This window comes from Stenotrophomonas sp. YJH_SMC_36, from assembly GCF_059369935.1.
In genome coordinates, this window is record NZ_JCAFTD010000003.1 from 279,315 (window position 1) to 336,985 (window position 57,671).

The window sequence follows — 57,671 nt, forward strand, 5'->3', positions numbered from 1 at the left end:
CAGGTCGCCTGACTGTCTTTTCCGCGGTGCGTTGATACCGCGCCTGCGCATCCCTCACGTGCGGCCGCACAGGCCAATGCGCACGATTCGCGTTCCTTCACGACCGCACGCAAGGCGGTAAAGTGCCTGCGTTTTCAGCGTGCAGGAGTATCCCCATGAAGGGCGACACCAAGGTCATCGAATTCCTCAACAAGGTCCTCTACAACGAGCTGACCGCGATCAACCAGTATTTCCTGCACGCCAAGATGCTGAAGAACTGGGGCATCAAGGAACTCGCCGAGCATGAGTACAAGGAATCGATCGACGAGATGAAGCATGCCGACATGCTCGCCGACCGCATCCTGTTCCTTGAAGGACTGCCGAACTTCCAGGCGCTGGGCAAGCTGCGCATCGGCGAGAACCCGACCGAGATACTGCAGTGTGACCTCTCGCTCGAGCGTGATGGCGTGGTCACCCTGCGCGAGGCGGTGGCCTATGCCGATTCGGTCGGCGACTATGTGAGCCGCCAGCTGTTCGTGAAGATCCTCGATTCGGAGGAAGAGCATATCGACTGGCTGGAAACGCAGCTGGACCTGATCGAGCGCATCGGCGAACCGAAGTACCTGCTGAGCAAGCTCGAAGAGTGAGTCAGCCCGCCTGGCCGGCGCGATGCTGTGCCAGGTACCCGCCCAGCGCCACCCGTGCCCGGGCGAATTCGGCCACCAGCAGCGCAACCGCAACGGCGGGGCGCTGCAGACTGCCGGCGCGGGCCTCGTGCTCGATCCGCTGTGCGACCGCCGACAGCGACATCGCGCCGACATTCGCGCTGGAGGACTTCAGGCTGTGCGCGACTGCCTGCAGGCGCTGGCCATCGTGGTCCTGCGCCGCCTGCTGCAGCGCCTGCACCATCGCCGGTGCGTCTTCCAGGTACACCGATACGATCTGCGTGGCGGCATCACCGATGACCGCCTGCAGCTCGTCCAGCACGTTCCGGTCCAGAACCGGGTGGGCGACAGGTTCTGGACCGGCCTTCGCTGCCGCCGCCGGAGCTGCCGGCGTGGGGAGGGCTTTGGGGCCCCAGCGCAGCAGCAGCGCGTGCAGCGTGTCGCGCGCGATCGGTTTGGACAGGTAATCGTCCATGCCTGCTCGCAGGCAGCGTTCGCGATCACCGGCCATGGCATTGGCGGTCATGGCGATGATCGGCAGGCGCCGGCCTCCGGCTGCGATCTCTTCCTCGCGCCACTGGCGCGTCGCGGCGTAACCGTCCAGCACCGGCATCTGGCAGTCCATCAGCACCACGTCCACACCGCCTTCGCGCAGCGCGACCAGTGCCTGCTCGCCATCGACGGCGTTGCGGACCTCGCACTGGAATACCCGCAGCAGGTGTTCGGCCACCATGCGGTTGACCGTATTGTCCTCCACCAGCAGCACGCGTAGACCGAGCGCTGGCAGGGCAGCCGGTGCCTGGCCCTCTTCGGCGGCAGCCAGCCAGGCGGACGGGCGCGCGCTGGCGGTGGGCGTGGCAAGCAGGGCGTGCAGGGCGGCATCCTCGAAGGCGACCGGCAGCTGGCGATGGCGCTCCTGCGCGGGCAGCGGCTCGTCCTGCAGCCACAGCACCTGCAGCGTGTCGTCCTCACCGCGCGCAGCCAGCGCCTGCCGCAGGCGGGTTCCGCCGCTGCGGCGCGCAGGCGCATCGATCAGCAGCCAGGCCGGCGCAGCGTGCCCGGGGCGGGGCACGGCTCGCAGCCGCTCGGCCAGCGCGTCCATCCCGTCGATGACCTGCACCTGCAGCTCGTGATGGGCGGCAATGCGTTCGATGCGCGCCTGCAGGTGGCTGTCGGCACTGAACAGCAGCAGGGTGGCCGGTGCGCGTGCCATCGCCGGCAGGTCGCCGGGAACCTTCAACAACGGAATCTCGAACCAGAAGCGGGCGCCCTGGCCGGGGGTCGACTGGACGCCGATGTGGCCGTGCATCAGGTCGATGATGCGTTTGCAGATGGCCAGGCCCAGGCCGGTGCCACCATAGATGCGGGTGGTCGACGCATCGGCCTGGCTGAAGGACTGGAACAGGCGTGCCTGCTGGGCCTCGTCGATGCCGATGCCGGTGTCGATCACTTCGAAGCGCAACTGGTGCTGGGCCGGACCTTCGCCCAGCCGTTGCACGCGCAGCTGCACCTGGCCGCGTGCCGTGAACTTGATGGCATTGGCCAGAAGGTTGCTCAGCACCTGGCGCAGGCGCACCGGATCGCCGCGCACGGGAAGGCGGACCGTCGGATCCAGTTGCAGCACCAGTGCCAGTCCCTTGGCGTCGGCAGCGCGCTGCATCAGCTGCACCACGGCGTCGAGCAGCTCGCGCAGATTGAAGCTGGTGATCTCCAGCTCCAGTGCCTGTGCTTCCAACCGCGAGTAATCGAGGATGTCGTCGACGATACGCAGCAGTTGCTGTGAGCTGGCCGATGCGGTGGCCAGCATCTGCCGCTGATCCTCGCCCAGCGGGCCACGCGCGATCAGCTCCAGCATCGGCAGGATGCCGTTGAGCGGCGTACGGATCTCGTGGCTCATCGTGGCCAGGAACTCGCCCTTGGCCAGCACCGCCGCCTCGGCCGCCTGCTTGGCCTGCAGCAACTGCTGTTCGAGCTGGCCCTGGCGCTCGGTGGTGCGGCGCAGCTGGTCGCGCTCGCTGGCCAGCGCGGCACGATCCCGTTGCAGTGCGGCCAGCGCCTGGCTGCGCGTGCGCAGGCGCAGCCCCGCCAGCAGCAGCGCGATGGCCGCCACGGCCAGGGCCACCAGCAGCACCGCCCACAGCGGCATGTCAGAGCACCGCGTTGTGGAAGTCGAAGTTCAGGTCGCTGCCGGCGGACTGCACCATGTTGCCCTGGATGTAGTCGACCCCTCCCACCCACATCGCGGCCGCTGCCTGCGGATCTTCGATCTGCTGCCCGATGATCTGCAGACCGGCGCCGTGCGCCCGCTCGATCGCCCTGCGCAGTTCTTCGCGCGTGCCTGGATTGGCGTGGCTGCTGGAGAAGCGCGCAGCCATGCGTACGAACGAAAGCGGCAGCTGGCCCAGCAGCGCGTCGGCATCGTTGCCGGGCTCGAACTGGCTCAGGCAGAAGCGCACGCCGGCCTGCGCCATGCGCTGACAGAACTGCTGCAGCGGCACGGTGTGGATCAGCGCATCAGGCAGGCGCACGTCGATGACCAGCGCACTGCCTGGCAGGTCGCGCTGCTGCAGCGACTCCAGCAGCCAGTCGGCGAAGGCGTCGCGCTGCAGGGTACGCAGCGACTGCGAGACGAACAGATTGAGCGGCTGGGTGGCATGCCGGTACAGATCCAGCAGGCCCAGCGCATGATCGAGCACCTGCTGGTCGAGGTCGGCGATGCGGCCGGCGGCTTCGGCGGCCGGAATCACCTGGCCGGCGGTCAGCACGGTGCCGTCGGCCTGGCGCAGCCGCAGCAGGACCTGGTACTGCGCGCTGCCTCCACCGGCGACGGCGACGATGGGTTGGTAAGCCAGTTCCAGCTGGCCTTCCAGCAGGGCCAGATGCTCCTGTTCGCTGATGGCCTGCCGATGCACGTGGCCGGCCACGCCGGCACTGAGCAGGCGCGCCTGCAGGGTCGTGCGCTCGACGGCTTCCAGCGCACTGGCGGCATCCTCGAAGCCGGGCGACAGCGGTGCATAGCCGACCACGCCACGCAGGTGCACCGATTCGTCATCGCGGATCACGAAGGCCCTCGCGGAGAGCTGCTCGCGCAGGGCGGCGGCCACGTTCTCCAGCCTGTCCTCATCGGCATCACGCGCCAGCAGCAGGAAACTGTTGTCGTTCAGGCGCGCCAGCAGGTGCGGATGGCCGGCTTCGGCCAAGCGCTGTCCGGCCTGCACCATCAGCCGTTCGAACGCAGCGTAGCCATAGCGCTCGCGCAGGCCCAGCGCGCTGGCCACCTCGATGAAGAACAGGCCGCCACGATCATGGTGGGCCAGGGCGGCGTTGAGCTGCTGCAGCACATGATGGCGCGTCGGCAGGCCGGTTTCAGGATTGCTGGTGGCCGGCGTGCCGGAGGCGCCGGGCAAGGTTGCCGCCTGCGCGCGGGCACGGCGGATGCGGTTGGCGACCGCCGCGATCAGGTGCCGCGGCCGGATCGGCTTGCTCAGGTAGTCGTCGGCACCGCTGTCGAGCACTTCGAACTGGCGCTCCGGATCGGGATCGCCGCTGAGGAACACGATGGGCAGCAACTGCAGGCCGGGCTGCTGGCGAATCATCGCCGTCAGCCGCATGCCGTCCAGGCCGGGCAGGTGCAGGTCCATCAGGATCAGGTCAGGGCGATGGTCCTTGATCGACTGCTGGACGCCTTCGGCATCGCTGAGCACGATGGCCTGCATGCCGGCGCCGTGCAGCACGCTCTGCGCGAACAGGGCCTGCGCACGGTCGTCCTCGACGATCAGCACGCGGTAGGGTGAATCCGCCGGCGCCGGTGCCGGGTCGTGGTTGCCCGCCTCGGGCTGTGAGGTGACGCCCGGCAGCGGCGGTGGAGCACCGCCGGAGGCAGGCCCACTGTCAGCGACGCTGGACGGAACCGATGGGGAGGCACCCGCGTCCACCACCGCAGTGGCCCAGCGTTGCCAATGATCGGCCGGTGGCGTTTCAGCGCGACCCGGGCGGACGCCTGCGGGGGATTCAATTGCGGCCATGGGGGCTCCTGATGATCGCAGCCATTATGCGACACGCCCGGCGTTCATCCGGTGCGTGGCTGTTGCCGGTCAGTGCCGTTGCCGGCACGGGCAAGCCAACGCACGCCGCGCCACAGAGCGCGCCATGCCAGCCAGACCAGCAATGCGCCGGCCAGGCTGCATGCCAGCACCACGACCAGCGCGATCCACGGGTGTGCCAGGGCCAATGCCAGGCCGCCAACCACCACGGTGTCTTCGGCGATCGAGGCGACCCAGTTGCTGGCCGGCTCCGGCGAGGTGTTGAGCAGGGCACGGGTGCCCGCCTTCAGGCCATGGCTGGCCAGGGCAACGCCGGCGCCGGCAGCGAGCGCACCGGTACCCAGCTGCCCATCCGGCGACAGGGTGGCGGCGGCGAGGAAGGCTCCGGCGGGGACCCGGGCAAGGGTCTGCACCAGGTCCCAGACCGAATCCACGCCGGGAATCTTGTCGGCAAAGAACTCGGTCACGGCCAGCGCCGCTGAGGTACCCAGCACCCACCACGACTCGGTCGCCTGCAGGGCGGGCGGCAGGTCGACCCAGCCGAGCAGGCCGGCCAAGCCGACACCGAAGACGGTGAGGTAGACACGGATGCCGGCCAGCCAAGCCAGCAGGATGCCGATCACGAACAGGTGGGCTTCGGTCATGGCGATGCTCCGACGGCGGAACTGTGCGAGGGGCCACACTATCGACGATGGCGTGCCTGAACGCCACAGACCTCGGTCGCCTCCAGCGCAGGAATCCTGCCGATCCTGTCATACACTAGCCCGTCGTTTGCCACACGGGCCGTGCCGGTGTCGCGCCCGCGATGCCACGGGATCTACCCATGACCAACCGTCCTCCCATGCGCGTGCAGGTCCGCCTGCCCGGCGCGTCACATCCGCCCGCGGACCGCCGTCGCCTGTGGGTGATTGGAGGCATCTGGCTGCTCAGCCTGGTGCTGGCCACGATCGGAGGCTGCTGGATGGGGGCGCCGCGTGGCGAGCAGGGACAACGGTTGCAGGCGGCCGAGAAGCGTGCCGAGAGCCTGCAGGCGCAGCTGACCGAACTGCGCCAGAAGCAGGCCACGCTGGAAGCCTCCGACCGCATCAGCCGCGCCGCCAACAACGAAGTGCAGTCCTCGCTCGCCGAGCGCGACGAAGAGATCGCCGGGCTGCGCGCGGACGTCGCCTTCTATGAGCGCCTGGTCGGCTCGACCAGCCAGCGCAAGGGCCTGAACACCCACTCGATCGAGTTCAGCCCGGAATCGGCCGGCACCTGGCAGTACACCGCCGTGCTGACCCAGAACCTCAACCGCGGGGCCATCAGCCAGGGGCAGATGCGTTTCACCGTGGAAGGCGTGAAGAACGGCAAGCTGGCCACGATCAGCTGGGATGATCTGCACCAGCGCAGCAAGGTGCCGGGACAGGACTACTCGTTCCGGTACTTCCAGCAGCTCACCGGCAGCGTGATGCTGCCGGCTGACTTCACTCCGCAACGCGTGCGGGTGACATTGGGGAGTGGTGCGGGGGGCGCCACCCAGGTATTCGACTGGAAACAGGCCGGCGCGCCGGCCAGCAAAGGGGAGTAGGCAGATGTTCGGAAACAGCAAATCCAACCGTGACGGCCAGCTGGTGGTGGATGCCCTGATCGGCAACCAGGTGGTGATCCGCGGTGATGTGGAGTTCAGTGGTGGCCTGTACGTGGAAGGTCGCATCCATGGCAAGGTGATCGCCGCCGAAGGCGCCAGCACCGCGACCCTGACGCTCGCCGAGCATGGCGTGATCGAAGGGGAGATCCGTGCCCAGGTGGTGGTCATCAGCGGCCGCCTGGAGGGGGATGTCCACGCCACCGAAAAGGTCGAACTGACCCCGAGCGCGCGGGTCAACGGCAATGTCCACTACGAGGTGGTGGAGATGAACGCCGGGGCCCAGCTGAATGGACGCCTGATCCATGCCAGCGCACCGCTGGCGGCCCTGCCTGCACCCGAAAGCGGGGATCCCGCCAGTGGCAAGGGCGACACCGCGGCGCGACGCAAGCTGGCCGAAGCGATGGCTTGAAAGCCACCGCCGGTGCCCCCATGCTGATGCCATGAGCACGCTAGTCTCCCTGCCCGGCGCCCCCACGGCGGCCGCGCCCGATTACCAGTCGCTGGAGCGGCCGCTGAACTTCACCGAAGCAGCGGCCTCCAAGGTCAAGTCGTTGATCCAGGAAGAGGGCAACCCCGATCTGGCGCTCCGTGTGTATATCGAGGGTGGCGGCTGTTCGGGCTTCCAGTACGGTTTCGAGTTCGACGAGAACCGTGCCGAGGACGATCTGGCGGTACAGACCAGCGGGGTGACCCTGCTGGTCGACCCGCTCAGCCTGCAGTACCTGATGGGGGCTGAAGTGGATTACACCGAGAGCCTGACCGGTGCGCAGTTCGTGATCCGCAATCCGAACGCGAAGACCACCTGCGGTTGTGGCAGCAGCTTCAGCATGTGATGGCAGGGCGCGGGGCCTGCGCTCCGCGCCAGGTGTGTCGAGCGGTCTCCACACCTCACAGCAGAATGCGCACAGCGCCGACCTTGCCACCCGCATCGAATGGCGGCAGGCTTGCTGGATGTCCAATATTCTTTCGCCGCTGTCCGGTTTCGCCTTCATTGGCGAACCGCTGGAGCGCGCCGATGCCCTGCGCGAAGATGCCGATGTGCTGGCACGCCTGTGGCCGGATGCGCGGGTTCTCGTGCTTGACCAGGACGGCAGTGCCTTCACCGGTGCTGATGACCAGCCACTGGCGCTGACCGGCGCCGACATCGGGGGCGGCCCCGGTGCCGCGATCTTCCTGGGTCTGCGGGGTGAGCAGGCCTGGTTCTCGGTGGAAGCGTCCGCGGTTGCCGTCACTGCGCCTGGCCGGCTCGACCTGCGCCAGGCGGCACTGCTGTGGCCGGTGGCCGATGCGACCGCTTTCAGCTACGCGCGCGGCATGTCCTACTGGCATTCGCGCACGCGCTTCTGCGGCGTCTGCGGGGGGGCGGTGGCCTTTGCCCGCGGTGGCTTCGTTGGCCGCTGCGGGCAGTGCGCGACCGAACACTATCCCCGGGTGGACCCGGCGGTGATCGTCGCGGTGGAAAACCAGGGCCGGTTGCTGCTGGGGCGGCAGTCCAACTGGGCGCCGCGCCGCTATTCGGTACTGGCGGGTTTCGTCGAACCAGGCGAGACCTTCGAACAGACCGTGGTGCGGGAAGTGCACGAGGAGAGCCGGGTGCGCATCACTGCCTGCCAGTATCTCGGTTCACAGCCCTGGCCGTTCCCGGGCGCGCTGATGGTGGGGTTCCGCGCGCAGGCGCAGGACGATGTGCCGACCGTGGATGGCGAACTGGAGGATGCGCGCTGGTTCAGTGCCGACGAGGTGGGCGCGGCGCTGGCACGTGATGTCGAAGATGATGGCCAGGGCATCCGCCTGTCGCCGCCGATCTCGATTTCGCGGGGGCTGATCGAGCACTGGTATCGCCAACAGCGGGGTTGAAGAACGCACCGGCCTGTCAGAACGGCGGCGACCATTGCCGCCACCTGAACACGGCCCGGGTTACAGTGCGGCAGACCGCTGATGGCGGCGTCGCGACGGGTAAGGTAGCGACGCCGAGCGCCTTGTTTCGTAGGGAGACCTGCCATGTTCACCACTCTGGCTGCCGTGCTGGTTGCACTGGCCCTGGGCCATGTCGCCCCGGCCGCTGCCGCCTCGCTGCGCCGCTTTGACAGCTTCCGGCGCTGGCTGGGCTGGCTGGATGCGCACGGCGGCAAGGCCTGGCAGGGCCCCATGGGCGTGGTGCTGGCGCTTCTGCCGCCGCTGGTGTTGATGGCGCTGCTGGCCTGGCTGCTGCGGGGCGTGCTGTTCGGGCTGCCCTCGTTGCTGCTGGGCGTGGCGGTTCTGGCCTGGTGCTGGGGGCCGCGCGACCTGGACCGTGACATCGAAGCGATCATCGATGCCGATGACGCACCGACCCGGCAGGCGGCCGTGCGCCATCTGCAGGCGGCCGGTGGCAGCCTGCGCGAGGATGTACCCTCGCTGGTGGAGGCGACCGTACTCAATGCGCTGCGCCGCTGGTTTGCGGTGCTGTTCTGGTTCCTGCTGCTGGGCCCGGTGGGCGCGCTGGGCTATCGCCTGCTGGCGCTGATGTCCGAAAGCCCGATGCGTGCACGCGTACCGGTGGAACCGCTGGCAGTGGCCCAGCGCCTGCTGGGCTGGATCGAATGGCCGGTGGCACAGTTGATGGCGTTCTCGATGGCACTGGTCGGCAACTTCGACACGGCGTGGAAGGCATGGCGGCAAGCGCATGGCGAGCGCCTGGTCGGAGGCATCGGATTCCTGGGTGCGGTGGCGCGGGCCAGCGTCAATGCCGAGCTGCGCGAGGACGCGCATGACTACACCGAGGCGGGCCTGCTGCCGGTCTGGCAACGTCTGCCCGACCTGCGCGATGCCATGAGTCTGGTGTGGCGGATGCTGCTGCTGTGGCTGGCGGTGCTGGCCGTGCTGGTGATCGCCGGCTGGGTGACGTAGCCGCTGGCCAGGCGCGTGCGGCCTGACCGCAGCACGCTTCGCGACGCGCCTGGACGCGAAGTGGGAATCTAGACCGGCGCCAGTGCGGTGAACGGTGCCCACGGCAGGTTGCGCAGCAGTGCGTAACCGGGCAGCAGCCACAGCCAGAACATGGGATTGGCCAGAATCCGCATCAGCGGATCAAGCACACGCGGGCGGATGCCGGCGATGTTCAGCAGCATCAGCAGCAGCAGGGGCAGGCTGATGACCAGCAGCGGGTTCATCGCCATCGCGCCGGCCAGATCGAAATGGACCAGCGAGTAAAGGCAGCGCGTGCTGCCGCAGCCGGGGCAATACAGGCCGGTGAGTGCGTAAAGCGGGCAGCCCGGCAGGGGATTGCCGGCCACGTATGGGTTGACGTTGCGCAGCACCACGGCCGCGCCAGCGGCCAGGCCGGTGGAGGCCAGCAAGGGTGCCCAGCGGGCGAGCCGGGAAGGAAGAGCGGACACGATCAGGCGAAGACGGATCCGGCGCGGACGCCGCCGGATCCGTCCGCAGGCCTCAGTAGCTGCCGTTGCTCATCGCGCCGATGCCACCGAGCACGACGAAGAACAGCACGTACAGCACGACCATGATGACCCAGGCGATGGCCGACCAGATGGCCCACTTCTTGGCCTTGGCGGACGAGTCCTGGGCACCGGCGATATCGCCAGCGGCCAGCTTGCCGTTGACCTGTGCCGCATAGACGATCGACACGATGCCGACCGGCAGGCAGCAGAGCAGGGTGCTCAGGATCGCCCAGACCAGGTTGTTCGGGACCTGCGGAGTAGCGGTATTCATGATTCAAGCTCCTTGATGGGTGGTGGTGGATCAATGGTCGGAAAGAGCGCCCAGTGCGGCCAGGCCGCCGAAGAGCCCGAACCACAACAGCAACAGGACCGGCAGGGCCGCGGCCGAAGCCGCCGCCCACCAGCCCGCCTTGCGTGACGCGCTATAGGCTCCCGCCAGATCGCCGGCCGCGCGGCGGCCATCGACCTGGGCGGCATACACGATCGACACCACGCCCAACGGCAGGCAGCAGAACAGCGTCGTCAGGATCGCCCACACCAGATGGTTGGGGATGTAGACCGGACGGCCGAGTGGTGGCGGTTGATTCAACGTGAGACTCCATTCCTTGGTGGCCGACCGTAGTGAACGGGCCGGACCTCCCCCCTGTGGGTGCGTAATCTACCGCAACCTGCGTCGCATGTATGCGTTTTCAGCCCGGCAATGACGGGCACGGCACTGACGTTGTCGCATGTGGGGCGGATGGCCCGGCTATGCGCGAACGGAGGGATTCCGTCAGGCGTGATCGCCGCGAAGGGCGCGGACCTGGGCTTCCAGTGCCGGCGCGTCGGTGCTGCGACCATCGATGGCAGGCGCCGCCACCACCTCGACGGTGGCGCGGAAGCGGCGCGGAACCCGCATGCGGCCAAGCCGGCTGTCGCGCCGGCTCCACATGCTCGACCACATCCCGCGCAGGGCCATCGGCACCACCGGCACCGGCCGGCGTTCGAGGATCTTCTCGACGCCGGACTTGAACGGCGCCATCTGCCCATCGCGGGTGAGTGCTCCCTCCGGGAAGATGCAGACCAGCTCACCCTCGGCCAGCGCCGCATCGATCTCCTCGAACGCGCGCTGCATCAAGGCCTCGTCCTCGCGAGCCCCGGCAATCGGGATGGCCTTGGCGGTGCGGAAGATCCAGCGCATCACCGGGATGTTGAAGATCCTGTAGTACATGACGAAGCGTACGGGGCGCGGAATCGTCGCCGACAGGATCAGTGCATCCATGTAGCTGACATGATTGCAGACGATCAGTGCTGCGCCTTCATCCGGCACATTGGCTTCGATGCCATGCGGGCGCAGCCGGTACAGGGTGCGCACCATCACCCAGCTCAGGAAGCGCATCAGGAATTCGGGGACGATGGTGAAGATGTAGATCGCCACCACGGCATTGGCGATCGCCAGCGCCAGGAACAGCTGCGGGATGCTCCAGTGCAGCAGTTCGCGCGCGGCCAGTGACAGCAGTGCGGCGGACACGATGAAACCGGAGTTCTGGATGTTCAACGCGGCGAACACGCGTGACATCTGCGCCTTCGGCGTGCGGCTCTGGATCAGGGCGAACAGCGGAACGACGAAGATGCCGGTGAACAGGCCGATTCCGACAAGGTCGATGACGATGCGCACGCTGCCGGGCTGCTGCAGGAACTGGGAGATGCTCAGCCCCTGCACGGTGGCCTCGCCGCTGCGGGCGAAGTACAGATCGAGCAGGAACGCGGTCATGCCGAACGCGCCCAGCGGCACCAGGCCGATCTCCACTGTGCGCGCCGACAGCCTCTCGCACAGCAACGAGCCAACGCCGGTGCCGATGGAAAACAGCGCCAGTGCCAGCAGGTACAGCTTGGGTTCGCCGCCCAGGTTGGCCAGCGCATAATTCGGCAGCTGCGAGGTCAGCACGGTGCCGACGAACCAGAACCAGGACACGCCCAGGATCGCGTTGCGCACCGCCTTCTGCTGGCGCGCCATGCGCAGCACCACCAGCGACTCGGGCAGCGGGTTCCAGTTGATCTTCAGGCCCGGGTCGCCGGCATCGACCCTGGGAATCAATCGCGCCGCGATGTTGCCGCAGACCGCCAAAGCGATGACCAGCGATGCCGCGAACACGGGCCCGTGGCTGCCGGCCAGCAGGAACACGGCGCCGCCGATGATCATCCCTGACAGGATCGAGATCGATGTGCCCATCTCCACCAGCCCGTTGCCACCGGTCAGCTCCTCGGGTTTGAGTACCGAGGGCAGCACCGAGTACTTCACCGGACCGAACAGGGTCGACTGCATGCCCGTGCAGAACAGCGCCACCAGCAGGAACGGCAGGTTCTCGGTGAGGAAGCCGATCGCTGCCAACGACATGATCACGATCTCCATCGTGGTGGTGATCACGATCAGCCGCGACTTCTCCAGTTTGTCGGCGATCTGCCCGGCCAATGCCGAGAACAGGAAATAGGGAAGAATGAAGATCGCTGGCGCCAGCGTGGTGTACAGCGAACGCTGCTCTTCGGACACGCCCAGGTAGAACAGCAGGCCGATGATGGCCTGCCGGTATACGTTGTCGTTGAAAGCGCCCAGCGCCTGCACGATGAAGAACGGCAGGAAGCGGCGCTGGCGCAGCAGGGCGAACTGGTTGTGACCGGACATGGAATCTCCTTGACCGGCGCAGCCTAGCATTCCTGCCCGCCGGCCGGGCCCGGATCCAGTGCTGCCGGGCGGCGGTCAGGTCAGGCTGCGTACGGCCTCGTTGGCGGCGGCACGCAGCTTCGGCAGCAGGCGCAGCACCAGCGCCATCTGGGTGCGGATCAACTGCAGCTTCGGTGGCATCACGTCCTCGATCTGCTCCAGCTCCGCAGCGACTGCGCGGTCGGCATCATTGTCATCCTCCGCAACCGCCTGCCGTGCGGCCAGCGCGCCGGCCAGCTGCTGCAGCGCCTTGCGCACCCGGTCGCCGGCGGCCAGTGCCAGCGGGTCGCCGGCGTAGCTGTCGACCTGGTCGCGGTGGGCACCCAGTGCCGACAGATGACCGAGCAGGGTGTTGGACAACGCGAGGAAGTGGAAGCCGGCATCCAGGTTGCGGCGTACATGGCCGGGCTCGCGCAGCATGTTCGACAGTGCAGTGGACAGCGCCGCGTCGGCATTGTGCATGTCGCGGCGGGCGATGCGGTAGGCCAGGTCATCGTGCATGCCACTGCGGTACTGGCCCAGCACCGCATCCAGGTAACGCGCGGCGGTATCCAGTACCCGTGACAGGACCCGATGCAGCTGACGTCCCTGCCAGTCCGGCAGGATCAGGAAGGCGGCCGCGGCAGCGATCGCACAGCCCAGGATCGTATCCACCATGCGCGGCACGATCAGCACGAAGCCATCGCCGATCAGGTTGAAGCAGGTCAGCGCCATCACCGTGATCGCGGCCGAGGCCACCAGGTAGCGATCGGTGCGGGTGAAGAAGAACAGTAGCGCCGACAGCAAGGCGATCAGCAGCTGCACGTGCAGCTGTGGGAACAGCTGCAGCAGCGCCCAGGTCAATACCAGGCCGGCCAGGGTGCCGACGATGCGCTGTGCCAGGCGCTGGCGCGTGGCGCCGAAGTTCGGCCGGCACACGAAGACGATGGTCAACAGCACCCATGAACCGTTCTGGGCATTGAACAGGCGGATCGCCAGGAAGCCGGCGATCAGCGCCAGCGCCATGCGCAGGCCATGGCGGAACAGCACCGAGCCGGGCGTGAGCTGCTGGCGCAGCCGTACCCCCATCTCGCGCAGGGTGTGCGGGTTGCTGTCGCGCAGGCGCGTGTCGACATTGTCCAGGCTGGCCTCGGAGCGTTCGGCGTCGAGCAGCCGGCGCTCGATGCTGCGCAGGTTGTGCACCAGCAGATCCAGCGAACCGAGCAGGCGCTGCCATTGCGGGCGCTGCTGGTCGCGCAGGTAGGCCAGCGCGTCGGCGAGGTCGCGTCCGGCCTGCTGGTTGCTCTCGCCATACACGAACGGGCGGCGCAGGCGGATGGCTTCGCCCAGACGCGCGCAGGCCTGCCCCTGCAGATCGAGCAGGCGCTGGCAGCGGTACAGCACGTCGCTGTGGAAGAACGCATCCACCAGTGCGCCATAGGGATAGTGCGAGGAGCTGGCGCGCTCGTGGAAATCCTGCGCCATGTAGTACAGGCGCAGGTACAGGCCGGAGTTGACCCCGGGCCGGCCGGAACGGCCGAAGCGCGCAAGGATCGCCGTCTTTGCTTCGTTCAGGGCTCCCACCACACGCCGGTTCTGTTCGGCCAGATCCAGCTGGCGGCGCTGCAGGTCGGCCTCACGCACCGGCTCGAACAAGGCGGCTTTCAGCTGCAGGTAGCGGCCCAGTTCCTGGTAAAGACGGGCCACGCGTTCGCGCACCGGGCGGTTGGCGAACAGCGCGGTCCAGACGATGGACAGCAGGCCATACCAGACTGCACCGGCCAGCAGGTGGCTGACCGCATGCAACGCACGTGGCAGATCTCCGGCGCCGCCATGCTGTTCCAGCCCGATCATGGTGTAGATGGCCAGGGTCACCGTGGCCTGGGCGATGGAGGCGTAGCGTTCGCCCAGAGCGCCCAGCAGGGTCAGGCCGAAGGTGGACAGCGCCAGTGCGCCGATGAACAGCCACGGCCACGGGAACAGCGCGATCACCGAGGCGGCGGCGATGCAGAAGCACAGCAGCGACAGCAGCACCGCCTTGGTGCGGCCCCACCAGTTGTCGTCGGTTTCGGCGATCGCGCTGGCGATGATGCCAAGGAACGCCCCGGGCAGCGCGGGGAGCGCGTCCAGCTGCCAGCACACGGCCATCGCAGCCGACAGGGCGATGAACACGCGCAGGCCATAGCTGGCTTTCTCGTGTGCCCACAGGCGGCTGAGGCGGGAATGGGACGCGGACATGCAGGCTCGGGCGGCGGATTGCCTCCATTATGGCGGTGTGCGCGTGGGTGCGGTGTTCAATGTGCGGACCCACGGTCCGCACCCGCACAAGCCGGGTTACATCTCCCAGCGCACGCTCACCGCGAAGGTGCGCGGCAGGCCGACGCCCGCGTTCGACCAGTACCTGCGATTGGCCAGGTTCTCCACGCTGGCGCGCAGGGTGACCGGGTGCCCCGACGCCATCAGGCGGTAGCCCACACCGGCATTGACCAGGGTGTAGTCGGGCAGCTTCAGGGTATTGTCGGCGTCGTACCAGACATCGCCGTAGTAGCGCACGGCAGCATAGGTTTCCAGTCCATCGACCCACGGCAGCTGGTAGCTGGCATGCAGCACACCGCTCCAGCGCGCGGCGCCGACGGTGCGGTTGCCTTCCTGCGCGGCATTGTCGGGCGACAGCCTGTCGTAGGTCGGGTCCAGCCAGGTCACGCCGCCACCCACGGTCAGCGCATCGGTCAGGTGCAGGTCGGCGCTGGCTTCCACGCCTTCGTACAGGGTGATGCCATCCTGCACCAGGCGCAGGCCGGCGTCGGTGGGCTGGTCGATGTTGGCACCGCGTTCCAGGCGGAATGCGGCCACGTTCGCATTCCAGCGCGAGGCTTCTACCTTGGCGCCGACCTCGTACTGCTTGCTGATGGTCGGACCCAGCACATCACCGGCGTTGATGTAGGGGTTGCCCACGCGGCTGCCGGCTTCCAGCGATTCAATGTAGCTGGCGTACAGGGTCACGGCCTCGCTGGGCTTGAACATCACCGCATAGGTCGGGGTGACCGGGTAGGTGTGGTAACGGCCCTTGGTCTCGAAGTCGTTGTAGCGCCAGCCGGCCAGCACCGACCAGCCCCCGCCGAAGTCCACGGTATCGCTGGCGAATACGGCCTGCTGCACGGTTTCATCGCCGCGGGTCATCACCCGCGAACCCACCGCGTCGTGGCGGATGGCCGAACGCTGGTACAGGTTGGCGCGACCAATGGTGTTCCACTCGTAGGGGCGGTCCCAGCCCAGCCCGGTCTGGTGGCTGACGCCGGCCACCAGCTGGTGCTGCAGCGGGCCGGTGCGGAAGCCGCCCTGCACCAGCGCCTGCGCCAGTTTCCATTGGCTCTTGCCGCCCAGCTCATACACATTCACGTTGTAGTCGCCGTTCGGATCATCGATGTAGGCGAAGATCTTGTTGACGTCGTTCCAGGAGGTGGTGACGCCGTAGCTCAGGCTGGCCTTCCAGCCGCTGTTGATCTGCCAGGTGAACGCCGTGGACAGCAGGCTGGAACGGGTATCGTAGTAGGTGCCCGGCACGCTGTTGTCGACGTCGCCGGCAATCGGCCGCGGCAGCGAGGTCATGCCGATGAAGTAGTACTGCGGCGACTCTTCGCTCAGGTCGCGGGACTGGAACACGCCGTCGAAGGTCCAGGTGAGCGCATTGCTCAGGCGCGCCTCCAGCGACAGCGCGCCGACCTTGCGGTCGACATGGCCGCCGTTGAAGGTTTCGCCCTTCTCCTGATACGCGTTGAAGCGATAGCCGAACATATCTTCGTTTCCGAAGCGGCCACCGGCATCGACACCACCACTGATGATGGCCTGTTCGCGCCAGCCCAGCTGCGCCGAGAAGGCAGGGGTATCGGTCGGCTTCTTGGTGATGTAGTTGACGATGCCGCCGGGCGCGCCGAAGCCGTACAGGAAGCCGCCGGGGCCCTTCAGCAGGTCCACCTGTTCCATCACTTCCAGCGGCCATTCGGTGCCCCACGAGGATACCTGCAGACCGTTCACGCGGTAGCTGTCGTAGTTCAGATCGATGCCGCGGTTGCGGATGGGCGAGCTCCAGCCGCTGGCGTAGGCGCTTACCTGGGTGGTGACCGATGGATCGAACAGGAAGGCTTCGCCCAGCGATACGACCTGGCGCTGCTCGAGCTGTTCGCGGCCGACCGCAGTAATGGCGAACGGGGTATCGCGCAGGGCACGGTCACCCAGCGCGCCGGCTTCGGTGTGGGTGCGTTCGCCGACCACCTTGATGGCGTCCAGGTCGGTGGCGCTGCGGGCATCAGCCGGGGCTTGCGCATGGGCTGCGCAGGCGGTGGACAGGGCGGCGGCCAGCAGGGCCAGGCGCGGGGTGCGGAACGAAGGCATCGATCGGATTCCTCGGCGGACGGCCACAGGCCATCCACCCATGGTTGGGGGAAGAGGCAGTGGCTGGGATCACGCAGGCTGTCCGTGAACTGGGAGCGGGGCGCCGCAGGGGCGCAGGACCATGGCTGGTTGCGAATTGTTCTCTTTTCGTTACAGCGCGTCAAACCGTGAGCGTCGCCCGGGTGGTAGCGGCGCGCCGGGCGTGGCCCGGCGCTACCGAGGCTAGGCGCGCTGCGCGCGCTTGAGCAGTTTCGCCTCGCGCCTGCGCGCGCGCCGCGCCCGCCAACGCTCGGCCAGGCAGGAGAAGATCACGTACAGGGCCGGCGTGCTGAGCAGGGTCAGACTCTGCGAGAACAGCAGGCCACCGATCATCGCGATGCCCAGCGGCCGGCGCAGCTCCGACCCTTCGCCCAGGCCGATTGCCAGCGGAACCGCAGCCAGGATGGCCACCATCGTGGTCATCATGATCGGCCGGAAGCGGACGATGCTGGCCTCGCGTGCGGCCTCGCGCGGGGTCAGTCCGTGCTCGCGCTGCGCCACCAGCGCGAAGTCGATCATCATGATCGCGTTCTTCTTGACGATGCCGATCAGCAGCACCAGCGCGATCATCGAGATGACCGACAGCTCGGTGTTGGTACCGAACAGGGCCAGCAGCGCGCCTACGCCTGCCGCCGGCAGCGTGGACAGGATCGTCACCGGATGGATCAGGCTTTCGTACAGCATGCCCAGCACCAGGTACACGGTCAGGATCGCCGCCAATACCAGGATCAGCATGTCGCTGGGATCGGAATTGAAGCCAAAGCCTGCATCGTCGGCCAGGCGGATGTCGCCCGGCATGCGCATGCCGGCCACGGTCGCATCGATGATCGCCTTTGCCTCGCCCATGCTGACGCCGGGGGCGAGGTTGTAGCTCAGGTCCATCGTCGTGTACTGGTTCTCATGCGTGATCTGCGAAGGCGCCAGCCCCGGTACCTGGGTGGCCACCGCAGTGATCGGCACCATCTCGCCATTGCCTGCGCGCACATGGACCTCGTCCAGTGCGGTGGGGGTCGCCGTCTGCGAAGGCAGGGCATTGACCACGACGCTGTACTGGTTGATGTCCGAGTAGATCGTCGAGATCTGGCGCTGGCCGAATGCACCGTACAGCGCACCGTCGATGGCACCGACCGAGACGCCCAGTCGCGCGGCCTTGGCGCGGTCGATCACGATGTTCTGGCGCAGGCCGGCGTTGTCCACGTCGGTGCCGACATCGCGCAGCTTGGGATTCTTCTTCAGTTCCGCCTGCAGCTTCGGCAACCACTCCTGCAGCGCCGCCAGATCGTTGCCCTGCAGCGAGATGCGGTACTGCGCGCCCTGGCTGGAGCCGCCGCCGTCGTTGCTGGGCAGATCCTGGATGGCGCGCAGCCGCAGCTGCAGGTCGGGATAGCGGTCGGCCTTGGCGCTCAGTCGCGCCAGTGCGTGCGCGGTGGTCTCGCGGCGGCCTTCCTTGCGTGACTTCAGTTCGACATTGAACTGCGCGCTGGAACCCTGGCGGCCACTGCCCAGGCGCACGCCGACGGTCTTCACCGCCGGGTCGGCCATCAGCATGTCGGTGATGCGGCGCTGGCGGTTGACCATGTCCTCGAAGGACACGGTCGCGCTGGAGTTGGCGCGGCCCCAGATGAGCCCGGTGTCCTGTGGCGGGAAGGCGCCCTTCTTCACCGCGCCGAACAGGAAGACGGTCACGCCGATCAGGATCAGCGGCGTGAGGGAGAGCAGCAACGCGTGGCGCAGGGAGAAATCGAGGAACACCGTGTAGATGCGCAGCATGCGTTCGTGGCCGGCGTCCAGCCAGCGGCCCAGGCGCGAGGGTGCCGCGCGATGGTCGTGCGCACTGAGGAACCGGCTGCACAGCGCCGGCGTCAGCGTCAGCGAGACGATCATCGAGACCACGATCGCCGCCACCAGGGTGACGGTGAACTCACGGAAGAACGCGCCCATCATGCCGCTGGCGAACAGCAGCGGGATGAACACCGCAACCAGCGAGGCGGTAATCGAGACGATCGTGAAGCCGATCTCGCGTGCGCCGGTGAACGCTGCCTGCAGGCGCGGCATGCCTTCGTCGAGGTGGCGCATGATGTTCTCGATCACCACGATCGCATCGTCCACCACGAAGCCGATCGCGATCACCAGCGCCAGCAGGCTCAGGTTGTTCAGGGTGAAGCCCAGCGCATACATCACCAGTGCGGCGCCGGCCAGCGACAGCGGCACCGTCACGGCCGCGATCAGGGTCGGGGCGAGCCGGCGCAGGAACAGCGCCATGGTCAGCACCACCATCGCCAGGCTGATCAGCAGGGTGATCTGCACTTCGTGCAGCGACGAGCGGATCGTCGGCGTGCGGTCGAAGTATGGCGTCATCGTGGTGCCCGGCTGCAGGTAGTCACGCAGCGTCGGGATCTGCGCCTTCACCCGGTCGACGGTCTCCACGATGTTTGCGCCGGCGCGGGTAAACACATACATGACCACCGCGGGCTTGTGGTCGAACCATGCCGCCTGGTAGGCGTCCTGCTGGCCGTCGTAGACGTTGGCGACGTCCTTCAGGCGGATGACCCGGCCGTCGCCTTCGGTCTTCACCACCAGGTTGGCGAAGTCTGCAGCGCGGGCCACCGAATCGTTGGTGATGATCGCGGTGGTGGAGTTGCCATCGCTGAGGAAGCCGGTCGGCGAGGTCACATTGGCCGCGCGCACCGCGTTGCGCAGGTCGTCGGCGGTCAGGCCCAGCGCGTTCATCAGCCGCAGGTTGACGTCCACGCGCACTGCCGGCGTCGACGCGCCGGCGATGTCCACCGAGGCCACGCCGCTGATCTGGCGGATGCGCTGGGCCAGCAGCGAGTCGGCCACGTTGTACAGCTCATCGGCCGACTGCGTCTGCGAGGTCAGTGCGATGGCGATCACCGGGTCGTCGTTCGGATTCGCCTTCTGGTACATCGGCGAGCCCATGCCCGAGGGCAGATCGGCCTGCGCGGAATTGATCGCGGTCTGCACGTCCAGCGCCGCCGAATCGATGTCACGGTCGCTCTGGAAGATCATGAACACCAGCGAGCTGCCTTCCGAGCTCGACGAGCGCATGCGGTCGATGCCCGGCAGCTGGCCCAGATGACGCTCCAGCGGTGCGGTGACCGTGGAGGCCATCGTCGCCGCGTCGGCACCGGCCTGGCTGGCGTGCACGAAGATCACCGGAATCTGGATGTTCGGCAGTGCCGAAACACCCAGCCTCAGGTAGCAGATCAGGCCCACCATGAACAGGCCGATGGCCAGCAGGGCGGTACCGATCGGGCGGCGGATGAAGGGGCCGGACAGGTTCATCGCGCGGCCCCCCGCAGCAGCGGGGCAGGGGTCATGCCTGCGGCTCCTGCAGCGTGCCCTCGCGCAGTGCGCGTTGCTCGCGGCGGCGCGCCAGCCACTCGGAGAAGCGCTCCATGTACAGGTAGATCACCGGCGTGGTGTACAGCGTCACCAGCTGCGAGAGCAGCAGGCCGCCGACGATGGCGATGCCCAGCGGACGGCGCAGTTCCGAGCCGATGCCGGTACCCAGCGCGAGTGGCAGCGCGCCGAGCATGGCCGCAGCCGTGGTCATCATGATCGGGCGGAAGCGCAGCAGGCAGGCGCGGCGGATCGCTTCATGCGCGTTGGCACCGGCGCGGCGTGCTTCGATCGCGAAGTCCACCATCATGATGCCGTTCTTCTTGACGATGCCGATCAGCAGCACGATGCCGACGATGCCGTCCACCGACAGGCTCAGGCCACACAGCATCAGCGCCAGCAGCGCGCCGACGCCTGCCGGCGGCAGGGTCGAGATGATCGTGATCGGATGGATGTAGCTCTCGTACAGCACGCCCAGCACGATGTAGATGACCACCAGCGAGGCCAGCAGCAGCCACACCACATCGGTCTGGCTGCCGGTGAACTCGGCGGCCTTGCCGATGAACTCGGCATGCAGGTGCGCCGGCATGTCCAGACTGTCCTTGGTCTCCTGGATCGCGCGTACCGCTTCGGACAGCGAATAGCCCGGCGCGACGTTGAACGAGACGGTCACGGCCGGCAGCTGCTGCTGGTGGCTGACCACCAGCGGGGCGCTGGTCACCTGGCCTTCGGCCAGCGCCGACAACGGAATGATGTTGCCGGCACCGACCGTGATGCCGGTGTTCTGCGCGCCGATGCCGGTGGCCGTGGAGGAGTTGGAGGAGGTGACCTGGCCGAAGCTGGTGGCGTTGGTGCCGGTCAGCGCGCCAGCACCGTTGGAGGCTACCGCCAGCTGCTCCATCAGCGCGGTGCTGGTGCGGAACTCCGGTGCCACTTCCAGCACCACGCGGTACTGGTTGAGCTCGGTGAAGATGGTCGAGATCTGGCGCTGGCCGAACGCATCGTAGAGCGTGTCATCGATGGTCTGCATCGGCACGCCCAGCACGCTGGCCTTGTCACGATCGATCGTCAGCTGCAGGGCACGGCCCTGGTTGGACAGGTTGTTGTCCACGTCGGCCAGCTCCGGCCGCTGGCGCAGGGCCTCGGTCAGGCGCGTGGCCTGGGTGGCGACGGTGGCCGCGTCCACGTCCGACAGGGAGTACTGGTACTCGGTCGCGGCCACGCGGGTGTCGAGGGTGACGTCCTGCACCGGCTTCAGATACAACGCTACGCCGGGAATCCCGGCGACGGCCTCCTGCAGGCGCGGCAGGATCCGGTCCAGCCCATCACGCTGGCTGCGCTCCTTCAGCACGATCGACAACTGGCCCTGGTTGAGCGTGGGGTTCATGCTGCCAGCGCCGATGAAAGCCGACACGCCAGTCACATCCGGATCCTTGCGCAGCGCTTCGGCCACCTGCCTGGTGCGCTGCTCCATCTGCGGGAACGCGATGTTCTGGTCGGCCTGCACCACGCCGGTGATCAGGCCGGTGTCCTGCTCGGGCAGCAGGCCCTTGGGAATCAGCACGTACAGCAGAACGGTCAGCACAAGGGCGCCGCCGGCCACGGCCAGGGTCAGGCGCTGGTGGTCCAGCACCCAGTCCAGGCTGCGCTCATACAGGCCGACGGTGCGGCTCCACACGGTCTGCTTGCCGGCCGCGTGCGCCCGTTCATGCGCGTCCTCGCCTTCCGGCAGCGCGTCGGGCTTGAGCAGGTAGGCGCACATCATCGGGGTGAGCGTCAGCGAGATCAGCATCGACAGCACGACCGCGATGCTCAGCACCCAGGCGAACTCATGGAACAGGCGGCCGGTGACGCCGGGCATCAGCAGCAGCGGCAGGAACACTGCCACCAGCGATACCGTCAGCGACAGCACGGTGAAGCCGATCTGGCGCGCACCGATCTCGGCCGCTTCCTTGCCGCTCTTGCCCTGCTCGATGTAACGGACGATGTTCTCGATCATGACGATGGCATCGTCGACAACGAAGCCGGTGGCGACCACCAGTGCCATCAGCGAAAGGTTGTCCAGCGACATGCCGGTGAACGCCATCACCGCGAACGTGCCGGCCAGCGACAACGGTACCGCCACCGAAGGAATGATCGTGGCCCACAGGCGGCGCAGGAACACGAAGATCACCGCCACGACCAGGCCGATGGTCAGTACCAGGGTGAACTGCACTTCGTGCACGGAGGCGCGGATGGTCTCGGTACGGTCGTTGAAGATCTCCAGATGCACGTCGGCCGGCAGCACGCCCTGCAACTGCGGCAGGATCGCGCGGATGCGCTCGACGGTCTGCACGATGTTGGCGCCCGGCTGGCGGCGCACTTCGAGAAGGACAGCCGGCTTGCCGTCGGCCCATGCGGCCAGCTGGTCGTTCTCCACGCCGTCCACCACCGCGGCCACGTCCGACAGCCGCACCGGGCGGCCGTTCTTGTAGCTGATGATGGTGTCGCGGTATTCGGCGGCACTGGACAGCTGGTCATTGGTGCCGATGCTGTAGGACTGCGTCTTGCCGTTCAGCGAGCCCTTCGGCGCATTGACGTTGGCCTGGGTGAGCGCGCTGCGCAGTTCTTCCAGGGTCAGGCCCATGTTCGACAGCTGCGCCGGATTGACCTGGATGCGCACCGCCGGGCGGACATTGCCGGCGATCGACACCAGGCCCACGCCCTGCACCTGCGACAGGCGCTGGGCCAGGATCGAATCGGCGTAGTTGTTGACCTCCCGCAGCGGGCGCGTGTCCGAGGTGAGCTTCAGGGTGACGATGGCCGCATCGGCGGGGTTCACCCGGTTGTAGACCGGCTGGTAGGGCAGCGACGAGGGCAGGGTGGCCTGGCGGATCGCCGCCTGCACGTCCTGCGCGGCGATATCGATGTCGCGGTCCATCGAGAACTGCAGGATGATCGTCGACAGCCCGGCCGACGAATCGGACGTCATCAGGTCCAGGCCGGAGATCTGGCCGAACTGCCGCTCCAGCGGGGTGGTGACCAGCGAGGCCATCGTGGTGGCATTGGCACCCGGGTACTGGGTGGTGACCACCAGGCTGGGCGCATCGATTTCCGGCAGTGCCGACACCGGCAGCTTGCGATAACCGAGAATGCCCAGCAGCAACAGGCCCGCCATCAGCAGCGAGGTGGCGATCGGGCGGCGGATGAAGATCGTCGAAAAGCCCACGGACTGATCCTTGCTGGCGCTTCAATGGCAGCGCCGGCGTCGATGCCGGCGCGAAAGGAATCGGTGGCCTGCGCTCAGCGCGGGCCACCACCGCGGCGGCCTGCGCCGCCACTCTTCTGTTCGGCGGCCTTCAATTCGGCCTCGGTTGGTGCAGCCGGGGTCTCACCGGGCTTCAGGGCCGTGACCTTGCTGCCGGGCTTCAGGCGGAACTGGCCTTCACTGACCACCCGCTCGCCGCCCTTCAGGCCCTCGGCGATCTGCACGTGGCTGTCGCCCACTTCCACGCCGCTGCGCACGGTCTGCATCTTCACCGTGTTGTCGCCCTGCACGACGTAGACATACTCGCCGTCCGGGCCACGCAGCACGGCCTGGGTCGGAATCACCACGCCGCCGCCGATGGTGCGCAGCTGCATGCGCACATTGACGAACTGGCCGGGCCACAGGCCGTTGTCCGCATTGTCGAACACCGCGCGTGCCTTGAAGGTGCCGCTGTCGGCGCTGATCAGGTTGTCGACCACATCGAGCTTGCCGTCGCCGGACAGCACGTGCGAATCGGCACGGTCCAGCGCGGCCACCGGAACGCTGCCGGCCGCCTGTGCCTGGCGCACATCGCCGAGCTGGCGTTCGGGCAGGTTGAACAGCACGTGGATCGGGTGGATCTGGGTCAGGGTGACCAGGGCGGTGCCCGCGTTGACCACGTTGCCGGCATCGACTGCACGGATGCCGGCGATGCCGGAGATCGGCGCAGTGACCTTGGTGTACTGCAGCTGCACCTGCGCCGAGCGCATGCTCGCCTCGTTGGCGGCCACTGCGCTTTCGTACTGTGCCACTTGGTTGCGTTGTGTATCCAGATCGGTCTTGGCGACGTACTGGCGGTACTCGGGGGCATTGGAGCGCTGGTAGTTGGAGCGCGCGGTCGCCAGCAGCGCCTCGTTCTGGCGCTTGGCGGCAGCGGCCTGGTCATAGCTGGCCTGGGCGGTACGTGGGTCGATCACCGCCAGCACGTCGCCCTGCTTCACTTCCTGGCCTTCGCGGAAGTTCAGGCTCATCAGCTGGCCGCCGACCTGAGGGCTGACCGTGACGGTATTCATCGCGGTGACCGTACCGAGCGCACTGGCGTAGACGGGCACGTCCTGGCGCACGGCGTCGACCACGGTCACCGGTACCGGTGCGGCATCGGCGTCATCGCCACCTTGGCCGGCGGCGACGCCGGGCCTGCCGGCCTTGTCCTTGCCACCGCCCAGCACGCGCAGGCCCACCACGGCCAGCACCAGTACGGCCACGACCAGCAGCACGATCTTCCAAACACGTGACATTCAAGGACTCCAAGAGGGCTGGACGGGCGGGGCCCGGTGGGCAATGCGCAAAGCATACCTGTGCCACATCACGTTTCCTGCATGACGGATGGGACGGGCGCTAGGACCGGTGCCGGCCGTGGAGGTTCCCGTAAAGGCAGCGTTGCCCTACATTCAGGTGCAGAACCCTGCCGTGGAGTACCGAAATGCGCCGTTCGTTGCTGCTGTCCGCCCTGATCCTGGCCCTGCCGGCCCTTGCCCATGCCCAGGACGGGCAGCGCCCCGAGGTGACCGCGGCCGCACAGCGGCTGCAGGCCAAAGTGGTGGAGTGGCGCCGTGATTTCCACCAGCATCCGGAGCTGTCCAACCGCGAAGTACGGACCTCGGCCGAGGTCGCCAAGCACCTGCGCGCAATGGGCCTGAAGCCGAAGACCGGCATTGCCCATCATGGCGTGGTGGCGATCATCGAAGGCGGCAGGCCGGGTCCGAAGATCGCCCTGCGCGCCGACATGGACGCGCTGCCGGTGACCGAACAGACCGGCCTGCCGTTCGCCTCGAAGGCGACCGATCAGTACCGCGGGCAGACGGTGGGCGTGATGCATGCCTGCGGCCATGATGCCCATACCGCCACCCTGCTGGGTGTGGCCGAGGCGCTGGTGGCAATGAAGAAGGACCTGCCGGGCCAGGTCATGCTGATCTTCCAGCCGGCAGAGGAGGGCGCGCCGCCGCCGGAAGAAGGCGGTGCCGCGCTGATGCTGAAGGAGGGCCTGTTCGCCGACTTCAAGCCGGAAGCCGTGTTCGGCCTGCATGTGTTCTCCAGCGTGCAGGCCGGTCAGATCGCCGTGCGTGGCGGTCCGCTGATGGCCGCCTCGGACCGCTTCGGCATCAAGGTGATCGGTCGCCAGACGCATGGCTCCGCGCCGTGGAACGGTGTCGACCCGATCGTTGCCACGGCCGATCTGGTCGGTACCGCGCAGACCATCGTCAGCCGTCGCGCGAATCTGTCCAAGCAGCCGGCGGTGCTCACCTTCGGTGCGATCAACGGCGGCATCCGCTACAACATCATTCCGGACGAGGTGGAGATGGTCGGCACCATCCGCACGTTCGACGAGGGCATGCGCCAGCAGATCTTCGCCGACCTGCGCAACGTCGCCGAGCACACTGCGGCCGCGCACGGGGCAAAGGCGGTCACCGACATCTACGAATCAGAGGGCAACCCGGCCACGGTCAACGATCCGGCGCTGACGGCGCGCATGCTGCCGAGCCTGCAGGCGGTGGTGGGCAAGGACAACGTGTACGAACCGCCCCTGCAGATGGGCGCGGAGGACTTCTCGCTGTATGCCAAGGAGGTGCCGGGCATGTTCTTCTTCGTCGGCTCCACCAGCGTTGGCATCGATCCGGCGACGGCACCGGCCAATCATTCGCCGAAGTTCCTGCTGGATGAGAAGGCGCTGGACGTGGGACTGCGTGCACTGCTGCAGGTGAGCCTGGACTACCTGCATGGTGCCGGCACCCCGGCAGGGTGAGGCTTTGCGGCAGGGCTTGCAGCCCTGCACCCCTGAAGCAACGGCAACGTCAACGGCAAAAGCGGTGCTGGATTTCTGTTGGTTGGGCGGGGCGGTGTGGGCCTGCAGGACACGCCGTAAACCCGTCCATGGGGGCTCGATGGCGCCATCCATGGCGCCAACGGTCCTGCAGGCCCACACCGCCCCGCCCCCGACAGGTTCACGCGGCTGCTGGTAGGTGTCGACCTTGGTCGACACAGGCAGACATCGGGAATGTCTGAAGGATTGGCTTTTGATTTTGATTTTTCTGATCTTTCCCGTGGTGGTGGCTGCGTGCAGGGAACTGTCAGGGGCCGGGTGGGTAGGCGGGGCGGGGGTGTCCGCGGCATGGATGCCGCGGCCAAGCCCCCAAGGACGGGTTTACGGCGTCCCCCGACCCGCCTACCCACCCGGCCAAGCCGATAGACCGCCTTCCACGACCAACCGACAAAACCACCACGGAGGGGCTCCGCCGTTGGCCGGCCCGGCCGGAGGCCCGGCCCCGTCGCGATACAATGGCCCCATGAACACCCCCCAGGATTCCAGCCTCGGTCGCGAGGTCAGTTACCCGTCGCAGTACGATCCCGGCCTGCTGTTTCCCATCCCCCGCCGCGCCGCCCGCGCCGAGATCGGCCTCGACGACACCGCGCTGCCGTTCGTCGGCCATGATCGCTGGCATGCGTTCGAGCTGAGCTGGCTCGACCCGCGTGGCAAGCCGCAGGTGGCCGTCGCCACCGTGCAGGTGCCCTGCACCTCGCCGTGCCTGATCGAATCGAAGTCGTTCAAGCTGTACCTGAATTCCCTCAACAGCACCCGCATCGACAGTGCCGAGGCACTGCATGCGCGTCTTGTCGACGATCTGTCAGCCTGTGCCGGCGCACCCGTGCAGGTGGCGTTCGGCCTGCCCGAACTGCGCCCGGTACCGCTGGGCGAATCCATCGACGGCCTGGACCTGGAGATCGACTGCTACGGCCCCCCGCAGGCGGACTTCCTCTCGGCCGACGCTGCGCAGCCGGTGGAGGAGACCTTGGTTTCCGCGCTGCTGAAATCCAACTGCCCGGTTACCGGCCAGCCGGACTGGGCCACGGTCAGCCTGCGCTATCGGGGGCCGAAGATCGACCGGGCCGGCCTGCTACGCTATCTGGTGAGCTACCGCGAGCACGCGGAATTCCACGAGCAGTGCGTGGAGCGGATCTTCAGCGAGGTCTCCGCGCGCTGCCGGCCGCAATGGCTTGAAGTGGAAGCGCGCTACACGCGTCGCGGCGGCCTCGACATCAATCCATGGCGCGCCAGCCCCGGCATTGCTGCCCCGGCCGCGACCTACCGCGAGCTGCGCCAGTAACCGCCGCAGGCGGTTACGGTAGCGCCGGGCCACGCCCGGCGAGCGCAGCGGGCCCACCAACCCCTCGCAGGCGGTTGCGGGTAGCGCCGGGCCACGCCCGGCGAGCGCAGCGGTCCCAGCCACCGCCGCCGGGCATGGCCCGGCGCTACCGGTGGAGCAGCGGGCAGGGGGTGTCCATCTCCCGATTGTTCAGCCCCCCCGGGGGGCGGCTTCACATCTGCACCATCCCCATTTAACAACCGCCATGGCACCGTGCGAACCACGTAGTCATGCAGACGGGAGTTGTGGATGAGTACCGAGAAGAAAGCTGATTTCTCCGGCGTCAGCGCCAGCGTCGACAGTACCGCCCAGCAGGCACCGAAGGCGGACTTCTCCGGCGTCAGCGGCTCGGTGGACAGCACCGCCGAGGTGGTCAGCGGCGGCACCTACACCGTGCAGAAGGGGGACTCGCTGTCGAAGATCGCCAAGGCGCATCTTGGCGACGCCAATGCCTGGAAGAAGATCTTCGAAGCCAACCGGGACGTGCTCGATGACCCGGACAAGATTTTCCCTGGCCAGACCCTGAAACTGCCACCGAAGTAAGCCGGCCGCGCCCGCACGCCATCCGACAATCCTGGGAGGAACACCGAATGATCAAGACCACGCCGCTCCAGACCGCCCTGCTGACCGCCCTGTTGGGCAGCGTCGCCCTGGTGGGTTGCAAGAAGAAGGAAGAGTCGACCGACAGCAATGCAGCGCCCGCTGCCACCGCCCCGGCCGAAACGGCCCCGGCACCGATGACCGGCGCGCCGCCGCCGATGTCTGAGGCGGCAGTAGCCGTCTCCTCCGTCTCCGTCGGCAAGACGGCGGCAGCGGACAAGTCTGTCGCTCCGGCAGCACTGTTCGCGCCGAAGGACGATGTGATCGTGTCGGTCCGCACAGACGGTGCTGCCAACAACGTCAACGTCGGCGCCAAGCTGACCTTCCAGGACGGTCAGGTCGCCGGCGAGCAGAATGCCACGCTGAACACCAGCGGTGCCGAGACCACCAACATCACCTTCAAGAATGCCAATGGCTGGCCGGCCGGCAAGTACCGCGCCGAAGTCATGGTTGATGGTAAGGCGGCCGGAACGCCGCAGGAGTTCGAGGTCAAGTAAGTCCTGCCGACTCTCTCCCGGCAGGGCTCACGATGGACGCAGCCGCGAGGCTGCGTCTTTTTTTTTGCGTGACACCCCCAGCCGGGTGAATCACTGCGTTGCAGTACCGGCGCGTATGGCGCGGCTTTGCCCCGCGCGGCTGAAAACGCGACAATGCAGGGGTTTCCCCGCCGCGCGCCCACCCTGACGGCGACGGGGGAAAGCGTGGGGCCAGGCCCCGCGCGAGACACGGTTGCACGTGGTCCGGCGCTGCCGCCGGGCTTTCCCTGAGCACTGCTACAGAGTCCAAGTCCCCCATGTCCAAGATTCTCTACACGCTGACCGACGAAGCCCCGTTCCTGGCCACCCAGTCGCTGCTGCCGATCGTCGATGCCTACACCGCCACCGCTGGCATCGTGGTGGAAACCCGCGACATCTCGCTGTCCGGGCGCATTCTTTCGCAGTTCCCGGAACTGCTGGGTGAGGAGCAGAAGGTCAGTGACGACCTGGCCGAGCTGGGCCAGCTGGCGACCACGCCGGACGCCAACATCATCAAGCTGCCCAACATCTCCGCCTCGGTGCCGCAGCTGAAGGCGGCCATCAAGGAGCTGCAGGACCAGGGCTATCCGTTGCCGGATTACCCGGAAACGCCGGCCGACGACCAGCAGCGCGACTACAAGGCGCGCTACGACAAGGTCAAGGGCAGCGCGGTGAATCCCGTGCTGCGCGAAGGCAACTCCGACCGTCGCGCGCCGCTGTCGGTGAAGAACTATGCCCGCAAGCATCCGCATCGCATGGGCGCCTGGTCCGCCGATTCGAAGTCGCACGTCTCGCACATGGACGCGGGCGACTTCTATGGCAGCGAAAAGTCGGCAACCCTCGCCAACGCCGGCACCCTGAAGATCACCTTCCATGGCAATGACGGCAGCACCGTCGTGCTGAAGGAAAAGACCGCGGTCAAGGCCGGTGAGATCGTTGATGCCGCCGTGATGAGCCGCAAGGCGCTGGCTGCCTTCATCGACGCGCAGATCGCCGATGCCAAGAGCCAGGGCGTGCTGTTCTCGCTGCACCTGAAGGCGACCATGATGAAGGTCTCCGACCCGATCATGTTCGGCGTGGTCGTGGAAGAGTTCTACAAGGACGTGCTGGCCAAGCACGCCGACGCCATCCGGCAGGCCGGTTTCGATGCCAACAACGGCATCGGAGACCTGGTCGCGCGCCTGCCGTCGCTGCCGGAGGCCACCCGCGCCGCCATCGAAGCCGACCTGAAGGCCGAGTACGCGCAGCGCCCGGGCCTGGCGATGGTCAACTCGGACAAGGGCATCACCAACCTGCACGTGCCGAGCGACGTGATCGTCGACGCCTCGATGCCGGCGATGATCCGCGACTCCGGCAAGATGTGGAATGCCGAAGGCAAGCTGCAGGACACCAAGGCGGTCATCCCGGACCGCTGCTATGCCGGCGTCTACCAGGCCGTCATCGACGACTGCAAGGCGCACGGCGCCTTCGACCCGGCCACCATGGGCTCGGTGCCGAACGTCGGCCTGATGGCGCAGAAGGCCGAAGAGTACGGCTCGCACGACAAGACCTTCCAGATCGCCGCCGACGGCGTGGTCAAGGTCACCGATGACGCGGGCAGCGTGGTGTTCGAGCACGCGGTGGAGGCCGGTGACATCTGGCGCATGTGCCAGACCAAGGACGCCCCGATCCAGGACTGGGTCAAGCTGGCGGTCGAGCGCGCGCGCCTCAGCAGCACCCCCGCCGTGTTCTGGCTGGACGCTGCCCGCGCCCATGACGCGCAGGTCATTGCCAAGGTCGAGCAGTACCTGAAGAACCACGACACCGCCGGCCTGGACATCCGCATCCTGCCGCCGGTGGAAGCCACCGCGTTCTCGCTGGCCCGCATCCGCAAGGGCGAAGACACCATCTCGGTGACCGGCAACGTGCTGCGTGACTACCTGACCGACCTGTTCCCGATCATGGAGCTGGGCACCAGCGCCAAGATGCTGTCGATCGTGCCGTTGATGGCCGGTGGTGGCCTGTTCGAGACCGGTGCCGGCGGCTCGGCTCCCAAGCATGTACAGCAGTTCGTTGAAGAGGACTACCTGCGTTGGGATTCGCTGGGTGAGTTCCTGGCGCTGGCAGCGTCGCTGGAGCATCTGGGCAACCGCTACGACAATGCAGCAGCCCGTGTACTGGCCAAGGCGCTGGACGAAGCCAACGGCCAGTTCCTGGACAACGACAAGTCGCCTTCGCGCAAGCTCGGTGGCATCGACAACCGTGGCAGCCACTTCTACATCGCGCTGTACTGGGCGCAGGCCCTGGCCGCGCAGGACGAGGATGCCGCACTGAAGGCACGCTTCGCCCCGCTGGCCAAGGCCCTGACCGACAACGAGCAGAAGATCGTCGAAGAGCTGATCGCAGTGCAGGGCAAGGCCGTGGACATCGGCGGCTACTACCGCCCGGACGTGGAAAAGGCCAGCAAGGCGATGCGCCCGAGCGCGACCTTCAACGCCGCGCTGGAGCAGCTGCGCGGTTGATCCATCGCCTTTCGGTCGTGACCCCGGAACCCGCGCTTCGGCGCGGGTTTCTTTTTGGCTCCGGGGTCAGATCCCCTTTTGCCATGCAAAAGGGATCTGACCCCAAGCGATGAAAACGTGACTTCCGTCAGCTGTCGGAATGCCGTCAATACGGCATGAAACTTGCCCGCGATGGCCGTCGCAGAACCGATGCGTGCGTACGCGCGGGCACTGTCAATCTGAGCGGTCGATCACGACGGACGCCGAGGGCGATGACCTAGCCTTGGCGACGCGAGATCGCCGGGGAGGCGATCGCACGGGGAACACGGATGGCACGCGTGCTGGTAGTGGGAGCCGATATCCAGGGAGAGCAGGCCCTGCTCAGGCGCCTGCGCATCGCTTCGGCCCTGCCTGACGGCCAGATCCGCCGCAGCCAGGATCTGGACGACTGTGATCTGCTGGTCATCCGCGATACACCCGCATTGCGCAGCGCGGCCCTGCGCATGCGCCAGCAGCGGCCCCGCCTGCAGTGCTGGATCGAAGATCCCGGTGGCCAGCTGCGCGACGGCGATGGCCAGCAGCGTGTGCTCGATGACGGCGCGATCGGCCGCGCACTGCGTGGCATGCAGCGCCCACCGGAACCCGTAATTCCACACGTGCCCGCGCCGATCCGCCTGGCCGATGGTGCACACGCGATCACCCGCCTGCTGCGCGAGCGCTTGCCACTGCGGCAGGGATACGCGCTGCTGGGGGATGCCGCTGCGCCCCTGCTGCTGCTGGACCTGGAGCAGGACCAGGCCATCGCACTGCACGAGCCCGTCGTGGCATTGGTCGAACGCCTTGCGCGGGGGTTCGAACAGCTCTGGCTCGATGCGCTGACAGCAGCGCAGCTGCAGGCCCAGGCGGCAGATCGCACCCGGCAGCCATTGCGCCCGTTGCTGTGGCAGTGGGCGCAGCGCAGCCCGCATTGGCAGGCCCTGGACGAGCGCCTGCGCGTCGCCTCGGTGAAACTGCTGCGCTGGCCTGACTTCCGCGTACTGGGCCACGATCACGATGGCTTCCGCCTGTGCTCGCTGCTGCTCAAGCGCGCCTGTACGGTGGACGAGTGTGCCGTGCTGCTCGACCTTCCGCAGGCTGCAGTACGCGATTTCGTGCACGCCGCTTATCTGTGTGGCTATGCGCAGCTGCAACCGGCGCCTGCGGCGACGGTGACGGTCATGCGCGGCACGGGCAACGACAGCGGGCTATTGGCCCGGCTGTGGCGCCACCTGCGCGGGAGCGAACGCAATGCGTGAGCACAAGGTGGTCGTGCTGGGTGGCATGGGCAGCGGCAAGTCGACGCTGGTGCGCAGCATCGCCGCCGGCACGGTGGTGGACACCGACGTCGCCAACAGCGATCGGCTTGGCGCCGACAAGGCATCGACCACGGTGGCGCTCGACTACGCCGACATCGATCTGCCCAATGGCGAGCGTCTCCGCCTGTACGGTACGCCGGGTCAGCAACGTTTTGATTTCCTGTGGCCGATCCTGCTGCAGGGCGCGCGCGGCGCGGTGCTGCTGCTGGATGGCCGACGTGCCGGCGTGGCTGCCGAACTGGACGGCTACCTGCAGGTGCTGCGGCCGTTCGGACCGGCGCTGGCACTGGTGGTGGCGGTGACCCATCTGGACCAGGCACCGGCGGCCGCGATGGAACACTGGGCAGCACATGCGCAGATCGACGGCCAACCGCTGCCGCTGCTGCCGCTGGATGCGCGCGACCGCGAACAGGGGCTGTTGCTGATGGATGTGCTGATGAGCGAGATCGAAGCGTACGCGCTGGTGACCGCGCATGGCTGACGGACAGGCCGCACTGCTGCCCGATGCGCGCCAGCGCGAACGCCTGCAGCCGTTGCTGCAGGACCTGCAGCACCGGGTGGAAGGGGTGCGCACCGTGGTGCTGGCCAGTGTCGATGGCTTCGCGCTGGTCAGCGCCGGTGCCGAAGGGCGTGGTGAACGCCTGGCCGCGATGACCAGCGCAATGCTGGCGCTGGCGGCAGCGGTAGGGCGCGAGCTGGTCCTGGGAGACCTGCAGACGCTGATGCTGGAAGCCGCGGGCGGCAAGGTGCTGATGCTGGCCATTCACGGTGAAGGGCGTGTGCCGCTGCTGCTGATGGCAGCCTGCGACCAGCGCAGCGTGATCGGCCAGGTGCTGTGGCAGAGCAGGGAATGTGGCCAGGCGATCCTGGCCGAACTCGGCGGACCGTGAGCCCGGCCGCAGGGGAACGAGGGGCTCGAACCTACACCGACAAGGGGTGCAACGTGTCTGGATTGAATGAATCGTTGAATGCACTGATGGGTATCGATGGCGCGCAGGCCGTGGCGCTGGTCGACTATGAAAGCGGCATGCTGCTGGGCGAAGCCGGTGCGGGGATGGACATGGAAGTGGCGGCAGCCGGCAACACCGAAGTGATCCGCGCGAAGATGAAAACCGCAGCGTCGCTCAACCTCAACGACAGCATCGAGGACATCCTGATCTCGCTGGGCAGGGCGTACCACATCATGCGCCCGGTGGCCAGGAAGAAGGGCCTGTTCTTCTACATCGTGCTGGACCGTAGCAAATCCAATCTGGCATTGGCCCGGCGCAAGGTGCAGGAAGTGGAGGCCGAGCTGGCCATCTGAGCCGATGCCTGTTGGAGCCGGGCATGGCCCGGCTCTACCCATTCCACCCCACGCCGGCGTATGGTTGAGCCATCTTCCCCGGTGAGCCCTGCATGTCCACGCCTGACATCGCTGCCGAGCTGGCGCCGCGCATCGCAGGCGCCATCCGCGATGGATTCGAGCAGTACCATGCCCGCTTCGCGGCGATCACCGCCCGCGCGCGGCAGCGCTTCGAGCAGCGCGACTGGAACGGTGCCCGCCAGGACGCCGTCGAGCGCATCGCCCTGTACGACCTGTGCATCGCCGAGCAGATGGACGCACTGCGCAGGCTTGCCGGCGAGGCGATCGGCGAGCGCTCGCTGTGGTTGCAGGTGCACGGCGCCTACAGCGCCCTGCTGCAGGGGTTGATCGACGCCGAGCTGTACAAGACGTTCTACAACACGCTGTCGCGGCGGTTGTTCGCCACTCGCGGCGTGGACCCGGCGGTGGAGTTCATCGCCTTCGATGTCGAGCCGTCCGATGCGATCACCCATCCGGTCGCCCGCCACACCTATGCGGTCTCGCCGACGCGCCCGGTGGAGGCGCTGCAGCGGGTGCTGGCTGACTATCGCTTCGATGTTCCCTATGCGCACCAGCTGCGCTGTGCCGCCGCCATCGCCGTACGGTTGCAGGATGATCTTGCGCACTGGGGCGATACGCCGGTACGCAGCATCGAACTGCTGGATACCGTGTTCTACCGCGAGCGTCGCGCCTATCTGGTAGGGCGCGTCTTCGGCGAGCATCGCTTCTCGCCCTGCGTGATCGCGCTGGTCAACGACGAACAGGGCCTGCGTGCCGATGCAGTGCTGACCCGTCGCCGCGATGTCGCCCACCTGTTCGGCGTGTCGCGCAGCTATTTCCAGGCCGACCTGGCCACCGTCGGCGACGCCGTGGTGTTCCTGCGCAGCCTGCTGCCGGGCAAGCCGATCGACGAAATCTACACCGTGCTGGGCCGTGCCAAGCAGGGCAAGACCGAGCGCTACCGCACCTTCTTCCGCCATTTCAATGAACATCCACACGAGCGCCTGGTCCACGCCGAAGGCACCCCCGGCATGGTCATGGCCGTGTTCACCCTGCCCAGTTACCCGCTCGTGTTCAAACTCATCCGCGATCGTTTCGCCTGGCCGAAGGCGATGTCACGGCAGCAGGTGGAAGAGAAGTACGCGCTGGTGTTCAACCTGGACCGTGTCGGCCGCCTGCTGGACGCGCAACCCTATCGGCACCTGCGCTTCCCGCGCGACCGCTTTGCGCCGGCGCTGCTTGACGAACTGCTGGGCCAGTGCGCGCAGAGCATCCGCGTCGATGGCGACGAAGTGGAAGTGGCGCTGTGCTACGTGCAGCGCCGTTTCCGCCCGTTGAACCTGTACCTGCGCGAGCAGGGCGCAGAGCCGGTGCGCGCTGCGGTGCTCGACTACGCGCAGGCAATCACCGACATGGCGCGCAACAACATTTTCCCCGGTGACATGCTGCCGAAGAATTTCGGTGTTTCACGTCACGGCCGCGCGGTGTTCTACGATTACGACGAACTGTGCCTGGTCAGCGACTGTGTGTTCCGTGCCTGGCCGCAGCCGAGCTCGCCGGAAGAGGCGATGGCCGACGAGCCCTGGTTCCACGTTGGCCCGCGCGATGTGTTCCCCGAACGCTTCGGCCCCTTCATGGGATTGCCGGCCGGCGAACTGGCGGCCGTGCGTGAGCACTATCGGCACCTGTTCGATCCCGGCTGGTGGCAGGCCCTGCAGGCCCGCTTCGCCAGTGGCGACTATCCGGACACGCCGCCCTATGCCGCCAGCCACCGGCTGGCGTAGCCCCGCGCGCCTGCGCTTCAGTCTGCGTGGGGGTAGACGATTACCCGGTTGCGCCCCTGTTCCTTGGCCAGGTACAGGGCCTTGTCGGCCAGGCGCAGGGCCTGCTCGGCATCGGCATGGAAGCTGGGGAAATGGGCCACGCCCAGCGACACCGTGATCGTGCCAACCGGTGCGAAGGGGTGATCGGCGATGTGCTGGCGCAGGCGCTCGGCGGCCTGGCGCGCAGGCTCGGTACCGATACCCGGCAACAGCAGCAGGAACTCCTCGCCGCCAGCGCGGCACAACAGATCGCTCTCGCGCGAGTGGCGGCGCATCTGCTCGGCGATATGGACGATGACGGCATCACCGACGTCATGCCCATGGCCGTCGTTGATCGATTTGAAGCGATCGATGTCCAGCGCCAGGATCGCGAAGGGAATGCCCTGCGCCTGCAGCGCATCCAGCGCATGCTGCAGCCCGCGACGATTCAACAGACCGGTCATCGGATCGGTGCGGCTGGCGCGGTTGAGCGTGCCGATCCGGTCCTGCAGTGCGTTGAAACTGTGCAGCACCGCATGCTTGAGCTGGGCAACCTCGAAGTACCAGGCGCGGATGCCGTTGACATGGCTGATCGCGTTGCCGGTGTCCTCGCCGGCCTGCACGTTGCGCGCCAGCTGCCACAGCGGCAGCGAAATGCGCCGGGCGAACCACCAGGTGATCACCAGTGACAACACACCCAGCGGGATCGCGTTCCAGATCACCGCCGACATCAGCCGCGACAGTGGCTGCAGGGTGGCTTCGGTGGGCCGCTGGGCGACGATGCCCCAACCGGTGACAGCGACCGGGGCATAGCCGGCCAGCATCGATACACCGCGGTTGTTGCGTACCTGCTGTGCTCCCCGCTCGCCGTGGATCACCGCCGTCACCGCCGGATTGCCGACCACATAGTCGCCCACCCGCTTGCCTTCGACGTGGTACAGCAGGCGGCCATGGCGGTCGACCACATACAGATACGAGCCGTCGCGATAGTAATGCGTACCCAGCAGCGTATGCAGCGCGCTGCGCTGGCGCAGGTACAGGGTGCCGCTGATATAGCCGCGGTACCGGCCCTGGCCGTCGAAAATCGGATGCGACAGTGAGACCAGCAGCTTGCCGGTGGCCGACTGGTAGGGATCGCTGATCATCGGCTGACGGGAGGCCAGTGCCGCATTGTTGCCCGCGCTGTGCAGGATCTCGCCCTGGAGCTGCAGCGTCTGGGGCGAGGTGGCGATCACCAGGCCATCGGCATCCACGACCAGCGAGGAGTTGAAGCTGCTCGACTGCAGCTGCAGGCGGCTGGCTTCGCCCTGCGCCTGGCGCGGATCCATGTCCGCCTCGCCCAGCCGGGTCGCGCTGTAGGCCAACTGCTGCTGGGCGGACAGCAGGAAGTTCTGGGTCGTCTCGGCCAGCTTGCTGGCATAGACGCGGTTGGCCTCCAGCGTGTTGCCGACCAGCTGGTCGCGTTGCACGCGGTAGCTGGCCAGCAGTGTATTGGCCAGGGCGATGATGGCGCTGAGCAGGGCGAGGGCCAGGATCAGCTTGCCCAGGTTGAGGCGGGGCGAAATCAGGCGCATGCGGAGCAGGATGGGGCGGGGGGGACCGCAATGCGGGCAGGCGCAGGCGGAATGCAGGCAGCATTATCGCCAGAAACGGCGTCGGCGCGGGTGAAGCCCGGCGCGACCGGCGGCCTCAGCGCTGCAGGCGGCGCAGCAGGGTCTGGCGCACGTGCGCGGCCGCCGCTGCGTCGAGCGTTCCCAGCACACCCTGCGCCTGCATCGGGATGTGTGCGGTCGCTGCCTCGCTGTCGGCGAACACATAGTGGTCGAACATCGCGCGCCACTGCGCGCGCTGTGCCGCGGGCAATCCGCGCAGGGCCAGGATCGACAGCATCAGGGCATTCATCGGCGAGTCCATCCAGGCCGGCACCGGCCGCCACCAGGTGTTGACCAGCACATTGAATGTTTCCAGACCTTCCATGTGGTGCCACCACAGTGAAGGGATGAAGACCGCATCGCCCGGTTCAAGTTCGGCCACCAGCGCCTGCTGCAGCGCCTGCGGGAAGCGCGGAAAGCGATCAAGGTCAGGTGCGTGGAAATCGACCAGGCTGATCGCCTGCCCTGCGGGAGTGAAATCGAGCGGGCCGATGTACAGGTTGTCGATCTGGTCCGGTGGGAACAGCGTCACCCGGCGGCGCCCGGCCGCCACGCATGCCAGGTTGTCCGGTACGTCCTGATGGGCGGCAATGCGCGAGCGGTTGCCGATCCAGATGCTGCTGAGAGGTTCGTCCACGCCCAGCTGCAGCGGATTGGCCCGGGTGAAGCCGGGCAGGAAGCTGTCCAGCGTCGTCGATGCCACGTAGATCGATGGCGGCGCCGGATCGGTGGCGTACTTCAGCAGCGTGGCCAGCACCACTTTCAACGGTACCTGCTCGCGGCGGAAGTTGAAGCCGCTCATGTCCGCGTTGTAGAACAGCCGGCCGCCGGCGTCGGGTGCTGCCGTGGTCGCGGTCACCGGCATCTGCCCGTGGTCGAACGCGGCCAGGTGCGCAACCGCCTCCGCAGGCGAGCGGCGCGCGGCCGCGACCAGGGGCCAGTGCGCGACCAGCCCGCGGATCACCTTCGGCGTGGTCCAGGTGTGCAGCCGGGCCGGCAGCTCATCCGGGTCCAGGTCCCGCACTTCATCGATGGGTCGGGGGTGGGGCAGCATGCGTGGACATCCTGGGCGTGATGGAGGGCCGGGCCCGTGCCCGGCGGCCTTGGGTCCGCACATCATGCACCCGTGCGGCGTGGGCCGGGCATGAACCCGGCCCACGAGGCCTCCGGCGCCGGTCAGAACTTGTAGCGGACGCCGAACATGTAGCGCGGACCGGTCTGGGTGGCATAACGCAGCATGTTGGTGTGCCGCGAATAGGTGCGCATGGTCTCGTCGGTCAGGTTGATTGCTTCCAGGCTCAGCGTCAGCTGTTCGCTGACCGCGTAGCTGATGTTGAGATCGAGCTGACCGTACGCGGCAGTGTAGTTCGGGTTCGGGCCCTGGCCACCGATGCCGTTTAGGAACTTGTCGCGCCAGTTGTAGGCCGCGCGGATCTGCCAGGCGTTCTTGTCGTAGAACGCGACCACGTTGGCCGAATCGCTCAGGCCGATCATCGGGTACTGGTCGCCCAGGCTGAGGTTGTTGAACGTCAGCCCCGACTTCACCTTGGTGTAGTTCGCGGCCACGCCGAAGCCGGACTGGCCGAACAGGTGCTGCACCGCCACTTCCCAGCCGTCGAGGTGATCCGAGTGCTGGTTGGCCGGTACCGTGATGTCGAAACCGGCCACCGGGTCGTTGGGCTGGCCGACGATGGTGCCGGTCATCTGCCCGGCCGAATTGCGCCCGGTATAGGTCACGCCGGGATCCCCGGCATGGTTGGTGAAGATGTAGTCGCGGATGCAGGGCATGTCGGTGGTGCCGCAGCCCGATGCCAGTGCCTCGTTCCAGTACGCGCCACCGACCGGCGTATGCAGGGTGCCGGCGTTCTCGCGCACGATGGTATCGCTGATGAAGTTCTTGATGTTCTTGCGGAAGAAGCCCACGGAGGCATAGCTGGCCTCGCCGTAGTACCACTCCAGCGACAGATCGAAGTTGTCCGAGATCAGCGGCTCCAGACCCGGATTGCCGCGGGTGCCGGTGCCGCCCTGGGTGCGCACGATGTCGGCCAGCGACTGACCGCTCTGGATCTGCGTCCAGCTCGGCCGGCCCAGGGTGCGGCTGTAGCTGCCGCGCAGCGCCAGCGTCTCGGCCAGGTCCAGTTTCAGATCAACGTTCGGCAGCACGTAGTCGTACTTGCCCTTGCCACCGACGAAGCCGCGATCGGCGGCGTAGTCGATGTTGAACTCGTTGGCCGAACTCCAGCTGATGCCGGTCGGTACGCGCACCAGCGCATTCGACTCCACCTCGGTCTGCTCGTAGCGCGCGCCGACGGCCACGTGCAGTGGCATCGACCAATCCAACGTGGCGCGGTACTGCAGGTAGGCACTCTTCGACTTCTCGGTGGTGCGGATGTCCTCGGAGTATTCCGTCGGTGCGTAGTAGCAGCTCGGGCAGGCCGGATCGGAATCGGTGCCGACCTGGGCCGCGCGATCGATCAGGCGGTCGAAGTCGAACACCAGGAACTGGCCGGTCAGGCGCGGATCGTTGTGGCCGGAGAATGCCTTGAAGTACTTGCCCATGTTGTCGGCGTACCAGATGTCATCGGCGTAGTCGGCCGGAGAGCCCAGACCGCCCCAGCTGTTGCGCTGCATGATGGCCGAGGCAGAGCGGTTCTCCACCTGGGTGTGGCCCACGCCGAAGTCCAGCGCCGAGTAGTCGGCGAAGCGGAACGTGCCGCGGCCCTGATACTGCTGCACCTTGGACTTGTTGTAGCTGTTCTGGAACACCGAGCCGGTGACCAGTGCGTCGGAGGCCTGCACGCCGCCCGGCGGCAGTGCGATGTTGATGATCGGCAGGTCGCCGCTGTAGTCGACGGTGGTGGTGCCACGCACGAAGGCGGCCACGCCGAGCACGCCCGCCGAGCCATAGGGACTGTCCGGCCGCGATTCCGACTCGGCGTTGTGCACATCGAAGGACAGGTCCAGCGCGTCGTTCACTTCCCAGTCGACGTTGAAGCCCAGCGAGTGCATGTCGGTCTTGGTGGCCAGTTTGGCGCCGCCCATCGACACGTCCGAATTGGTCATGTCCTCGCTGTAGATGATCGGCGCGGACACCGGGCCGTTGGTCCAGATGCTGTCGCCCGGACCATAGTTGAACCAGACCGACAGCTCGCTGCGCTGCTGCTGCACCTTGTTCTCGACATAGGTGTAGTCCAGCGTGGTGGTGACATTGTCGGCCGGCTTCCACTGGAACGTCGCCTGCGCGTTGGTGCGCTGCCGCTGCACGCCATTGACGTTGTAGGCGGTGTTCTGCGGACGTGCGTAGACGTCGTCGGGGCCGGGGCGGTTGGTGATGCGGTCGGAATACCCCTGGCCCGGCAGCGGCAGTGCCCGCCAGTCCGCGCTCTCGTCGCCCTTGAACGTGGCCCAGCCCTCGGCCACGGTGGCCTGGTTGAAGCCGGAATCACGTTCCTGGTGGCTGGCGCTGAACGTCACGCCGAAGCGATCGTCGGCGTAGCGCTGGCTGAAGATGCCCGAGAGCTCGCCGGTGACGTTGGAGCCGCGCAGGGTCCGCGGCAGGTTGTCGTTGGACGAATCGTTGACCGCCTTCAGACCAAGGCTGATCACCGGCTCGGACTCCAGCGGCCGCAGCGTCTTGATGTTGATGGTGGCACCGATGCCACCGGCAGGATTGTCGGCGCGGCTGGTCTTGTATACCTCCACCGCAGAGATCGACTCGGAAGCGAGGTTGGCGAAGTCGAACGAGCGCGAGCCGGACAGGCCGCCGCCGCCGTTGCCCAGATTCGACGCCGGCATCTGCCGCCCGTTCAGCAGCACCAGGTTGTAGTCCGGACCAATGCCGCGCACGGTCACCTTGGACCCTTCGCCGCTGGAGGTGCGGTCGATGGAAACGCCGCTGATGCGCTGCAATGATTCGGCCAGGTTGGTGTCCGGGAACTTGCCGATGTCCTCGGCGACGATGCCGTCAACCACGCCCTGGCTGTCGCGCTTGAGGTTCATCGATGAGGTCAGGCTGCCGCGGATACCGGTGACCTGCACCGCATCGAGCGTGGTCGGATCGACTTGTTCGTTGGTGGCGGGTGCGTCCTGTGCCCATGCCGGGGCGGCCAGCGCAGCCAGCAGCGCGGAAGTGAGCATCGTCTTGCGAGGTACTGCCTTGTACGTCTTCATGGAAGCTCCCTCCCCAGGGAATTCGGTAATGGCGATCCTGCTTCGTTCAATCACGGACTACTGCATGTGGCCCGGATTGGAGCGACGCTTGACAGCGTTGTCAACAAACTGCCATGAAGTGCGCCGCGTCGGCGGTCGCAAGGTGCGCTGTGAAATCGTTGCCAGAACCTCGTCGCTTCGGAAACAACGCCTTGTGCGACGGCATCTGCAGCGGTTTTGCAGGGATGACAGCGCTGCCAACACGAGGGCAGGAAAGTGTTGTGCGGTGCAGAACAAAACTGCGCGGATCAGCTTTCAGCCCGCAGGTGTCAGGTCATTCGTCGGATTGACAGCGCTGGACAATCACAATGGCTGCAAATGTCACGCATGACCGCAGGATGGCTTCGATCACTGACTGGAAGGACAAGCAATGGACACAGTAACGACCGTTCGAGGACATCACGTGCAGGGCACCACCCGCGCACTGGCGGTGGTCACCGCCATCTTCTTCATGTGGGGCTTCCTGACCTGCCTCAACGACATCCTCATTCCGCACCTGAAAGCGGCGTTCGCGCTGAGCTGGGTGCAGGCGATGCTCATCCAGTTCACCTTCTTCGGCGCCTACTTCCTGATGTCGCTGCCTGCGGGCCGGCTGGTGGCTGCGGTGGGATACAAGCGCGGCATCGTCGCCGGGCTGGCCATTGCAGGCGTCGGCTCCCTGCTGTTCTGGCCGGCTGCGGCCGCCCATGTCTATGGGCTGTTCCTGGCGGCGTTGTTCGTGCTGGCCACCGGCATCACCGTGCTGCAGGTGGCGGCCAACCCCTACGTGGCATTGCTGGGCGAGGAGCGCACCAGCTCCAGCCGGTTGACCCTGGCGCAATCGATGAACTCGCTGGGCACCACGCTGGCACCGTTGTTCGGTGGCCTGCTGATCCTGTCGGCGCAGCCGCGCAGCGAGGAGCAGCTGGCGCTGTTGCCGCAGGCCGAAGCACTGGCCTACCGTGCAGCCGAAGCGCAATCGGTGCAGCTGCCGTACTTCGGCCTGGCCGTGGTCCTGTTCCTGCTGGCGGCAGCGATCTGGATGTTCCGTCTTCCCGCCATTCCCGGCGTGGAGGAACGCACCGGCGCGCGAAGCCGGCCGTGGGACGTCCTGCGCCACCGCCATGTGCGACTGGGTGTGCTGGCCATCTTCTGCTACGTGGGCGCGGAAGTTTCCATCGGCAGCGTGCTGGTCAACTTCCTGTCCTCGCCGGGCATCGGCCAGGGCATGACCGAGCAGGAGGCCACCGGTTATGTCTCGCTCTATTGGGGCGGTGCGCTGGTCGGGCGCCTGCTTGGCGCGGCGCTGCTGGCGCGGTTGGATGCGCGCTGGCTGCTCGGTCTTTTCGCGCTCGCGGTGGTGCTGCTGCTCGGCATCACCGTCTCCACCACTGGTGGCCTGGCCAAGTGGGCGGTGGTGAGCATCGGACTGTTCAACTCCATCATGTTTCCGACCATCTTCGCGCTGGCGATCACCCGCCTTGGAGCTCTCACCGGACAGGCTTCAAGCCTGTTGGTGATGGCGATCGTCGGCGGTGCGGTCATTCCGCTGGCCATGGGCTGGCTTGCCGACAATCATGGCCTGCAGCTGTCGTTCCTGCTGCCGGCGCTGTGTTATCTCTACATTGCCTTCTATGCATGGAAGGGTTCGCGGCTGCCTGCCGCGTGAGCCGCAGGTTCGCCGCTGGCTCAACGTCGCCGTGGTGCGGCGGTCGACTCGCGTTCGAGTACCGCGTGCTCTACCGTGATCATGCGGCCAGCGGCTTCGGCACGGATGTGCTCGATCAGCTGTTCGGTGGCCAGCCGCCCCATGTGCGAGGTCGGTTGGCGCACGGTGGTGAGTGCAGGGTAGATGTGCCCTGCGATCGGCGTGTCGTCGAACCCGCACACCGAGAGGTCGCGCGGCACGCGAAGGCCGCGTTCGCCCGCGACGCGATACACGGCCGCGGCCATGTCGTCGTTGGCGGCGAAGATCGCTGTGGGAGGCTCATCCATGTCGAGCAGCAGGTTAGCTGCGTCCACGCCGGACTCGAACGAGAACTGGCCGTTGACCACCAGCGCCGGATCGTAGGCGATACCCGCCTGCCGCAGGGCCTGGCGGTAACCGGCGTAGCGCCACTGGCAGGCACCATGCGCGCGCGGCCCCTTGATGTGGGCAATGCGGCGGTGGCCCTGCGCGACCAGGTGACCGATCAGCTCGACCACCGCAGTGGTTTCATCCATGCGCACGCCGATGCGTCCTTCCGGGTGTCGCGGGGCGATGCAGGCGAAGGGAATGTCATGCTCTTCCAGGTACGACAGCACTACTTCGTCGTCGGTCAGCGGCGGGATCAGCACCACGCCATCCGGACGCGAGTTCTCGAACAGCGCGGTCATGTCGGGCAGGGTACGCCGGCCAGTGCCCACCGGGCCGAGGATCAGGTTGTAGTGCTGTGCGTGGCAGGCCTCAAGCATGCCGTTCTGGATTTCCATCAGGTAGTTGCGCGAAGGATTGTTGTAGACCAGTGCCAGCGCGTACGAGCGCTGTCCGGCCAGGCTGCGCGCGGAGAGATTGGGCTTGTAGCCCAGGCGCGCCACGGCCGCCAGCACCCGTTCGCGGGTCTGCTCGCGCACGTTGGGCTCGCGGTTGAGCACGCGGGACACCGTCTTGATCGATACCCCGGCAACGGCGGCGACATCCTCGATTCGACTGCGCATGATGCGGTGGATCCTCCTGGAAGGCGGCGGCTACGCGCCGATGGTAGTGCGTACCTGCGATGTCGGTGTTGCCGGAGCAGGCGGATGGTGCCACGACGCGAGGGGGACTGGCACGTCCTGAATTCTTGTCGCGTCGCAACACCCACCGCCGCGGGCCGTGTGCTGCGTCGGCCGCAAAGCCCGCCGTTACGCGATTGCCGCCACAGGATGTGCGATCGCTCATTGACACGATGCAGGCAGGCTTATATGACAGCGCTGTCAGGACGGGCGTCCGATCGCCCATACCGACGTGCCGCTGCAGTCCCGCACGCCAGGAACGTCATCCACGGAGGTAGTACCCAGTGAAGCGCCCCACCCAGACCCTTCTTTCCGGCTGTCTGCTGGCCGCCCTGGCCGCATCGGCGGGTGCCGCGCCGTCCACGGGCGAACGCCTGCAGGACTGGCCGCGCGTCCACAGCGTGATCGCTGCTGATGCGGATATCGAAAGGCGCGTGCAGGAGATCCTTGCGCAGATGACGCTGGCGCAGAAGATCGGGCAGATGACCCAGGCCGAGATCAAGACCATCACGCCGGACGAGGTGCGCCGCTACTACATCGGCTCGGTCCTCAATGGCGGTGGCTCCTGGCCGGGCATGGACAAGCACGCCAGCGTGCAGGACTGGCTGCAGCTGGCCGATGCCTACCACGCTGCATCGCTGGCAACCGATGCGAAGACGCCGGTGCCGGTCATCTGGGGCACCGATGCGGTGCACGGCCACAACAACGTGCTGGGTGCGACCCTGTTCCCGCACAACATCGGCCTGGGCGCGGCCGGCGATGCCGAACTGATCGAACGCATCGGCGAGGCGACCGCGCGCTCGGTGCGCGCCACCGGCATCGGCTGGGTGTTCGCACCCACCCTGGCCGTGGCCCATGACCCTCGCTGGGGCCGCACCTATGAGAGCTATTCGTCCGACCCGGCGGTGATCCGCAGCTACGCCCACGCCTACGTGAAGGGAGCACAGGGCACCTTCAAGGACGACGGTAACGTGGTCACCACCGCCAAGCACTACCTGGGCGATGGTGCCACCGACAACGGCCGCGACCAGGGTGAGGCGCTGGTCGACAAGAACACCATGATCAACGTCCACGCGCAGGGCTACTATGGTGCGCTTGCCGAGGGTGCGCAGACGGTGATGGCCTCGTTCAACAGCTGGAACGACCGCGCCGCAGGCGTGGACTACGGCAAGATGCACGGCAGCAAGGCGCTGCTGACCGATGCGTTGAAGGACAAGATGGGTTTTGATGGCTTCGTCGTCTCCGACTGGAACGGCATCGCGCAGGTGCCGGGCTGCCGCAACGACAGCTGTGCGCAGGCCATCAATGCCGGCATCGACATGGTGATGGTGCCCGACGACTGGAAAGCGTTCATCGCCAACACCACCGCGCAGGTCAAGAGCGGTGAGATTCCGCTGGCGCGCATCGACGATGCGGTCGCCCGCATCCTGCGGGTGAAGCTGCGCGCGGGCCTGTTCGACCACAAGCCGTCCGACAGCCGCTACGCCGGCGATGCCAGTGCCATGCAGCACCGTGACCTGGCCCGGCGTGCCGTGCGCGAATCGCTGGTGCTGCTGAAGAATGAAGGCGAGGCACTCCCGCTGCGCCGCGATGCGCGGGTGCTGGTGGTCGGCAAGAGCGCCGACAGCATCGGCGACCAGTCCGGTGGCTGGTCGCTGACCTGGCAGGGCACCGAGAACAGGAATTCCGATTTTCCCAACGCCGATTCCGTGCTGGGCGCGCTGCGCGCCGAACTGGGGGCGGACAAGGTCAGCTTCAGCGCCGATGGCCAAGGCGTCGATCCGAAGGCTTTCGATGTGGTGCTGGCGGTGATCGGTGAGACGCCCTATGCAGAAACCAACGGCGATATTCTCGCTTCGGATACCGTCAGCCACAGCCGGGCCTACCCGCAGGACCTGGCCGCGCTGAAGGCCGCAGCTGCAACCGGCAAGCCGGTGGTGACCGTCTACCTGTCCGGTCGCCCGATGTATGTCAACGACCTGCTCAATCTGTCCAGCGCCTTCGTCGCCGCCTGGCTGCCGGGCACCGAAGGCAAGGGCGTGACTGATGTGCTGGTGGCGGGCAAGGGCGGCAAGCCGGCACACGACTTCCGTGGACGCCTCAGCTTCCCGTGGCCGGGCGTGCCGTGCCCGGCACCGATCGACCAGCCCGACGCGAAGAAGCCGGCGCTGTTCGCGCTTGGCTATGGCCTCAGCTACGCCAAGGGCGGCAAGGTCGCCAGGGTCGAGGAAGCTGACCCGGACAGCTGCGGCGAAGTCACCGTGCTGCCGATCTTCAACCGCGCCGACACGCCGCCATTCGCCCTGCACGTTGCCGCCGCGGGAGCGACCCAACCGCTTGGCAATGATCTGAACGCTACGCTGCGCTGGCCCACCGCCAAGCCGGTGGTGCAGGTGCGCACCGTGCAGGTGAACACCCAGCAGGACGCCAAGGAGGTGACCTGGCGGGCCCCGGCGCAGCTGATCGCACGCAGCACCTCGCGCCGCAATCTCGGCGCACTGGCGCGCAGCAACGGCGCGCTGCAGTTCGATGTGCAGCTGGTGAAGCGCCCGGCATCGCCGGTGAAGGTGACCATGCAGTGTGGCAGCGGCTGTGAGGGTGGGGTGGACATCGCCCCGCAGCTGGTCGCGCTGGCGCCCGGGCAGAAGCAGACGGTGACCGTACCATTGGCCTGCTTTGCAAAGCGCGGCGTGGACCTGGGCGCGGTGGAAGCCCCGTTCGTGGTCAGCGCCGACGCGCCGTTCGCCGCGGCATTCACCCGGGTCAGGTTGACGGCCAACACGGCTACCGCCGAAGGCGCGGTGGCCTGCCCGTAACCCTGCCTGCTGGATAGAAGGCAAGCTATGGCTGTTTAGACAAATCTCCGACGAGCGCGTATGTGGGTGCTTGTATCATCACGCTTCACATCAAATGTGTGCAGATAGCATGATTCTGGCGCGAATGAAGTACTGGTTGTACGAGCTCAGGATTCCGATCCTTGCATTGGTTCTGAGCGGCACGGTGATCATCGCAGTGACCGGTCGCTGGTCGTGGGTCTCGGGTCACGTCTTTCCAAACACAACATGGGGGCTTTACTCGAAAGATTTCTTCGAGAATGTGTTGGTCGAAGCACATGGAATGATTCTGGACCTGCTGGTCATCGGTTTGGTCGCCTATCTGTTCCAGCGGAGAAGCGAACGGTCCGATCTAAAGAAGCAAGTTCTTCGTGATCTTGAGGATCTCAGACACTACAGGGGGAGTGATGCCGGATATCGGATCTACGGAGAACTACGCCGCCTGTCCTCGCTGGGGGTGAAAAAGGTCACGATCGCAACCGCTCGTATCAATGATGTAAGCCTTGAGGGATTGGATCTTGTCGACTCCAGTGCACAGGGCGTAGTCATTTCAAAATCCAGTCTCAGAGATTGCGCCTTCACCGGATGTGACTTTGATGGGGCCGTTTTCCTTGACGTCAGAGCAAAGCGGACTACTTTCCGTGGCGCGAAGCTCGTGCGCGCGAAACTGGTGGGGGCCCGCTTCAAAGGCTGCGATTTCTCTGGGGCAGATTTGACTGGTGCAGATTTCTCAAACGCAGATCTGAGCAGCGCGATCTTTCGAGGTGCAAACTGCACAAGGACGAAGTTCGACGGGGCGAAGCTTCGCAGCGCGAACTTTGTCGGCGCAACCGGCCTGTCTGAGGAGCTTAGCTCGATTGCTGCGGATGCTAAGCACATCAAGATGAAGTAAAGACGGGGGGGAATCGAACACCCCTGGCGAATTGAGATTCGCTTAGCACCAGCCCGCTAGTCTTCAGGATACCACGGCAAACGCGGTGCCCACGTGGGCGGGGCCCAATGCCTATCGGGGAACTATCGTATGACAAAAAAAGCCCCGCAGTGCGGGGCTTTTTTCTTATCGCTTCATGGAACCGAAGAACTCGTCGTTGGACTTGGTGTTCTTCATCTTGTCCAGCAGGAATTCCATCGCGGCCATTTCATCCATCGGATGCAGCAGCTTGCGCAGGATCCAGATCTTCTGCAGCAGTTCCGGCTCGATCAGCAGGTCTTCGCGGCGGGTGCCGGAGCGGTTGATGTCGATGGCCGGGAACACGCGCTTCTCGGCGATGCGGCGGCTCAGGTGCACTTCGCTGTTGCCGGTGCCCTTGAACTCTTCGTAGATCACCTCGTCCATCTTCGAGCCGGTGTCGACCAGCGCGGTGGCGATGATGGTCAGGCTGCCGCCTTCTTCAACGTTGCGCGCGGCACCGAAGAAGCGCTTCGGGCGGTGCAGGGCGTTGGCGTCCACACCACCGGTCAGCACCTTGCCCGAGCTCGGCACGACGTTGTTGTAGGCGCGTGCCAGGCGGGTGATCGAGTCCAGCAGGATCACCACGTCCTTCTTGTGCTCGACCAGGCGCTTGGCCCGTTCGATCACCATTTCGGCGACCTGCACGTGGCGTGCGGCCGGCTCGTCGAAGGTCGAGCTGATGACCTCGCCGCGCACGGTACGCTGCATTTCGGTCACTTCTTCCGGGCGCTCGTCGATCAGCAGCACGATCAGGTGCACGTCCGGATGATTGGTGGTGATCGCGGTGGCAACCTGCTGCATCATCATCGTCTTGCCCGCCTTCGGCTGGGAGACGATCAGCGAGCGCTGACCCTTGCCCTGCGGGGCCATCAGGTCGAGGATGCGGCCGGTGATGTCTTCCGACGAACCGTTGCCGCGCTCCAGGGTGAAGCGGCGACGCGGGAACAGCGGGGTCAGGTTCTCGAACAGCACCTTGTTCTTCGACGCTTCCAGCGGCTCACCGTTGATGGTGTCCACGATCGACAGCGCGAAGTAGCGCTCGCCGTCCTTCGGGAAGCGGATGCGGCCGGACAGGTGGTCGCCGGTACGCAGGTTGAAACGGCGGATCTGGCTGGGCGAAATGTAGGTGTCGTCCGGGCCGGCCAGGTAGCTGGCTTCGGCCGCGCGCAGGAAGCCGAAGCCGTCCGGCAGGATCTCCAGCACGCCATCGGCGGCAACGCCGTCGCCGTGGCGGGTCAGCACCTTCAGCAGGGCGAAGATCACATCCTGCTTGCGGGCACGCGCCACGCCTTCGGAGATCTGCAGCTGTTCGGCGATTTCCAGCAGCTTCTGTGCCGGCATGCGCTTGAGATCGCTCAGCGAATAGACCGGGAAGCCTTCCGGCACCGTCGGCTGCACGCGCGGCACGAAAGCCTGCTGCTCGCCGCCCTCGTTGGGCATGCCGTCATCGCGGAAGCGGTTGTTGCGGTCGCGGTCGCGGCGGTTGCGGAAACGGTCACGGCGGTTGCCCTGACCCTGGCCCTGCTGGCCATTCTGGTTGTGCTGATGCTGGCCGCCACCCTGAGGGTTCTGCTGCCGCGGCTGGCCGGATTCGCGACCCTCACCGCCTTCACCGCCGCCACTGCTGGCAGGGGCCTCGGCGGCGGGCGCGCTCGGCGCGGGAGCGGCTGCGGCCGGCGCCGGTGCTTCGGGCGCGGCGGCCAGCGGCAGGGTCGGCTGCGCGGGGGGCGCGCTGGTTTCGGCGGCGGCCGGTGCGGCAGCCTTGGTCACGCGGGCCTTGCGCACGCGCTTTTCGGCGGGCGCTTCTGCGCTGCCGGTTTCGGGAGTGTTATCGGACAAGAGCGTTATTCCTCGCTTGAAGGTGCGAGCGCCCGGCTGGGGCGGCGAACGTTGGGGATGGGTCTGGAAGAAACTGCGTCCAGAAGGTGCGGCACGCGAACGCGGCCGGATGTGCCGACACTATCATCGGCCCGCGGCGCCGTGCAAGGGTCGCCGGGAACAGCATTCATGCAGGCGCGGTCCGCGCCTGCCGGCAGCCGCACCGGGCGGCTGCCGGAGTCGTTACAGGGTCAGGCCAGGGCCTTGTCCAGCAGGCCGGCCAGCTGGGCCTTGCCCACCGCGCCGATCTGCTCGCCGACCTTCTCGCCGTCCTTGAACACGACCAGGTACGGGATCGAACGCACGTGGTACTTGGCGGCCAGCGCACGATTGTTGTCGACGTTGACCTTGGCGATCTTGGCGCGGCCCTGGTAGGCATCGGCCAGCTCGTCCAGCGCGGGGGCGATCATCTTGCACGGGCCACACCACTCGGCCCAGAAATCGACCAGCACCGGTTCCTTGGAATTCAGCACGGCGCTATCAAAGTCGGCATCGCCGACATGTACAACCTTGTCGCTCATCTTGGTTTCTCGTCTTGGATTGCACCCGGCCAGGCCGGAGGTGGGTGAACTGGGCCTTGCCCGGTGGCGCGACCCTCGTCGTTGCCTCGCGGCGTCCTGCCGCGGTGCGTTCGGCGGGATGCCTGGACGCTCACGGCCGGCAGTGTACCCCTATCGCGGGGCATGGACAGTGGCCGGCTGGAACCCAGCGTATCGTGATCGCTTCGAAGCGCGGTATGTGTCGGATTTCACTGTCTTCCTGAAGTGGGGGCCGGCAGCCGCGGACTCCAGCGACCCCGGCAGGGCTGTTCAAGCGCGGTGTGGCTGGGTGAAGAGGCGTCCCGTACGGGCCGGTCTCGCGGTTGTGTGAGACGGCTCATTCCGGTTTGGCCGCCGGAGTGCGTTAAACTGGGGCATTGAGCGGCGCGCGGACCCGGTGGTCCCCGGTCCGCCGACCCGCCGCAGGGGCCGCAGTTTGCGACGGTGCCCCCAGACGATGCAGTGCCGCCCGCCCGCTGGCCGGTGGCCATACCAAGACGGACTCATGAGCGACAAACCGCTGACCGATTTGACCTTTTCCTCCTTTGAGCTGCATCCGGCCCTGCAGGCCGGCCTTGAAGGAGCCGGATTCACCCGCTGCACCCCGATCCAGGCGCTGACACTGCCGGTCGCGCTGGCCGGTGGTGATGTCGCCGGCCAGGCCCAGACCGGCACCGGCAAGACGCTGGCGTTCCTGGTTGCAGTGGTCAACCGCCTGCTGAGCCGCCCGGCGCTGGCCGACCGCAAGGCGGAAGACCCGCGCGCGCTGATCCTGGCGCCCACCCGCGAGCTGGCCATCCAGATCCACAAGGACGCCGTGAAGTTCGGTTCCGACCTGGGCCTGCGTTTCGCCCTCGTCTACGGTGGCGTGGATTACGACAAGCAGCGCGAGATCCTGCAGCAGGGCGTCGATGTGATCATCGCCACCCCCGGCCGCCTGATCGATTACGTCAAGCAGCACAAGGTGGTTTCGCTGCACGCCTGCGAGATCTGCGTGCTGGACGAAGCCGACCGCATGTTCGACCTGGGCTTCATCAAGGACATCCGCTTCCTGCTGCGCCGCATGCCCGAGCGCACCACCCGGCAGACCCTGCTGTTCAGCGCCACCCTCAGCCATCGCGTGCTGGAGCTGGCCTACGAGCACATGAACGAGCCGCAGAAGCTGGTGGTCGAAGCTGAAACAGTGACCGCCGCGCGCGTGCGCCAGAAGATCTACTTCCCGGCCGACGACGAGAAGATCCCGTTGCTGCTGGGCCTGCTCTCGCGCAGCGAGGGCGCCCGCACCATGGTCTTCGTCAACACCAAGGTCTTCGTCGAGCGCGTGGCGCGTTCGCTGGAAAAGGCCGGGTACCGGGTCGGCGTCCTGTCCGGCGACGTGCCGCAGAAGAAGCGCGAGAGCCTGCTCAACCGCTTCCAGAAGGGCCAGCTGGAAATCCTGGTCGCCACCGACGTGGCTGCCCGCGGCCTGCATATCGACGGCATCAAGTACGTCTACAACTACGACCTGCCGTTCGACGCCGAAGACTATGTGCACCGCATCGGCCGTACCGCACGCCTGGGCGAAGAGGGTGACGCGATCAGCTTCGCCTGCGAGCGTTATGCGATGAGCCTGCCGGACATCGAGGCCTACATCGAACAGAAGATTCCGTCCGAGCCGGTCACCAAGGAACTGATGACCGCACTGCCGCGTCCGGAACGCCCGGCCACGGTCGCTGGCGAGGACGGTGACGAGAACGAGAGCGTCGGCCAGATCTTCCGCGAGGCGCGCGAAGCCCGCGCCGCCGAGGAAGAGCGTCGTGGCGGTGGCCGCAGCGGTGGTCGCTCCGGCGCCGGCCGTGGCGAGCGCCGCGAGGGCGAGCGCAGCGGCGAACGCCGCTCGCGTGGTCCGCGCAGGCCGCGGGTGGAAGGCGAGCAGGGCGCGACCGCGCCGGTGGAAGGTGCCGGGTCCGGCACCCCGGCCCAGGCCCCGCGCCCGCCGCGTCCGCCGCGTGCCGAAGGTGCTCCGGAGCTCGCGGCGGACGGCGAGCGCAAGCCGCGCAAGCGCCGTCGTCGTCGCCATGGCCGTCCGGTCGAGGGTGGCGAGGCGATGGTCGCCAACGGCAGCGCCGGCAACGGTGCCTCGCCGGTGACGCCGGTTCACGTGGTGGCCAAGCCGGTGCGCAGCACCGACGCCGCCGACTCGTTCCTGACCCGCATCGGCCGCAAGATCCGCCGGATGCTGTCGGGCGGCTGATCGGCGCGCCCGGTCAGCGGTAGCGCCGGGCCATGCCCGGCGCGCACAGCGGCAGATCAACGATTCCACCCGGGCGCGTCCCGGCGCTATCGATACTTCGCGCCGGTCCTGCATAATCGGGGCATGAGTGTCCTGCGCTTCGACAATGTCAGCAAACAGTACGCCGGTGGCCACGAAGCACTGATCGACGTCAGCTTCGAGGTCGCGCCGGGCGAAATGCTGTTCGTCACCGGCCATTCCGGGGCGGGCAAGAGCACCCTGCTCAAGTTGATCCACCTCGACGAGCGGCCCAGCCGCGGCGCGGTGGTCTTCGACGAGCGCAACCTGCTGAAGGTGCGCGGCGGCGACGTGCCGCGCCATCGGCGCGCGGTCGGTGCGGTGTACCAGGACCATCGCCTGCTGATGGACCGGACCATCGCCGAGAACGTGGCACTGCCGCTGATCCTGCGCGGTACGCGCCGTGGCGACATCGGCAAGCGCGTGCGTTCCGTGCTGGAACGGATGGGCCTGGGCCATCGCGAGAAGGCGCTGCCGTCGCAGCTGTCGGCCGGCGAACAGCAGCGCGTGGGCATCGCCCGCGCCATCGTGGGTGAACCCAAGCTACTGGTTGCCGATGAGCCGACCGGCAACCTGGACCCGACCCTGGCGGCGGAGATCATGGCCCTGTTTGCCGAGCTGCCCGCGCGCGGCACCAGTGTGCTGGTGGTCAGCCACGACCTTCCCCTGCTGCGTCGCATGCGCAAGCGCGTGCTGATTCTCGACCACGGCCGGCTGGTGGACGACATCTCGCCGCAGGATCTGGCGGAGTAACGCATGGCGAAGAACGAAAACAGCGAAGCCGCCGCACCCTCGCGTCTCGGCGTGTGGTTCCAGCACCACGTGCACAGCGTGGTGTTCAGCCTGGGCCGCGCCTGCCGCAAGCCGTGGGCGACCCTGCTGACGGTGATGGTCATGGCGCTGGCGCTGGCACTGCCACTGGGCCTGTCGATCGCGCTGGACAACCTCAAGCATTTCGCCGGCAGCGTGCAGCAGTCGCGCGACATCAATGTCTTCCTCAAGGGCACGGTGGATGGCCCGGGTGCGTTGCGCCTGGCCGGCCAGCTGCGCGACCGCGATGACGTCGGCGAGGTGACCGTGCGCACGCCCGAGCAAGGGCTGCAGGAGCTGCGCGATGCCGGCCTTGGCGAGGCGATCGACGCGCTGAATGACAATCCGCTGCCTTCGCTGCTGGTCATCACCCCGGGGCAGGGCAAGGACGATGCGCGTCTGGCGCGTGCGCTGGAAAGCCTGCCCGAGGCCGATCTGGTGCAGCACGATGCGCTGTGGCGGCAGCGGCTGGATGCGTGGCTGGCGTTCGGCGCACGGCTGGTACAGGTGCTTTCGGTGCTGCTCGGCGTCGGCGCTGCGTTGGTGGTCGGCAACACCGTGCGCCTCGACATCCAGGCACGGCGCGAGGAAATCGGCGTGCTGCAGCTGCTCGGCGCCAGCGATGGCTTCATCCGCCGGCCCTTCCTGTATCTGGGCGCCTGGTATGGGCTGGGCGCCGGCGCGGTGGCGCTGGCCCTGATCGGTGTTGCCGGCGCCGCCCTGCGCGCGCCGCTGGCTGACCTGTCACGCAGCTACGGCAGCCCGTTCGTGCTGCACGGCCTGGACCTGCTGCATGGCAGCCTGGTCCTGCTGGGCACGCTGCTGCTGGGATGGCTGGGCGCGTGGCTGGTCACCGGCCACTTCCTCCGCCAGACCCGCCCGACCGACACCTGAGACCGGCATGCAACCGCAAGCGCTGAAGCACCTTGAAGGGCCCGCTACGCGGGTGATGGTGGTCGACGGTTCCAAACTGGTGCGCAAGCTGATCGCCGACGTGCTGCAGCGTGATCTGCCGGGCGTGGAGGTGATCGGCTGCGACAGCATCGAGGATGCCCAGCAGGCTCTGGCCCAGGGGCCGGTAGACCTGGTCACCACCTCGCTGACCCTGCGTGACGGCGACGGCCTGGCGCTGGCGCGGACGGTCCGCGAAGCTGCCGGCCAGGCGTACGTGCCGGTGATCGTGGTCTCCGGCGATGCGCAGCAGCATCTGGAGCAGCGGCGCTTCACCGAGTACGTCACCGACTATTTCGACAAGGCGCTGGGCCATGAGGCGCTGGCGACCTTCATCCGTGGCTATGTGCAGCCGCAGACCATTCCCGGGGCGACCATCCTCTACATCGAGGACAGCCGGGTGGTGGCGGAGGCGACCAAGCGCATGCTCGAACGCCAACAGCTCAACGTGCTGCACGTGGTCAGTGCCGAAGAGGCCTTCACCCTGCTCACGGCCGAATCGCTGGGCCGCAGCCGCCACCGCATCGACCTGGTGTTGACCGACGTCACCCTGAAGGGCGAATTGAGCGGACGCGACGTGGTGCAGCGCGTGCGCGTGGATTTCGGCTACGGCAAACGCCGACTGCCGGTGCTGGTGATGACCGGCGACGGCAATCCACACAACCAGACCGGGTTGCTGCAGGCCGGTGCCAATGATCTGGTGCTGAAGCCGATCGAGGAGCGCCTGCTGGTGACCAAGGTGCTGTTCCAGCTGCGCCTGGCCCGCTTGAACGATGGACCCCTGTTGCGATGACCGATGACGTAGTGGACACCCCGACGATCCAGCTGGAACCGAGCTGGAAGCAGCAGGTCGGCGATTACCTGTTGCAGCCGCAGATGCGCGAACTCTCCACCTTCCTGCGCCAGCGCAAGGCGGCCGGCGCGGCGGTGTTCCCGCCGGGGCCGCAGATCTTCGCGGCGTTCGACGCCACGCCGTTCGAACAGGTGAAAGTGGTGATCCTGGGCCAGGACCCGTACCACGGGCGCGGCCAGGCGCACGGACTGAGCTTCTCGGTGCCCGCCGGCGTTCCGGTGCCGCCATCGCTGCTGAACATCTACAAGGAGATCGAGGGCGACCTCGGCATCCCCCGTCCCGATCACGGCTGCCTGGTGCCGTGGGCGCAGCGCGGCGTGCTGCTGCTCAATGCCGTGCTGACGGTGGAGGAGGGCAGGGCCGGCGCCCACCAGGGCCGCGGCTGGGAAGGCTTCACCGACCACGTGGTGGATGTGCTCAACCGCGAACGCGAAGGCCTGGTGTTCATGCTCTGGGGGGCCTACGCGCAGCAGAAGGGCAAGGTCATCGATACCCGGCGCCATCGTGTGCTGAAAGCCCCGCATCCCTCGCCGCTGTCGGCCCATCGTGGCTTCCTCGGCTGCCGGCATTTCTCGATGGCCAACGACTACCTGCAGCGTCGCGGGCAGGCGCCGATCGACTGGTCGCTGCCGCCGCGCGCGGCGCTTTGACCTCCGCCGGCAGCCGGGCCTGAACACCGGGCAACGTTTCCTGGCCTGAATGGGCCTCCGGAACGGCCCGTTCAGCTCCGCTTGACCGGAATCGGTCGGTTCCCGGCAGGTAATTGGTTGAATTCCAAGGGATTGTGAATCCCGAAAAGCGCGCTCGCCACTGTCATCAAATCGCGCTACGGTAGGGCTCTGTTTGGGACCAGTGTTGCATCAATAGGATGCTGGAACTTTTTCCTCCTTTAGCAGTCCAAATCCCGGACTGCTAAGATGGGTGCCTATGAGCCAGAACACCTCTACTGCCCTTGTGGCAAACAATCTCCCGATTCCCAGTGCGCTCGGTTCGCTGGACGCCTACATCGGTGCCGTGCACCAGATCCCGGTGCTGTCGGTCGATGACGAACAGGACCTGGCCCGTCGCTTCCGCGACGGCAACGATCTGGACGCTGCCCGTGAGCTGGTGCATTCGCACCTGCGCTTCGTGGTGCACGTGGCCCGCGGCTACAACGGCTATGGCCTCGCCCTGGGCGACCTGATCCAGGAAGGCAACATCGGCCTGATGAAGGCGGTCAAGCGCTTCGACCCGGACATGGGCGTGCGCCTGGTTTCCTTCGCCGTGCACTGGATCCGTGCCGAGATGCACGAGTTCATCCTGAAGAACTGGCGCATCGTCAAGGTCGCCACCACCAAGGCGCAGCGCAAGCTGTTCTTCAACCTGCGCAAGTCGAAGACGCGCCTGGGCTGGATGAACGCCGCGGAAGTCAGCGCGGTGGCCAAGGATCTGAACGTGTCCGAGCGCGAGGTCATGGAAATGGAGTCGCGCCTGTCCGGTCGCGATATCGGTTTCGATGCGCCCAGCGACGAGGATGACGATCATGCGCCGCCGTCGCCGGCCGCATACCTGGTGGCCAACGATGAAGATCCGTCGATGGCCTACGAGCGTGCCGACAGCGAGGACAACCAGCTGCAGCTGCTGCGCGAAGGCATGGCCGAACTGGATGCGCGTTCGCGTGACATCATCCGCCGCCGTTGGCTGGATGCGGACAGCAAGGTGACGCTGCAGGAACTGGCAGACGAGTACGGCGTGTCTGCCGAACGCATCCGCCAGGTCGAGGCGAATGCCCTGAAGAAGATGAAGGCGCTGTTCACCGCGTAAGGCATGGATCTTAGGTTCGGTTCCTATTTCCGGAACCCGTTCTGATGAAAAGCCCCGGCGTTGGTCGGGGCTTTTTTTGTTCGGCCGGCATGGCAGTTGGTAATGCAGGCCGCTGATCGGCTGCTTCAGTAGTACCAGCCCATGGCTGGCAGTCATGCGCTTCCGGTGGCCGTTCAAGCCCTCGCGAGGTTTATAGCCAAGGGCCTGGTCCAATTCAGAATGGTCCCTTTGGCCTCAGTCCTGGAGTTGGACTCCGATGACTGCCTACCTGTGCTATGAATGCCAAGCTTTGCTTCAAGGCTCTTTCATGGATTGGAATGATGCGCAGGTTCGGGGGAACTGCAGGCGGTGTGTCGACCCGCTTCGGGGCATTTGAAGATCGAACTCGCAAGCTTGGTGTCATAGGCGCCTGGCTGTGCT

General features: G+C 66.8%; 45 protein-coding genes (2 of these 45 cut by a window edge). 27 read left to right on the forward strand and 18 right to left on the reverse strand.

The features are described from left to right. Window positions 1–12 carry the final stretch of a (2Fe-2S)-binding protein gene (locus tag AC5P76_RS07885; protein WP_032951724.1) on the forward strand. It extends 198 nt beyond the left edge of the window, so the window shows 12 of its 210 coding nt (coding positions 199–210); the start codon falls outside the window, past its left edge; its stop codon occupies window positions 10–12. Window positions 13–155: 143 nt separating this feature from the next. Further along, window positions 156–626 carry a bacterioferritin gene (gene bfr, locus AC5P76_RS07890; protein ID WP_005414691.1) on the forward strand — a complete coding sequence of 157 codons (471 nt, stop codon included), beginning with the start codon at window positions 156–158 and terminating at the stop codon, window positions 624–626. 1 nt (window position 627) lies between these two features. On the opposite strand, the gene AC5P76_RS07895 is transcribed toward bfr, so the two are convergent. The 3 genes from AC5P76_RS07895 to AC5P76_RS07905 are packed head-to-tail and all read right to left on the reverse strand — an operon-like array spanning window position 628 to window position 5,331. Continuing rightward, the gene (locus AC5P76_RS07895; RefSeq protein ID WP_111186824.1) at window positions 628–2,790 is read right to left on the reverse strand and encodes an ATP-binding protein; all 2,163 of its coding nucleotides are present in this window, start codon (window positions 2,788–2,790) and stop codon (window positions 628–630) included. Between the two features lies 1 nt (window position 2,791). After that, complete coding sequence (locus tag AC5P76_RS07900) at window positions 2,792–4,669, reverse strand: EAL domain-containing protein (protein ID WP_065181536.1); 1,878 nt, start codon at window positions 4,667–4,669, stop codon at window positions 2,792–2,794. Window positions 4,670–4,713: 44 nt separating this feature from the next. Next, on the reverse strand, window positions 4,714–5,331 hold the full coding sequence (locus AC5P76_RS07905) for a DUF4126 domain-containing protein (protein ID WP_053515592.1): 618 nt from the start codon (window positions 5,329–5,331) through the stop codon (window positions 4,714–4,716). Between the two features lie 179 nt (window positions 5,332–5,510). Between AC5P76_RS07905 and AC5P76_RS07910 the strand changes: the two genes are divergently transcribed. From AC5P76_RS07910 to ampE, 5 genes are all read left to right on the forward strand, one after another. Further along, a complete protein-coding gene (locus tag AC5P76_RS07910) occupies window positions 5,511–6,254 on the forward strand; it encodes a DUF6776 family protein (RefSeq protein ID WP_053515594.1) in 744 nt (247 codons plus the stop codon). A gap of 4 nt (window positions 6,255–6,258) precedes the next feature. Beyond that, window positions 6,259–6,723 (forward strand): bactofilin family protein, encoded by a 465-nt coding sequence (locus tag AC5P76_RS07915; protein ID WP_053515596.1) that lies wholly within the window; start codon window positions 6,259–6,261, stop codon window positions 6,721–6,723. Between the two features lie 31 nt (window positions 6,724–6,754). Then, a complete protein-coding gene (gene erpA, locus AC5P76_RS07920; RefSeq protein ID WP_053515598.1) occupies window positions 6,755–7,147 on the forward strand; it encodes an iron-sulfur cluster insertion protein ErpA in 393 nt (130 codons plus the stop codon). Window positions 7,148–7,265: 118 nt separating this feature from the next. After that, window positions 7,266–8,171 carry an NAD(+) diphosphatase gene (gene nudC, locus AC5P76_RS07925; RefSeq protein ID WP_065174519.1) on the forward strand — a complete coding sequence of 302 codons (906 nt, stop codon included), beginning with the start codon at window positions 7,266–7,268 and terminating at the stop codon, window positions 8,169–8,171. A 144-nt stretch (window positions 8,172–8,315) separates the two neighbouring features. Beyond that, window positions 8,316–9,203, forward strand: a complete 888-nt coding sequence (gene ampE, locus AC5P76_RS07930; protein WP_053515600.1) for a regulatory signaling modulator protein AmpE — start codon at window positions 8,316–8,318, stop codon at window positions 9,201–9,203. Between the two features lie 68 nt (window positions 9,204–9,271). Here the strand turns inward: ampE and AC5P76_RS07935 are convergent, their stop codons facing one another. The 9 genes from AC5P76_RS07935 to AC5P76_RS07975 form a co-directional block, all read right to left on the reverse strand. Beyond that, window positions 9,272–9,691, reverse strand: coding sequence for a DUF2752 domain-containing protein (locus AC5P76_RS07935; protein WP_053515602.1), 420 nt, complete (start codon window positions 9,689–9,691; stop codon window positions 9,272–9,274). Between the two features lie 52 nt (window positions 9,692–9,743). Further along, a complete protein-coding gene (locus tag AC5P76_RS07940) occupies window positions 9,744–10,022 on the reverse strand; it encodes a CD225/dispanin family protein (RefSeq protein ID WP_065174386.1) in 279 nt (92 codons plus the stop codon). Between the two features lie 30 nt (window positions 10,023–10,052). Beyond that, window positions 10,053–10,340 carry a CD225/dispanin family protein gene (locus AC5P76_RS07945; RefSeq protein WP_053515606.1) on the reverse strand — a complete coding sequence of 96 codons (288 nt, stop codon included), beginning with the start codon at window positions 10,338–10,340 and terminating at the stop codon, window positions 10,053–10,055. A gap of 183 nt (window positions 10,341–10,523) precedes the next feature. Beyond that, complete coding sequence (locus tag AC5P76_RS07950) at window positions 10,524–12,413, reverse strand: MFS transporter (protein ID WP_445394056.1); 1,890 nt, start codon at window positions 12,411–12,413, stop codon at window positions 10,524–10,526. Window positions 12,414–12,488: 75 nt separating this feature from the next. Continuing rightward, complete coding sequence (gene yccS, locus AC5P76_RS07955) at window positions 12,489–14,669, reverse strand: YccS family putative transporter (RefSeq protein WP_065174388.1); 2,181 nt, start codon at window positions 14,667–14,669, stop codon at window positions 12,489–12,491. Between the two features lie 96 nt (window positions 14,670–14,765). Then, window positions 14,766–16,823, reverse strand: a complete 2,058-nt coding sequence (locus tag AC5P76_RS07960) for a TonB-dependent siderophore receptor (RefSeq protein ID WP_478452326.1) — start codon at window positions 16,821–16,823, stop codon at window positions 14,766–14,768. A gap of 222 nt (window positions 16,824–17,045) precedes the next feature. Then, the gene (locus AC5P76_RS07965; protein WP_065174390.1) at window positions 17,046–20,168 is read right to left on the reverse strand and encodes an efflux RND transporter permease subunit; all 3,123 of its coding nucleotides are present in this window, start codon (window positions 20,166–20,168) and stop codon (window positions 17,046–17,048) included. A 31-nt stretch (window positions 20,169–20,199) separates the two neighbouring features. Further along, window positions 20,200–23,433 carry an efflux RND transporter permease subunit gene (locus AC5P76_RS07970; RefSeq protein WP_053515615.1) on the reverse strand — a complete coding sequence of 1,078 codons (3,234 nt, stop codon included), beginning with the start codon at window positions 23,431–23,433 and terminating at the stop codon, window positions 20,200–20,202. A gap of 74 nt (window positions 23,434–23,507) precedes the next feature. Then, window positions 23,508–24,749: an efflux RND transporter periplasmic adaptor subunit gene (locus AC5P76_RS07975; RefSeq protein ID WP_053515617.1), complete on the reverse strand. Its 1,242-nt coding sequence runs from the start codon at window positions 24,747–24,749 to the stop codon at window positions 23,508–23,510. A 185-nt stretch (window positions 24,750–24,934) separates the two neighbouring features. On the opposite strand from AC5P76_RS07975, the gene AC5P76_RS07980 reads away from it, so the two are divergent. From AC5P76_RS07980 to aceK, 10 genes are all read left to right on the forward strand, one after another. Beyond that, complete coding sequence (locus AC5P76_RS07980) at window positions 24,935–26,254, forward strand: M20 family metallopeptidase (protein WP_053515620.1); 1,320 nt, start codon at window positions 24,935–24,937, stop codon at window positions 26,252–26,254. A gap of 541 nt (window positions 26,255–26,795) precedes the next feature. Further along, complete coding sequence (gene queF, locus AC5P76_RS07985; protein WP_065181541.1) at window positions 26,796–27,614, forward strand: NADPH-dependent 7-cyano-7-deazaguanine reductase QueF; 819 nt, start codon at window positions 26,796–26,798, stop codon at window positions 27,612–27,614. A 288-nt stretch (window positions 27,615–27,902) separates the two neighbouring features. Beyond that, the gene (locus AC5P76_RS07990; protein ID WP_053515622.1) at window positions 27,903–28,196 is read left to right on the forward strand and encodes a LysM peptidoglycan-binding domain-containing protein; all 294 of its coding nucleotides are present in this window, start codon (window positions 27,903–27,905) and stop codon (window positions 28,194–28,196) included. Window positions 28,197–28,243: 47 nt separating this feature from the next. After that, window positions 28,244–28,750 (forward strand): hypothetical protein, encoded by a 507-nt coding sequence (locus AC5P76_RS07995; protein ID WP_053515624.1) that lies wholly within the window; start codon window positions 28,244–28,246, stop codon window positions 28,748–28,750. Window positions 28,751–29,046: 296 nt separating this feature from the next. Further along, window positions 29,047–31,269 (forward strand): NADP-dependent isocitrate dehydrogenase, encoded by a 2,223-nt coding sequence (locus AC5P76_RS08000; RefSeq protein ID WP_065174392.1) that lies wholly within the window; start codon window positions 29,047–29,049, stop codon window positions 31,267–31,269. 308 nt (window positions 31,270–31,577) lie between these two features. Next, window positions 31,578–32,543: a hypothetical protein gene (locus tag AC5P76_RS08005; protein ID WP_445394058.1), complete on the forward strand. Its 966-nt coding sequence runs from the start codon at window positions 31,578–31,580 to the stop codon at window positions 32,541–32,543. Beyond that, complete coding sequence (locus AC5P76_RS08010) at window positions 32,536–33,084, forward strand: GTP-binding protein (RefSeq protein ID WP_065174394.1); 549 nt, start codon at window positions 32,536–32,538, stop codon at window positions 33,082–33,084. Before AC5P76_RS08005 ends, AC5P76_RS08010 begins: the two co-directional genes overlap by 8 nt. Continuing rightward, window positions 33,077–33,493 (forward strand): roadblock/LC7 domain-containing protein, encoded by a 417-nt coding sequence (locus AC5P76_RS08015; RefSeq protein WP_053515632.1) that lies wholly within the window; start codon window positions 33,077–33,079, stop codon window positions 33,491–33,493. The genes AC5P76_RS08010 and AC5P76_RS08015 overlap by 8 nt, the downstream gene beginning before the upstream one ends. 53 nt (window positions 33,494–33,546) lie before the next feature. Beyond that, window positions 33,547–33,906 (forward strand): hypothetical protein, encoded by a 360-nt coding sequence (locus tag AC5P76_RS08020; RefSeq protein ID WP_074900004.1) that lies wholly within the window; start codon window positions 33,547–33,549, stop codon window positions 33,904–33,906. 92 nt (window positions 33,907–33,998) lie between these two features. After that, window positions 33,999–35,729 (forward strand): bifunctional isocitrate dehydrogenase kinase/phosphatase, encoded by a 1,731-nt coding sequence (aceK, locus tag AC5P76_RS08025; RefSeq protein WP_053515635.1) that lies wholly within the window; start codon window positions 33,999–34,001, stop codon window positions 35,727–35,729. Window positions 35,730–35,746: 17 nt separating this feature from the next. On the opposite strand, the gene AC5P76_RS08030 is transcribed toward aceK, so the two are convergent. The 3 genes from AC5P76_RS08030 to AC5P76_RS08040 form a co-directional block, all read right to left on the reverse strand. After that, the gene (locus tag AC5P76_RS08030; protein ID WP_459040648.1) at window positions 35,747–37,321 is read right to left on the reverse strand and encodes a sensor domain-containing diguanylate cyclase; all 1,575 of its coding nucleotides are present in this window, start codon (window positions 37,319–37,321) and stop codon (window positions 35,747–35,749) included. A 115-nt stretch (window positions 37,322–37,436) separates the two neighbouring features. Next, entirely contained in the window at window positions 37,437–38,453 is a 1,017-nt protein-coding gene (locus AC5P76_RS08035) for a cupin-like domain-containing protein (protein ID WP_164151406.1), read from the reverse strand. 122 nt (window positions 38,454–38,575) lie between these two features. After that, window positions 38,576–41,569: a TonB-dependent receptor gene (locus AC5P76_RS08040; protein ID WP_495222719.1), complete on the reverse strand. Its 2,994-nt coding sequence runs from the start codon at window positions 41,567–41,569 to the stop codon at window positions 38,576–38,578. Between the two features lie 409 nt (window positions 41,570–41,978). Here AC5P76_RS08040 and AC5P76_RS08045 point away from each other — a divergent pair, with 409 nt between their 5' ends. Then, window positions 41,979–43,256: a sugar MFS transporter gene (locus AC5P76_RS08045; protein ID WP_065181547.1), complete on the forward strand. Its 1,278-nt coding sequence runs from the start codon at window positions 41,979–41,981 to the stop codon at window positions 43,254–43,256. Between the two features lie 20 nt (window positions 43,257–43,276). Here the strand turns inward: AC5P76_RS08045 and AC5P76_RS08050 are convergent, their stop codons facing one another. Continuing rightward, window positions 43,277–44,284 (reverse strand): LacI family DNA-binding transcriptional regulator, encoded by a 1,008-nt coding sequence (locus AC5P76_RS08050; protein WP_053515642.1) that lies wholly within the window; start codon window positions 44,282–44,284, stop codon window positions 43,277–43,279. Between the two features lie 341 nt (window positions 44,285–44,625). On the opposite strand from AC5P76_RS08050, the gene AC5P76_RS08055 reads away from it, so the two are divergent. Together AC5P76_RS08055 and AC5P76_RS08060 are read left to right on the forward strand one after the other, a co-directional pair. Then, the gene (locus AC5P76_RS08055) at window positions 44,626–47,157 is read left to right on the forward strand and encodes a glycoside hydrolase family 3 protein (RefSeq protein WP_495222720.1); all 2,532 of its coding nucleotides are present in this window, start codon (window positions 44,626–44,628) and stop codon (window positions 47,155–47,157) included. Between the two features lie 124 nt (window positions 47,158–47,281). Then, window positions 47,282–48,067: a pentapeptide repeat-containing protein gene (locus AC5P76_RS08060; protein ID WP_164151398.1), complete on the forward strand. Its 786-nt coding sequence runs from the start codon at window positions 47,282–47,284 to the stop codon at window positions 48,065–48,067. 165 nt (window positions 48,068–48,232) lie between these two features. Here AC5P76_RS08060 and rho read toward each other — a convergent pair whose 3' ends face one another. Beyond that, on the reverse strand, window positions 48,233–49,966 hold the full coding sequence (rho, locus tag AC5P76_RS08065; protein ID WP_279941994.1) for a transcription termination factor Rho: 1,734 nt from the start codon (window positions 49,964–49,966) through the stop codon (window positions 48,233–48,235). Between the two features lie 230 nt (window positions 49,967–50,196). After that, the gene (gene trxA, locus AC5P76_RS08070) at window positions 50,197–50,526 is read right to left on the reverse strand and encodes a thioredoxin (protein WP_025878607.1); all 330 of its coding nucleotides are present in this window, start codon (window positions 50,524–50,526) and stop codon (window positions 50,197–50,199) included. A 523-nt stretch (window positions 50,527–51,049) separates the two neighbouring features. Between trxA and rhlB the strand changes: the two genes are divergently transcribed. The 7 genes from rhlB to AC5P76_RS08105 form a co-directional block, all read left to right on the forward strand. Next, window positions 51,050–52,777, forward strand: coding sequence for an ATP-dependent RNA helicase RhlB (rhlB, locus tag AC5P76_RS08075; protein WP_253119287.1), 1,728 nt, complete (start codon window positions 51,050–51,052; stop codon window positions 52,775–52,777). Between the two features lie 123 nt (window positions 52,778–52,900). Continuing rightward, window positions 52,901–53,587 (forward strand): cell division ATP-binding protein FtsE, encoded by a 687-nt coding sequence (gene ftsE, locus AC5P76_RS08080; protein ID WP_053515652.1) that lies wholly within the window; start codon window positions 52,901–52,903, stop codon window positions 53,585–53,587. A gap of 3 nt (window positions 53,588–53,590) precedes the next feature. After that, a complete protein-coding gene (gene ftsX, locus AC5P76_RS08085) occupies window positions 53,591–54,538 on the forward strand; it encodes a permease-like cell division protein FtsX (RefSeq protein ID WP_053515654.1) in 948 nt (315 codons plus the stop codon). 7 nt (window positions 54,539–54,545) lie between these two features. Next, on the forward strand, window positions 54,546–55,388 hold the full coding sequence (locus tag AC5P76_RS08090) for a response regulator (RefSeq protein ID WP_053515655.1): 843 nt from the start codon (window positions 54,546–54,548) through the stop codon (window positions 55,386–55,388). Then, a complete protein-coding gene (gene ung / locus AC5P76_RS08095; protein WP_053515657.1) occupies window positions 55,385–56,098 on the forward strand; it encodes a uracil-DNA glycosylase in 714 nt (237 codons plus the stop codon). The genes AC5P76_RS08090 and ung overlap by 4 nt, the downstream gene beginning before the upstream one ends. A 277-nt stretch (window positions 56,099–56,375) precedes the next feature. Then, a complete protein-coding gene (gene rpoH / locus AC5P76_RS08100) occupies window positions 56,376–57,251 on the forward strand; it encodes an RNA polymerase sigma factor RpoH (RefSeq protein ID WP_053515659.1) in 876 nt (291 codons plus the stop codon). Window positions 57,252–57,526: 275 nt separating this feature from the next. After that, window positions 57,527–57,671, forward strand: the 5' portion of a protein-coding gene (locus AC5P76_RS08105) for an RHS repeat domain-containing protein (protein ID WP_253119285.1). Its footprint extends 902 nt past the window's final position; the window shows 145 of its 1,047 coding nt (coding positions 1–145); it begins with the start codon at window positions 57,527–57,529; its stop codon lies beyond the right edge, outside the window.

Bases quoted from the DNA above. Each gene is read 5' to 3' on its own strand.
- ampE (WP_053515600.1), top strand. From the start codon at position 8,316: ATGTTCACCACTCTGGCTGCCGTGCTGGTTGCACTGGCCCTGGGCCAT.
- AC5P76_RS08010 (WP_065174394.1), top strand. From the start codon at position 32,536: ATGCGTGAGCACAAGGTGGTCGTGCTGGGTGGCATGGGCAGCGGCAAG.
- AC5P76_RS07980 (WP_053515620.1), top strand. From the start codon at position 24,935: ATGCGCCGTTCGTTGCTGCTGTCCGCCCTGATCCTGGCCCTGCCGGCC.
- AC5P76_RS08015 (WP_053515632.1), top strand. From the start codon at position 33,077: ATGGCTGACGGACAGGCCGCACTGCTGCCCGATGCGCGCCAGCGCGAA.
- AC5P76_RS07940 (WP_065174386.1), bottom strand. From the start codon at position 10,022: ATGAATACCGCTACTCCGCAGGTCCCGAACAACCTGGTCTGGGCGATC.
- rpoH (WP_053515659.1), top strand. From the start codon at position 56,376: ATGAGCCAGAACACCTCTACTGCCCTTGTGGCAAACAATCTCCCGATT.
- AC5P76_RS08060 (WP_164151398.1), top strand. From the start codon at position 47,282: ATGAAGTACTGGTTGTACGAGCTCAGGATTCCGATCCTTGCATTGGTT.
- trxA (WP_025878607.1), bottom strand. From the start codon at position 50,526: ATGAGCGACAAGGTTGTACATGTCGGCGATGCCGACTTTGATAGCGCC.
- ftsE (WP_053515652.1), top strand. From the start codon at position 52,901: ATGAGTGTCCTGCGCTTCGACAATGTCAGCAAACAGTACGCCGGTGGC.
- AC5P76_RS07965 (WP_065174390.1), bottom strand. From the start codon at position 20,168: ATGAACCTGTCCGGCCCCTTCATCCGCCGCCCGATCGGTACCGCCCTG.
- AC5P76_RS08045 (WP_065181547.1), top strand. From the start codon at position 41,979: ATGGACACAGTAACGACCGTTCGAGGACATCACGTGCAGGGCACCACC.
- rhlB (WP_253119287.1), top strand. From the start codon at position 51,050: ATGAGCGACAAACCGCTGACCGATTTGACCTTTTCCTCCTTTGAGCTG.
- ftsX (WP_053515654.1), top strand. From the start codon at position 53,591: ATGGCGAAGAACGAAAACAGCGAAGCCGCCGCACCCTCGCGTCTCGGC.
- AC5P76_RS07910 (WP_053515594.1), top strand. From the start codon at position 5,511: ATGACCAACCGTCCTCCCATGCGCGTGCAGGTCCGCCTGCCCGGCGCG.
- AC5P76_RS08030 (WP_459040648.1), bottom strand. From the start codon at position 37,321: ATGCGCCTGATTTCGCCCCGCCTCAACCTGGGCAAGCTGATCCTGGCC.
- nudC (WP_065174519.1), top strand. From the start codon at position 7,266: ATGTCCAATATTCTTTCGCCGCTGTCCGGTTTCGCCTTCATTGGCGAA.
- AC5P76_RS08000 (WP_065174392.1), top strand. From the start codon at position 29,047: ATGTCCAAGATTCTCTACACGCTGACCGACGAAGCCCCGTTCCTGGCC.
- AC5P76_RS07900 (WP_065181536.1), bottom strand. From the start codon at position 4,669: ATGGCCGCAATTGAATCCCCCGCAGGCGTCCGCCCGGGTCGCGCTGAA.
- AC5P76_RS07960 (WP_478452326.1), bottom strand. From the start codon at position 16,823: ATGCCTTCGTTCCGCACCCCGCGCCTGGCCCTGCTGGCCGCCGCCCTG.
- queF (WP_065181541.1), top strand. From the start codon at position 26,796: ATGAACACCCCCCAGGATTCCAGCCTCGGTCGCGAGGTCAGTTACCCG.
- ung (WP_053515657.1), top strand. From the start codon at position 55,385: ATGACCGATGACGTAGTGGACACCCCGACGATCCAGCTGGAACCGAGC.
- yccS (WP_065174388.1), bottom strand. From the start codon at position 14,669: ATGTCCGCGTCCCATTCCCGCCTCAGCCGCCTGTGGGCACACGAGAAA.
- AC5P76_RS08050 (WP_053515642.1), bottom strand. From the start codon at position 44,284: ATGCGCAGTCGAATCGAGGATGTCGCCGCCGTTGCCGGGGTATCGATC.
- AC5P76_RS08040 (WP_495222719.1), bottom strand. From the start codon at position 41,569: ATGAAGACGTACAAGGCAGTACCTCGCAAGACGATGCTCACTTCCGCG.
- AC5P76_RS08035 (WP_164151406.1), bottom strand. From the start codon at position 38,453: ATGCTGCCCCACCCCCGACCCATCGATGAAGTGCGGGACCTGGACCCG.
- bfr (WP_005414691.1), top strand. From the start codon at position 156: ATGAAGGGCGACACCAAGGTCATCGAATTCCTCAACAAGGTCCTCTAC.
- AC5P76_RS07895 (WP_111186824.1), bottom strand. From the start codon at position 2,790: ATGCCGCTGTGGGCGGTGCTGCTGGTGGCCCTGGCCGTGGCGGCCATC.
- AC5P76_RS08005 (WP_445394058.1), top strand. From the start codon at position 31,578: ATGGCACGCGTGCTGGTAGTGGGAGCCGATATCCAGGGAGAGCAGGCC.
- AC5P76_RS07995 (WP_053515624.1), top strand. From the start codon at position 28,244: ATGATCAAGACCACGCCGCTCCAGACCGCCCTGCTGACCGCCCTGTTG.
- aceK (WP_053515635.1), top strand. From the start codon at position 33,999: ATGTCCACGCCTGACATCGCTGCCGAGCTGGCGCCGCGCATCGCAGGC.
- AC5P76_RS08090 (WP_053515655.1), top strand. From the start codon at position 54,546: ATGCAACCGCAAGCGCTGAAGCACCTTGAAGGGCCCGCTACGCGGGTG.
- erpA (WP_053515598.1), top strand. From the start codon at position 6,755: ATGAGCACGCTAGTCTCCCTGCCCGGCGCCCCCACGGCGGCCGCGCCC.
- AC5P76_RS07950 (WP_445394056.1), bottom strand. From the start codon at position 12,413: ATGTCCGGTCACAACCAGTTCGCCCTGCTGCGCCAGCGCCGCTTCCTG.
- AC5P76_RS07905 (WP_053515592.1), bottom strand. From the start codon at position 5,331: ATGACCGAAGCCCACCTGTTCGTGATCGGCATCCTGCTGGCTTGGCTG.
- AC5P76_RS07975 (WP_053515617.1), bottom strand. From the start codon at position 24,749: ATGTCACGTGTTTGGAAGATCGTGCTGCTGGTCGTGGCCGTACTGGTG.
- AC5P76_RS07915 (WP_053515596.1), top strand. From the start codon at position 6,259: ATGTTCGGAAACAGCAAATCCAACCGTGACGGCCAGCTGGTGGTGGAT.
- AC5P76_RS07990 (WP_053515622.1), top strand. From the start codon at position 27,903: ATGAGTACCGAGAAGAAAGCTGATTTCTCCGGCGTCAGCGCCAGCGTC.